Source organism: Paenibacillus sedimenti, from assembly GCF_014534655.1.
GTDB lineage: Bacteria > Bacillota > Bacilli > Paenibacillales > NBRC-103111 > Paenibacillus_E > Paenibacillus_E sedimenti.
In genome coordinates this window covers 115344-173014 of record NZ_JACVVD010000008.1, presented here as the reverse complement: position 1 = coordinate 173014, position 57671 = coordinate 115344, and the positions used below count along the sequence as shown (strand labels likewise).

The 57671-nt window shown below is 47.8% G+C and carries 55 protein-coding genes (2 of these 55 cut by a window edge); 14 read left to right on the top strand and 41 right to left on the bottom strand.

Annotation, left to right across the window (positions count from 1 at the left end; all coding sequences use genetic code 11):
* The 3 genes in view from ICC18_RS21640 to ICC18_RS21630 are tightly spaced (at most 6 nt apart) and all read left to right on the top strand, a layout consistent with a single transcriptional unit that may run on beyond the window.
* On the top strand, positions 1-1344 hold the 3' portion of the coding sequence (locus tag ICC18_RS21640) for a YheC/YheD family endospore coat-associated protein (protein WP_188176533.1). It extends 24 nt beyond the left edge of the window; the window shows 1344 of its 1368 coding nt (coding positions 25-1368); its start codon lies off the left edge, out of view; its stop codon occupies positions 1342-1344.
* Positions 1344-2471: a YheC/YheD family endospore coat-associated protein gene (locus ICC18_RS21635; RefSeq protein WP_188176532.1), complete on the top strand. Its 1128-nt coding sequence runs from the start codon at positions 1344-1346 to the stop codon at positions 2469-2471. The genes ICC18_RS21640 and ICC18_RS21635 overlap by 1 nt, the downstream gene beginning before the upstream one ends.
* 6 nt (positions 2472-2477) lie before the next feature.
* Positions 2478-3617, top strand: a complete 1140-nt coding sequence (locus tag ICC18_RS21630) for a YheC/YheD family endospore coat-associated protein (RefSeq protein WP_188176531.1) — start codon at positions 2478-2480, stop codon at positions 3615-3617.
* A 257-nt stretch (positions 3618-3874) separates the two neighbouring features.
* Here the strand turns inward: ICC18_RS21630 and ICC18_RS21625 are convergent, their stop codons facing one another.
* Positions 3875-4099 (bottom strand): spore germination protein, encoded by a 225-nt coding sequence (locus tag ICC18_RS21625; RefSeq protein WP_188176530.1) that lies wholly within the window; start codon positions 4097-4099, stop codon positions 3875-3877.
* A gap of 74 nt (positions 4100-4173) precedes the next feature.
* Complete coding sequence (locus tag ICC18_RS21620) at positions 4174-4842, bottom strand: HAD family hydrolase (RefSeq protein ID WP_188176652.1); 669 nt, start codon at positions 4840-4842, stop codon at positions 4174-4176.
* Between the two features lie 229 nt (positions 4843-5071).
* Between ICC18_RS21620 and nagB the strand changes: the two genes are divergently transcribed.
* The 3 genes from nagB (at position 5072) to ICC18_RS21600 (ending at position 8382) form a co-directional block, all read left to right on the top strand.
* On the top strand, positions 5072-5800 hold the full coding sequence (nagB, locus tag ICC18_RS21615) for a glucosamine-6-phosphate deaminase (protein ID WP_188176529.1): 729 nt from the start codon (positions 5072-5074) through the stop codon (positions 5798-5800).
* Positions 5797-6969, top strand: coding sequence for an N-acetylglucosamine-6-phosphate deacetylase (gene nagA, locus ICC18_RS21610; protein ID WP_188176528.1), 1173 nt, complete (start codon positions 5797-5799; stop codon positions 6967-6969). Before nagB ends, nagA begins: the two co-directional genes overlap by 4 nt.
* Positions 6970-7623: 654 nt before the next feature.
* Positions 7624-8382 (top strand): YdcF family protein, encoded by a 759-nt coding sequence (locus ICC18_RS21600; protein WP_188176526.1) that lies wholly within the window; start codon positions 7624-7626, stop codon positions 8380-8382.
* A gap of 50 nt (positions 8383-8432) precedes the next feature.
* Here ICC18_RS21600 and ICC18_RS21595 read toward each other — a convergent pair whose 3' ends face one another.
* From ICC18_RS21595 to ICC18_RS21585, 3 genes are read right to left on the bottom strand one after another with little or no spacing between them, the layout of a single operon-like run.
* Complete coding sequence (locus tag ICC18_RS21595) at positions 8433-9002, bottom strand: manganese catalase family protein (RefSeq protein WP_188176525.1); 570 nt, start codon at positions 9000-9002, stop codon at positions 8433-8435.
* A gap of 24 nt (positions 9003-9026) precedes the next feature.
* A complete protein-coding gene (locus tag ICC18_RS21590; RefSeq protein ID WP_188176524.1) occupies positions 9027-9293 on the bottom strand; it encodes a spore coat protein CotJB in 267 nt (88 codons plus the stop codon).
* On the bottom strand, positions 9290-9517 hold the full coding sequence (locus tag ICC18_RS21585) for a spore coat associated protein CotJA (RefSeq protein WP_188176523.1): 228 nt from the start codon (positions 9515-9517) through the stop codon (positions 9290-9292). The genes ICC18_RS21590 and ICC18_RS21585 overlap by 4 nt, the downstream gene beginning before the upstream one ends.
* 193 nt (positions 9518-9710) lie before the next feature.
* On the opposite strand from ICC18_RS21585, the gene ICC18_RS21580 reads away from it, so the two are divergent.
* Positions 9711-10391: a C40 family peptidase gene (locus ICC18_RS21580; RefSeq protein WP_188176522.1), complete on the top strand. Its 681-nt coding sequence runs from the start codon at positions 9711-9713 to the stop codon at positions 10389-10391.
* A gap of 264 nt (positions 10392-10655) precedes the next feature.
* Here the strand turns inward: ICC18_RS21580 and ytvI are convergent, their stop codons facing one another.
* From ytvI to ICC18_RS21540, 8 genes are all read right to left on the bottom strand, one after another.
* A complete protein-coding gene (gene ytvI, locus ICC18_RS21575) occupies positions 10656-11702 on the bottom strand; it encodes a sporulation integral membrane protein YtvI (protein ID WP_188176521.1) in 1047 nt (348 codons plus the stop codon).
* A gap of 18 nt (positions 11703-11720) precedes the next feature.
* Positions 11721-13016 (bottom strand): hemolysin family protein, encoded by a 1296-nt coding sequence (locus ICC18_RS21570; protein WP_188176651.1) that lies wholly within the window; start codon positions 13014-13016, stop codon positions 11721-11723.
* A gap of 66 nt (positions 13017-13082) precedes the next feature.
* Entirely contained in the window at positions 13083-14210 is a 1128-nt protein-coding gene (gene yfkAB / locus ICC18_RS21565; protein WP_188176520.1) for a radical SAM/CxCxxxxC motif protein YfkAB, read from the bottom strand.
* A gap of 190 nt (positions 14211-14400) precedes the next feature.
* Positions 14401-16608: an MMPL family transporter gene (locus ICC18_RS21560; RefSeq protein WP_223192747.1), complete on the bottom strand. Its 2208-nt coding sequence runs from the start codon at positions 16606-16608 to the stop codon at positions 14401-14403.
* A gap of 98 nt (positions 16609-16706) precedes the next feature.
* Positions 16707-17840, bottom strand: a complete 1134-nt coding sequence (locus ICC18_RS21555) for an HD-GYP domain-containing protein (protein ID WP_188176519.1) — start codon at positions 17838-17840, stop codon at positions 16707-16709.
* A 115-nt stretch (positions 17841-17955) separates the two neighbouring features.
* The gene (locus tag ICC18_RS21550; RefSeq protein ID WP_188176518.1) at positions 17956-18768 is read right to left on the bottom strand and encodes an undecaprenyl-diphosphate phosphatase; all 813 of its coding nucleotides are present in this window, start codon (positions 18766-18768) and stop codon (positions 17956-17958) included.
* A gap of 102 nt (positions 18769-18870) precedes the next feature.
* Positions 18871-20337 (bottom strand): bifunctional metallophosphatase/5'-nucleotidase, encoded by a 1467-nt coding sequence (locus ICC18_RS21545; protein ID WP_188176517.1) that lies wholly within the window; start codon positions 20335-20337, stop codon positions 18871-18873.
* Positions 20338-20418: 81 nt separating this feature from the next.
* Positions 20419-20889 carry a molybdopterin-dependent oxidoreductase gene (locus ICC18_RS21540; RefSeq protein WP_223192746.1) on the bottom strand — a complete coding sequence of 157 codons (471 nt, stop codon included), beginning with the start codon at positions 20887-20889 and terminating at the stop codon, positions 20419-20421.
* A 110-nt stretch (positions 20890-20999) separates the two neighbouring features.
* On the opposite strand from ICC18_RS21540, the gene ICC18_RS21535 reads away from it, so the two are divergent.
* The 3 genes from ICC18_RS21535 (at position 21000) to ICC18_RS21525 (ending at position 23939) form a co-directional block, all read left to right on the top strand.
* Positions 21000-21701, top strand: coding sequence for a molybdenum cofactor biosynthesis protein (locus ICC18_RS21535; protein WP_188176516.1), 702 nt, complete (start codon positions 21000-21002; stop codon positions 21699-21701).
* Between the two features lie 23 nt (positions 21702-21724).
* Complete coding sequence (locus tag ICC18_RS21530; protein WP_188176515.1) at positions 21725-22789, top strand: ThiF family adenylyltransferase; 1065 nt, start codon at positions 21725-21727, stop codon at positions 22787-22789.
* 103 nt (positions 22790-22892) lie between these two features.
* Positions 22893-23939 carry an HD-GYP domain-containing protein gene (locus ICC18_RS21525; protein ID WP_188176514.1) on the top strand — a complete coding sequence of 349 codons (1047 nt, stop codon included), beginning with the start codon at positions 22893-22895 and terminating at the stop codon, positions 23937-23939.
* A 5-nt stretch (positions 23940-23944) separates the two neighbouring features.
* On the opposite strand, the gene ICC18_RS21520 is transcribed toward ICC18_RS21525, so the two are convergent.
* The 6 genes from ICC18_RS21520 to ICC18_RS21495 all read right to left on the bottom strand — a co-directional run bounded on the left by ICC18_RS21520 (position 23945) and on the right by ICC18_RS21495 (position 28417).
* A complete protein-coding gene (locus ICC18_RS21520; protein WP_188176513.1) occupies positions 23945-24334 on the bottom strand; it encodes a DUF350 domain-containing protein in 390 nt (129 codons plus the stop codon).
* On the bottom strand, positions 24331-25056 hold the full coding sequence (locus ICC18_RS21515; RefSeq protein ID WP_188176512.1) for a hypothetical protein: 726 nt from the start codon (positions 25054-25056) through the stop codon (positions 24331-24333). The genes ICC18_RS21520 and ICC18_RS21515 overlap by 4 nt, the downstream gene beginning before the upstream one ends.
* Positions 25053-26249, bottom strand: coding sequence for a glutathionylspermidine synthase family protein (locus ICC18_RS21510; RefSeq protein ID WP_188176511.1), 1197 nt, complete (start codon positions 26247-26249; stop codon positions 25053-25055). Before ICC18_RS21510 ends, ICC18_RS21515 begins: the two co-directional genes overlap by 4 nt.
* Before the next feature lie 3 nt (positions 26250-26252).
* Positions 26253-26921, bottom strand: a complete 669-nt coding sequence (locus ICC18_RS21505) for a hypothetical protein (protein WP_188176510.1) — start codon at positions 26919-26921, stop codon at positions 26253-26255.
* Positions 26918-27139 (bottom strand): hypothetical protein, encoded by a 222-nt coding sequence (locus tag ICC18_RS21500; RefSeq protein WP_188176509.1) that lies wholly within the window; start codon positions 27137-27139, stop codon positions 26918-26920. Before ICC18_RS21500 ends, ICC18_RS21505 begins: the two co-directional genes overlap by 4 nt.
* A 168-nt stretch (positions 27140-27307) precedes the next feature.
* Entirely contained in the window at positions 27308-28417 is a 1110-nt protein-coding gene (locus ICC18_RS21495) for a C40 family peptidase (RefSeq protein WP_188176508.1), read from the bottom strand.
* 130 nt (positions 28418-28547) lie between these two features.
* On the opposite strand from ICC18_RS21495, the gene ICC18_RS21490 reads away from it, so the two are divergent.
* Complete coding sequence (locus ICC18_RS21490; RefSeq protein WP_188176507.1) at positions 28548-28820, top strand: hypothetical protein; 273 nt, start codon at positions 28548-28550, stop codon at positions 28818-28820.
* 47 nt (positions 28821-28867) lie between these two features.
* On the opposite strand, the gene sufB is transcribed toward ICC18_RS21490, so the two are convergent.
* From sufB to ICC18_RS21455, 7 genes are all read right to left on the bottom strand, one after another.
* Positions 28868-30265, bottom strand: coding sequence for a Fe-S cluster assembly protein SufB (gene sufB / locus ICC18_RS21485; RefSeq protein ID WP_188176506.1), 1398 nt, complete (start codon positions 30263-30265; stop codon positions 28868-28870).
* A gap of 52 nt (positions 30266-30317) precedes the next feature.
* On the bottom strand, positions 30318-30749 hold the full coding sequence (gene sufU / locus ICC18_RS21480) for a Fe-S cluster assembly sulfur transfer protein SufU (RefSeq protein ID WP_188176505.1): 432 nt from the start codon (positions 30747-30749) through the stop codon (positions 30318-30320).
* The gene (locus ICC18_RS21475; protein ID WP_188176504.1) at positions 30736-31959 is read right to left on the bottom strand and encodes a cysteine desulfurase; all 1224 of its coding nucleotides are present in this window, start codon (positions 31957-31959) and stop codon (positions 30736-30738) included. Before ICC18_RS21475 ends, sufU begins: the two co-directional genes overlap by 14 nt.
* Complete coding sequence (sufD, locus tag ICC18_RS21470; RefSeq protein WP_188176503.1) at positions 31956-33251, bottom strand: Fe-S cluster assembly protein SufD; 1296 nt, start codon at positions 33249-33251, stop codon at positions 31956-31958. Before sufD ends, ICC18_RS21475 begins: the two co-directional genes overlap by 4 nt.
* 81 nt (positions 33252-33332) lie before the next feature.
* Positions 33333-34163, bottom strand: coding sequence for a Fe-S cluster assembly ATPase SufC (sufC, locus tag ICC18_RS21465; protein ID WP_188176502.1), 831 nt, complete (start codon positions 34161-34163; stop codon positions 33333-33335).
* Between the two features lie 165 nt (positions 34164-34328).
* Positions 34329-34904: a DUF1802 family protein gene (locus ICC18_RS21460; RefSeq protein WP_188176501.1), complete on the bottom strand. Its 576-nt coding sequence runs from the start codon at positions 34902-34904 to the stop codon at positions 34329-34331.
* Between the two features lie 220 nt (positions 34905-35124).
* A complete protein-coding gene (locus tag ICC18_RS21455) occupies positions 35125-35574 on the bottom strand; it encodes a Dps family protein (RefSeq protein ID WP_188176500.1) in 450 nt (149 codons plus the stop codon).
* Positions 35575-35761: 187 nt separating this feature from the next.
* Here ICC18_RS21455 and mtnK point away from each other — a divergent pair, with 187 nt between their 5' ends.
* Together mtnK and mtnA are read left to right on the top strand one after the other, a co-directional pair.
* Positions 35762-36988 (top strand): S-methyl-5-thioribose kinase, encoded by a 1227-nt coding sequence (mtnK, locus tag ICC18_RS21450; protein WP_188176499.1) that lies wholly within the window; start codon positions 35762-35764, stop codon positions 36986-36988.
* Positions 36985-38061, top strand: a complete 1077-nt coding sequence (mtnA, locus tag ICC18_RS21445; protein WP_188176498.1) for an S-methyl-5-thioribose-1-phosphate isomerase — start codon at positions 36985-36987, stop codon at positions 38059-38061. The genes mtnK and mtnA overlap by 4 nt, the downstream gene beginning before the upstream one ends.
* 386 nt (positions 38062-38447) lie before the next feature.
* Here the strand turns inward: mtnA and ICC18_RS21440 are convergent, their stop codons facing one another.
* The 13 genes from ICC18_RS21440 to ICC18_RS21380 form a co-directional block, all read right to left on the bottom strand.
* On the bottom strand, positions 38448-39422 hold the full coding sequence (locus tag ICC18_RS21440; RefSeq protein ID WP_188176497.1) for an AraC family transcriptional regulator: 975 nt from the start codon (positions 39420-39422) through the stop codon (positions 38448-38450).
* A 30-nt stretch (positions 39423-39452) separates the two neighbouring features.
* Positions 39453-40472: a Gfo/Idh/MocA family protein gene (locus tag ICC18_RS21435; RefSeq protein WP_188176496.1), complete on the bottom strand. Its 1020-nt coding sequence runs from the start codon at positions 40470-40472 to the stop codon at positions 39453-39455.
* Between the two features lie 135 nt (positions 40473-40607).
* Complete coding sequence (locus ICC18_RS21430) at positions 40608-41459, bottom strand: M15 family metallopeptidase (protein ID WP_188176495.1); 852 nt, start codon at positions 41457-41459, stop codon at positions 40608-40610.
* Between the two features lie 194 nt (positions 41460-41653).
* Positions 41654-42538, bottom strand: coding sequence for an ABC transporter ATP-binding protein (locus ICC18_RS21425; protein ID WP_188176494.1), 885 nt, complete (start codon positions 42536-42538; stop codon positions 41654-41656).
* 2 nt (positions 42539-42540) lie between these two features.
* The gene (locus ICC18_RS21420) at positions 42541-45435 is read right to left on the bottom strand and encodes an ABC transporter permease (protein WP_188176493.1); all 2895 of its coding nucleotides are present in this window, start codon (positions 45433-45435) and stop codon (positions 42541-42543) included.
* Positions 45436-45460: 25 nt separating this feature from the next.
* Entirely contained in the window at positions 45461-46495 is a 1035-nt protein-coding gene (locus ICC18_RS21415; protein ID WP_188176648.1) for an efflux RND transporter periplasmic adaptor subunit, read from the bottom strand.
* Positions 46485-47180: an ABC transporter ATP-binding protein gene (locus ICC18_RS21410; RefSeq protein ID WP_188176492.1), complete on the bottom strand. Its 696-nt coding sequence runs from the start codon at positions 47178-47180 to the stop codon at positions 46485-46487. Before ICC18_RS21410 ends, ICC18_RS21415 begins: the two co-directional genes overlap by 11 nt.
* A gap of 116 nt (positions 47181-47296) precedes the next feature.
* On the bottom strand, positions 47297-48901 hold the full coding sequence (locus ICC18_RS21405) for a response regulator (protein WP_188176491.1): 1605 nt from the start codon (positions 48899-48901) through the stop codon (positions 47297-47299).
* 7 nt (positions 48902-48908) lie between these two features.
* A complete protein-coding gene (locus tag ICC18_RS21400; protein WP_188176490.1) occupies positions 48909-50648 on the bottom strand; it encodes a sensor histidine kinase in 1740 nt (579 codons plus the stop codon).
* Between the two features lie 144 nt (positions 50649-50792).
* Positions 50793-51515: an amino acid ABC transporter ATP-binding protein gene (locus ICC18_RS21395; protein WP_188176647.1), complete on the bottom strand. Its 723-nt coding sequence runs from the start codon at positions 51513-51515 to the stop codon at positions 50793-50795.
* A gap of 14 nt (positions 51516-51529) precedes the next feature.
* The gene (locus ICC18_RS21390; RefSeq protein ID WP_188176489.1) at positions 51530-52177 is read right to left on the bottom strand and encodes an amino acid ABC transporter permease; all 648 of its coding nucleotides are present in this window, start codon (positions 52175-52177) and stop codon (positions 51530-51532) included.
* Positions 52178-52262: 85 nt separating this feature from the next.
* Positions 52263-53057 (bottom strand): basic amino acid ABC transporter substrate-binding protein, encoded by a 795-nt coding sequence (locus ICC18_RS21385; protein WP_376745658.1) that lies wholly within the window; start codon positions 53055-53057, stop codon positions 52263-52265.
* A 344-nt stretch (positions 53058-53401) separates the two neighbouring features.
* Positions 53402-53704: a YunC family protein gene (locus ICC18_RS21380; protein ID WP_188176487.1), complete on the bottom strand. Its 303-nt coding sequence runs from the start codon at positions 53702-53704 to the stop codon at positions 53402-53404.
* Between the two features lie 175 nt (positions 53705-53879).
* Between ICC18_RS21380 and ICC18_RS21375 the strand changes: the two genes are divergently transcribed.
* Entirely contained in the window at positions 53880-54299 is a 420-nt protein-coding gene (locus ICC18_RS21375) for a hypothetical protein (protein ID WP_188176486.1), read from the top strand.
* 42 nt (positions 54300-54341) lie between these two features.
* Here ICC18_RS21375 and ICC18_RS21370 read toward each other — a convergent pair whose 3' ends face one another.
* Together ICC18_RS21370 and ICC18_RS21365 are read right to left on the bottom strand one after the other, a co-directional pair.
* Positions 54342-56201, bottom strand: coding sequence for a putative bifunctional diguanylate cyclase/phosphodiesterase (locus tag ICC18_RS21370; protein ID WP_312029575.1), 1860 nt, complete (start codon positions 56199-56201; stop codon positions 54342-54344).
* Positions 56202-56226: 25 nt separating this feature from the next.
* Positions 56227-57671 carry the 3' portion of a PAS domain-containing sensor histidine kinase gene (locus tag ICC18_RS21365; protein ID WP_188176485.1) on the bottom strand. It continues 58 nt past the right edge of the window, so 1445 of the gene's 1503 nt are visible here — the last part of the coding sequence; its start codon lies beyond the right edge, outside the window — the gene reads right to left on this strand; the stop codon is at positions 56227-56229.

The following is a 57671-nucleotide window of genomic DNA, read 5'->3' as shown; positions in this document are numbered from 1 at the left end:
CACGCCGTACAACGAAAAGATCGATCGGTCTACCTCACAAGTGAACTCGCCAAAGCTTTACGGTTAACCGGCGCCAAATCCGTAACTGTAAAGGTCGGCAGCAAATCGGCAACCCTTCCGGTTCGTCTGATCAAAAAGGCTGGCCAGCATATGTACATCCCGCTCACGCTGATGAGCATCTTACGCATACCTAGAGTTGGCAATGTTTTGGCTGCTAGCAACGGCAACAAAGAACTTCGTCTTGGTCCCTTGATCGGCATTTTGACGAATGTGACGGGCAGCTCCACAGCTCCCTTCGGATCTAAAACCGGTTTTATCCGGCAAATCATGAATACAGGGTCATCCAAATCTTTCCATTTCGCCTTTAGTCCACGAGATGTGAATTGGGCACAAGAAACGGTCTCCGGCATTCTCCTCAAAAGCGGCGGCGGTTGGGTCCGCAGAACATTCCCCTTACCGGATGTCGTCTATAATCGTCTATCCAGCAGGAAGGCTGAAAAAACGGCCGGCATTCAGGGATTTAAAGAACGCTTCGTGCGTAGAGGCATCCCCCTCTTTAACTGGAGCTTCTTTGATAAATGGGACGTCTACAAAATGCTCGATGGCGACGAAGTGTTCAAATTCGTTCCTGAATCCCGCATCAATCCATCTGCGGAACAGATAAAAGAAATGCTTGATAAACATAAGTTCATTTACTTAAAGCCGACGGCAGGAAGTCTGGGCATTGGTATTTATCGCGTGACGTATAACCCCAAAAAAGGGTATTTTGTCCGCTATCGCAAAACCGGTAAAAATGTGCTCATCCGTTACGCCAAGTTCGATGGTCTTATGAGGATGCTCGGGACAGGGCGAGGCCGATTAACGAATTACGTGGCGCAACAAGGTATCCGTTTGATTGAAATTGACAGCTGCCCGATTGATTTCCGCTTCCATATGACGAAGAACGGCAACAATAACTGGGTTGTAGCCGCCATAGGAGCCAAGAAAGCCGGCAAGGGCAGTGTGACCACACATATCCGCACCGGCGGCCAGTTGATGACACCGGAGCAGGTGCTGCGTCAAATCTATGGCAGCCGTGCCGAACAAGTCCTTACGAATGCCAAAGAAACGGCCGTTAAGCTGGCGGAAGGTATTGAAAACAACTACAATCACTTGCTCGGTGAGCTTGGATTCGATATCGGTATCGATCAGAATGAGAAAATTTGGATGTTCGAAGCGAACGCGAAACCGGGAAGATCGATTTTCAAACATCCGTCCTTAAAGGCTGGGGATATCGCTTCACTAACGAATATCTATGAGCATTGCCTTTACTTGAGTCGTTTCCGATCAAGGAGGGAGAACTGATGGGATTCTTCCTTCACGAGATTGGGCGAAAACCTTCTCTAGCCATTCTGACGGTTAAAGACAATAAACGAGTGTTTCGCGGGAATCTGGACAATTTTCTGGATTTAATCCGCACCGGGGATCGGTTAGGTGTAGACGTCTACGTCGTGACGATCTCTGATTTTAGCCTAACAACCCCCCGGATGAATGGCTATCGCTACGATTTCACCAAAAAAAGATGGAGACGGGAACTCGTTCCCTCTCCCCAGGTCATTTATAATCGGATCCCTTATCGCAAAATGGAGATGCGGCCGGAAGTCCAGCAGACGATCCAAGCCTGTAATCGAAGCGGCGCTGTCCATCTCTTCAACCCTTCCTTTTTCAATAAATGGTCGCTCTTCGAATGGCTCAATAACTCCAGGGAGAGTAAACCGTTTATTCCGGACACGATGCAGTTAAAATCTGCTAACGATTTGAAGCAATTATTGCGAAAGCACCCTGTGCTTTACTTAAAGCCTGTCAAAGGGAAGGCGGGAAAAGGGATCATGCGCATTGATCGAATCACCAATAAGAACAATGCTCATGATTACAGGCTGAGCCGGCAACATAATAAACAGATGACCTATACCATGCACAACTCGGTCGACGATCTCTGGAAAGAGTGGAATAAACGTCACGGATCGGAAGATTATATCGCACAACAAGGTATTGCGCTTACCCGCTTCAACCATAGGCCCTTTGATTTGCGGGCGCTTATCCAGAAGACTTCTAAAGGTTTATGGAGCGTTTCCGGCATCGGAGCTCGTGTTGCCGGTAAGTCCAGTATTACAACGCATGTGCCGCGCGGCGGTTCGATCGACGACCCTAGTAAACTGCTTGCGCATGCTTTTGGCGCCAAGGAAGCGAAGCATATTCTAAGTCGGGCAAGGAAAGCAGCCGTTACGCTCGCCAAGCAGATTGAACGAGCATCCGGGAATCAGCTTGGGGAAATGTCCATGGACCTAGGCGTCGATACCGACAAAAACATCTGGTTCTTCGAAGCGAATTCCAAACCGATGAAATTCGACGAACCGCAGATTCGCAAAAAATCTCTTGAACGTATTATCGGATACAGCCAATATCTGATCAATCATGGAAGAAGAAGGTGATTATGCTTGGCTCCACAACGACTGGGCGTACTCGCTATTTATTTAAGCAAAACTCGGCTGGAGGAACTCTCTTTTTTCCGAAAGCTGAGCCAAGAGGGAAAAAAGCTGGGGGTTCAAGTCGAGGTGTTTACGCCGGACGATGTAGAGAGCAATACATCTGTCCGAACTTTGACCTATGATGCTCAAATCGGGAAATGGATTCGCAGGCGCACCTCCTTCCCTCCCGTCATTTACGACCGCTGCCGCTATAAAGCTGCAGCCAATTATCGAATGCTGCAAGCTTTCCGCAAAAGTCATGCAACGCTTATTTATTTAAGCAGACCTTTGGCAAATAAATGGAAAATGCATCAAGTGCTTACTGAAAGTGAAACAATTCGCAAATATGTCCCTGCCACGGTTCGTTACAGTACGACTCAAGAGTTGATGCGCGCTATCAAGAAGCATAAACTCATTTACGTCAAACCGAAGAATGGAACCGGGGGCAGAGGTATTCTGCGCATCGAACAAATCGGCAACGACTTGTATTTATTACAGGGACGCAGTCAGCAGCGTACCATTCTGGCTCCTTTTCGCGCATCGGAAAAACAGCTCATGATCAAACTCCATACGCTGAAGTTAAGTCCGGACTTCGTCGTGCAGCAAGGCATCCCGCTAACCTTGAAAGACGGACGCGTGCATGATTACCGATTGCTCATTCAAAAAAATGGCCGCGGTGAATGGGAGGTCACCGGATGCGCAGGCCGTATCGGCCCCCCCCGCAGCATTACGTCGAATCTGCATGGCGGAGGCAGCGCCGTCTCCTTAGATCGGCTGTTATCATATCGCTTCTCCTCGCAAGCTAAGATCAACGAGATTAAAAAAGAAATGAACAGCTTCGCTTATAAGCTCGCCGCATTTTTGGAAACGAAATTCGGCAAGCTGTGTGAATTAGGCATGGATATCGCCGTCGATCCGAACGGTCAGATCTGGCTGCTGGAGGTAAATCCGAAGCCTTCCCGTGAAGTTTTCCGGAGAATTGGTCAAAAAGAGACCTATCGGAAGGCGGTTACACGCCCGCTGGAATACGCGCTATGGATGATGAGGGAAGGTAAGAAAGATAGTACGACATCGTCTATCGAATCTGATACGAATGAGGTTATTGAATAAAATAATAGCAAACGAACGGAACCACGCTGCATTCGCAATAAGGGTTCCGTGTTACATATGTGATTTACCTGAATCGGGTCTCTCATGAATGACTTTGCAATTCCTGTACCTTATCATCTTCGTCAATCGTTCATGCAGATACTTCATCAGCGCTGTACTTGTACAAGCCCCCCCTCCAACAAACTTCAAAAAGAAAAGATCGATTCGGGCAGCCCAAACTTCGGGCTTGAATCGATCTAACATTCTCCTCAATATCTTTACGCGCCTGTTCCTACTTTGTTTGCCCCTGCTTCCATACCGTCAGGATCAAAGGTGATTGTGGCGCTAACCAGCGTCGTGGATATCGTGAAATCTCCGGTTATACTGTTGCCGCCGCCGGCATTCGTCTTGGAGGCACTGGTAGGAGCCACTAAGCAAGTATCCCCGTTGATCAGACTTCCTTCGTTTCTAATGATGTTAAAAACTCCTACAAAAGAAGGCATAGTATCAGCACCCTTATCGTCAATGTGCTATAGTGTATGCCCATTATGAAGCCCTTGCGACAACCGTTTTACGATTAAAGATATACTAGTAACTCATCGAAACTTTTAATGCGGATATGAGCGCCTTCGAGCTCGCCTTTCTCCCGGAAACCGGCGTAATCGCAGGCTGCAACCGTCAAACCATTCCGGAGTCCCGCTTCCACATCGGAGGAACGGTCACCGACCATCCACGCCGACTGAATGTTGTGAGTTTCCAATAACAATTTCACCAAATCGACTTTCGACTTCGTTTGATATTCGCCCGCGCTGTACAATCCTTCGAACAGCTCCCCGATACCTTTGGCTTGTACCACATGCTTGACGTAATCCTCGAGCCCATTGCTCGCCACAAACAAGCGAATTCCCTTGGCATGCAGCGCCTTTAGCGTTTCAGCAACGCCATCATACAACACGCCTTCGCCTTGCTTCAGCCCTTCCATTTGATAATGCAGGAGAAGCTTGTCCGCCTGAAGCCTCGCTTCCATAGACGCCTCCGGCATAACTCGCTGCCAGATATGCTCGAGCAGCATGCCAAGCGCTCCCAAAATGAGTTCTTCCGGTGGCGTTTCTCCTTTAAATAAACCCTTCTCGCGAAGCTCCTCAAACGTTGCATGATAAGCAGGCAGCAGCAATGTTTCCGTCTGAAACAGCGTGCCATCCAAATCGAAAAGCATCGCTTCGGGTTGTGGCCGTTTGGTTTGCATCATCCAGTTTCCTCTCCTTTTGCATGGGAAAATAAGCTATGTAGATCTTAGTTAAGAATGGCAAACATACCCATGTTAGTCAATGTTCATATTTGGTAAAAAGCCTGTTGCTGTTGAGAAATAATTCAGTTATGATTGAAATGAGAATAATTTTAATTAAAAATGATAATTTTTCGCAAAATGAACTCATAATCGAACAAAATGCACCATGAAAGTGAGGAGAACGTTAGTGAATATTCATATTTTCCAAAATCAACAAGAGCTTAATGAGGCTGGGGCCGGCATAATTACCTCACTCGTTCAAATGCAGCCGAAAGCCGTTCTTGGACTGGCGACCGGGGGCACTCCCGTCGGTATTTACGAAGAGCTGGTCAAAGCTTATGAAAAAGGGCGCGTCAGCTTCAAATCCGTTACAACTTTTAACCTGGATGAGTACGTCGGCTTGCCGGAAGATCATCCCGAGAGTTACCATGCTTATATGAAGCATCACTTATTCTCTCAAATCGATTTGCCAATGGAACAAGCCCATATTCCTAACGGAAACGCACCGGATTCGAACGCGGAGTGTAAGCGATACAACCAGGAATTAGAGAAAGTCAAGCAAATTGACTTGCAAATTCTCGGCCTTGGCCATAATGGACATATCGGCTTCAATGAACCCGACCATTCCCTGATCAGCGGTACCCACCGGGTGGAGCTGAAGCCTGAAACGCGGGAAGCGAATGCCCGTTTCTTCTCATCGATTGATGAAGTGCCCACGCATGCATTGACTATGGGAGTCGGCACCATTTTGAAAGCCAAAACGATACTGCTCATCGTCCGTGGAACCGATAAAGCCAAGATTGTACATCGCGCGTTGACAGGACCGATTACAACTGAAATTCCAGCTACGCTTTTGCAAACTCATCCGCATCTGGTTGTCCTTCTCGACGCGGAGGCCGGGAGGTATTTTGAATGAATAACCTGACGATTTCGAACGCTAGAATCGTTACCGAACAAGGCATCATCGAGAATGGCCTTATCCGTGTTACGGATGGTGTAATTGCTTATGTCGGGAATGCCGCCTCCGTGAATTCCGAATCGGCACATGCCGATGCTGTGCATATTGACGCCGAAGGCAAATGGCTGCTGCCCGGCTTCATTGATGTGCATGTGCATGGCGGGTACGGCGCCGATTTCATGGACTCGAATCCGGAGATACTGGATACGATCACCCGCTTCCATGCACGGAACGGGACAACGGGAATGCTCGCTACCACGATGACAGCAACGCGCGAAGATATTGACCGCGTGCTTGGCGAAGTGCACAGCTACATGAGTAAAGAGATGCCGTACGCTGAGCTGCTTGGCGTACATTTGGAAGGCCCTTTCATCTCGCCCAAATGGGCGGGCGCGCAGGATCCTCGCCTCATGCTGCCGCCGCAGCTGGAGTGGCTCGAAGATTGGCACGAGCGCTATCCGCAGCTCGTGCGGCAGCTCACCCTCGCCCCCGAGCGCGAGGGCGGCCTTGAAATGATCGCGTGGCTGCGCGATCGCGGCATTGTCGCCGCATGCGGCCACACCGACGCTAGCTACGCCGACATGCAGTCGGCCGTTGCTGAGGGGCTCTCGCATGCGGTGCACACCTTCAACGCGATGAAGGGGCTCCATCATCGCGAGCCGGGTACCGTCGGTACGGTACTCACCGACGCGCGAGTCAGCGGCGAAGTGATCGCCGACGGGCACCATGTGCACCCGGCGGTGATCCGCCTGCTGACGATGGTCAAGCAGCCGCACGGCCTGCTGCTGATCACGGACGCGATGTCCGCCGCCGGGCTCGGCGACGGGCAGTACGAGCTCGGCGGGCAGGCCGTGACCGTGCAGTCGGGCGTCGCCCGGCTGACGGAAGGCGGCTCGCTCGCCGGCAGCACGCTGACGATGATCGAGGCGTTCCGTTTTATGGTGCGCGAGGTCGGAGTCAGCGTGGAAGAATCAAGCCGTTACGCGAGCGGCAATCCGGCGCGGCTGCTGCGCCTGGATGCGACACACGGCTCGATTGCACAGGGCAAGCGTGCCGACCTGCTGCTGATCAGCGCCGGGCTGGAGCTGGAGCGCGTGTGGGTGCAGGGTCGGGAAATCACTGCTTAAGCCTTCATGCCTGCGAGCCTCTGTCTCATGCTGCGATGACCTGCATTTCCTGCATATAAAATTGCGGAAAATGGCAGATTTACTTGATTCACCTGCATTTCATACAGGTAATTTCACATCATTCGGCTTGAAAGTGCTCTAGGCGCATGATTCAAATGTACATTTTACATGTAGATCAGCCGGAACTGCCAATTTCCCTCAATCAAGCTGCATGTTTTGCATTTCGATATATGATAGCTGCCACGAAGGTCAAGATAGACCGCGGGGCAGCTATTTTTTCTATAGCGGCACCATACTTCGCACCGAGTACTTTAGGTTCCGAAAGTTTTAAACGCAGTCCGATTTCGCCCAATTGCAAAAACGAAGTGAATGGAGCTAGCGGCTGGAGTTCGATTTTGCCAGCTTATCATGCGCTCATCGAACACTCTCTTGCACAATCTAAGCTGCAATCTTGTAAAATCGGACTCCAAACTGTTTTGGTGGATGTATGTAATATGCAATTGTGTTTTTCCGGACTTTAGTAAAGATTTTTTTTGGCATATCGGCTTTGCCCGTCCCTCTTTTGTTCAAATTTGGTAAAGCAGCAGGACTTAGCCAACATTTGTCGAACAGTGCTTAAAAAGGTTTGCCGTTATAGAAAGGGCTTGTCTCGCTATGATCTATGCAATAAAAATTGTGTACACCCTCTTATTCCCGCCTGGCATTATCATCCTTCTCCTGCTAAGCATTGCCTTATGGCTGCAGCAGCGGAGAGAATTTCTCGGATCCCTTCTCGTCGGGATTGCCGCTCTTTTGCTATGCGCCTGCTCCATGCCTTATTTCGCCAATGCTTTTCTTGGCTCCATTGAACAAAGATATACGCCTCCAGAGCAGGTCTCCGGCGACGTCCTCGTGATGCTGGCAGGCGGAGCCATTCCGGATACGCCTGACCCGCTCACTCGCGGAGAAGGCTATCTTAGCCCTTATACGGCCGCACGTGTAATGACTGTCGCTGAACTTTACCGGCAGACCAAACTGCCCATCGTGCTGTCGGGCGGCCAGGTCTACAGCGATTCAGGCAATGAATCTCAGATTGCCAAACGGCACTTGCTGGCCCTTGGCGTCCCAGAATCGGCCATTATGCTAGACGATACGAGCCGGAACACCGAAGAAAATGCGGCTCATACGCAATCCATCTTGAACCAGCAAGGGTGGAAACGACCTGTTCTTATCACATCGGCCTTTCATATGGCTCGTGCAGTGAAACATTTTCAAAAGCTAAAGGTGGACGTTCTCCCCTACCCTACTGATTATCAAATGGCTAAGCAACAAAAACTTTATGTCAGCAAATTCATTCCTTCGGCCGTCGGGTTATCGGCAACGACGGTGGCGCTTAAAGAATATTTAGGTTTGTTCGGCGCAAGTTCTTCATAATATTTACAATAAAGGCTGCTCGCTTGCGGGCAGCCTTCTATTTGCATCGCTCAAAAAACTTTCTTCGTCTCCCTATCCTCCTTCAGCATTTCCACCGCTTCCCTAAAGCGCATGGAGTGAACGACCTCCCTCTCCCTCAGGAATTTCAAGCCATCCTGCAGGTCAACATCATCGGTCATATCAATCAGCCATTGATACGTCGCTCTCGCTTTCTCCTCGGCCGCAATATCCTCATACAGATCGGCGATCGGATCTCCTTTCGCTTGTATGTACGCCGCTGTCCAGGGCACTCCTGAAGCATTTTGATAAAACAACGCTCTGTCATGGCTGACATAATGATCTCCCAATCCGGCCGCCTTAAGCTGATCAACGGTCGCGTCTTTTGTGAGCTTGTAAACCATTGTGGCAATCATTTCCAAATGTGCAAATTCCTCAGTCCCAATGTCCGTTAACAGCCCGATCACTTTATCCGGTATCGAGTAACGCTGATTCAAATAACGAAGCGCTGCTGCCAGTTCGCCATCTGCCCCGCCGTACTGCTCCAGAAGCAGCTTTGCCATATGAGGGTCGCATTTGCTTACGCGTACGGGGTACTGCAGCTTTTTCTCATAAATCCACATATGCTCTGCCTCCTCCTCCTCCTCTTATACTTGCCATGGCCATGGCGGTTCGATCCACTGCCAAGGATGCTTGGTAAAACTGTGGCCATAGGCCATAAGCGGACCGAATTCCATCTCGAACTGATGCGCAATTTGCATTCGTTTCTGAGCGAATTGATTGTATTGCTGGAGTGCAGCTAAATCATCCGGATGCGTATCCAGATATAGTGTTAATTCGATTAAGACGAAATCGACGGCCTGTAAATCATGGAGCTGCTTGTAGTATGAATCGGGCATACTGGCATGGCTCATGTTCCGACCCTCCCTTCAACCGCTTTCGCATCGTACGGTCCGAACAGAGCCGGCCAAAGCGTTCCACACTTTAAAGCTTCATAGGGACTATATTGCGGCAATCCTGGAGGCTGATAAACCATGTATAGTTGTGGCGGTGTATTATAAAATTTTTCGCGAATCGGTGGACATGGATCAAACGGACCGATGTAAGGGTAATACGCTTTGAATTGCGTGTAATGCATACCGCTCCTCCTTTTCCCTAAGCATGATGGGACCTTCTTCAGTTTCACAGAGTCCTACAAGATGGTTATATGCAGCACGACTTGACCAAAATCACATGTTTTCCAACATTTCCACATTGTATGAAGGATGATCGGGCGGCTACAATGAAATCAGCAGCTTACTACATATACAAATGAATATGGAGGAACAACGATGATCAAACAAAAGCTGATTTTCGCTACTGCCGCAATGTTTATGACAGCCTCCGTTAGCAGCATGATTCCCGCAGCGCCCGCGTATGCCGCTACAACCAGCAGTTCATCTTTGTCCCAAGGGATGACGAGTACATCCGTCTCCGTGTTGCAGCAAAATTTGAAGACCCTTGGATTTTTTACATACCCTACTGTAACCGGTTACTTCGGTACGATTACAACACAAGCTGTTAAAGACTATCAAAAAGCCTATCTGCTCCCGATTACGGGGATTGCGGATGCGATAACCCAAACGAGCATCGCGCATGCAATTACAAAACGTACGATGATGAGTGATGCAATGAACTATCTGCGTGTTCCTTACCTCTGGGGAGGCGTAACCCCTACGGGGTTTGATTGCTCCGGTTTCGTCTACTTTATGTTTCAAAAACACGGCGTTCCTATGGTACGTACTTCGTCCAAATCGTATTACGAAATGGGAACTTCCGTTCCTGCAGCGAACTTGCAGCCCGGCGACCTGGTATTTTTCTCCATCCCAACACCTGGGATCGTTGATCATGTCGGCTTCTATATGGGCAACGGTCAGTTCCTATCTGCAACGAGATCGGCCGGTATTTATCCGCAAAGTATGACTAGCTCTTTCTGGGGGCCAAAGTACCTCGGAGCCAAACGCATTTACTAAATAGGTAGTTTAAAAAGCCGGCTTTGAAAACGAAGTTATTCAGGTTGTAAATCGACATCGAATCTTGAATAAAATCCGGGAAGTCCGGTACTCACGTAGCACATCACTACGCTCCGTTCCTCCTTCTCCGGATATGTCCAACCTTCTCGGTTTTGAAAACCGGCTTTTAAAACATTTATTAAAGTAGACTTAACAAACAAAGACCGCCAACTCCCTAAACGAATTTAGGAAGAGCGGTCTTTTCCAATTACAGAATAGATTTCTTCAATCCATCTTGATGTTCAACTTCAACAAACCGGCTTTTCTCATCGCCTGATAAATAATGACGACCAGAGGTCCTAAGAACAAACCCATAATTCCCATGAGTTCGAAGCCCACATACAAACTGATTAACGCCGCTAACGCATTAATTCCTACAGCATCGCTAAGCACTTTAGGTTCAATGATTCGCCGGAATATGGTCAAAATGAGGAACAGCACCAACAGTCCGATCCCCATAGCCATATGTCCGGCCAGCAATTGATACGTAAACCACGGGATGAATACGAGGCCGGTACCGAGAACAGGCACAAATTCCATGGACATAACTATTAATGAAATAGCCAGCGGGTACTCTGCACGCAAAACCAATAACCCGATGAACGTAACCAAATAGGTCAAAACCGCCATAATGAGCTGCGCCCGGATAAACCCGAAGATCGCCCCTCGCAGGTTCAAGAGCACATTCTCCATTTTTCTTTTGGATTGCTCCTCGAACATCGAAAGAAACGCCGCTTTCAACTTCGGCAGGCTGAACATGAATAGGTAAAGCGCTATAACGAATCCAATCATCCAAATGAACATATTCGGAATTTTACCCGCCACATTAAGGAAAAACCCCGAAATGCCGCTAAGCACATCAGTCAACGTCCCCGTCAAGGTCTCTATACCGCGCTCCAGCCAGGTTTGCACCTGCGCTGCCATATCCGGCGACAAGGATTCATAAAACCCTTGCGTACGCGTCACGGCTTGATCGACATACTTATTTACTTCTTCCATGTAGTTCGGCGCCTTGCGTCCCAGTTCAATCAATTCGGTGACAACGTTCAAACCGATAAAGTAGAATAGCGTCAGGGTCAGCAAAGTAAAGAGCGTACCGACAACCGTTGCAGCGGTCATCCGATTCACTCTTGTCCCTCGCATGAGCAGGACAGTTATCGGATCGAGGAAAATAGCTGTGACCATAGCCAGCAAAAACGGGAGTCCTACGGTAAACAGTCCGTATAAAAGCAGCAGTCCAAGAACCATGATCACGACAGTTTTCAAAGGCATGGATGGGAGCTCCTCCGCTTATTCGTTTCCAGGTTTCTCCGAGCTGTTTTTAGTTATATGTATGCGTACAATACGCAATCTATCCACTTCTGATACTTCAAATATATGGGCGCCGAACTCTACCTTCTTCCCTTTCACCGGCGCGCCTTCCAGCTTTTTAAACAACCAGCCTCCAATGGAGTCCACATCCTCGTCTTCAATATCCAAATCCAACATGTCATTTAAGTCCTCGATCAGTACTCGTCCGTCTACGGAGGTATACTTATCTTTCACTTCAACGCCCGGCCGTTCATCGATATCGAATTCATCGTGCAGTTCCCCGACAATTTCCTCCAAAATATCTTCAAGTGTCAAAAGCCCCGCTGTTCCGCCGTATTCATCAATGACGATAGCCAATTGGGAATGCTTTTTCTGCATAAGCTTCAGAACGCGGCTGACTTCCATGGACTCGGGAACGTTCAGAATCGGACGAATAAACGTTTGAAGTTCTTGCTCTTCATCAGGATCCGCCGTCAGCAAATCGGCAATATGCACAAAACCGACGATATTATCCTTATCCTCCTTGCCGACAGGATAACGGGTATGTTTCGTTTCGTGCACCATCCGCAAATTCTCAATAAAGCTCAAGTCGAGAAACAAACAATCCATATCGGTACGCGGCAACATAACTTCACGGGCAATACGTTCTGAAAACTCGAAAATATTATCGAATAAGACCATCTCATCCTGATCGATATGGCCGCTTCTCACGCTCTCGTCCATAAGGATTCGAATTTCTTCCTCCGTATGCGCAGCTTCAAGCTCACTGGCCGGCTCTACGCCTATCCAACGTAAGAACGTGTTAGCAGCACCGTTCAAAAGCCAGATGATCGGACGAAATAGCTTATAGAAGAAAAGCAGTGGAGCAGACAGCCACAAAGAGGTCAATTCTGCCTTTTGAATAGCGAATGACTTGGGAGCCAATTCACCCAGCACGATGTGCAGGAACGTAATAAACCCAAACGCTATGATAAAAGAGAGAGTATCGGTATACACAGAGGGCTCAATGTGCATCGAGTGCAGGAGCGGCTCGATAATAAGTTCCGAGACAGCCGGCTCACCAACCCAGCCCAGACCTAAAGAGGCTAGTGTAATACCAAGCTGGGTTGCGGATAAGTAAGTATCTAATTTGGAAGTTACAGTCATCGCGTATTTGGCTTTTCCGCTGCCTTCATTCAGAAGCTGTTGAATGCGGGATTGTCGCACTTTCACAAGCGCGAATTCGGCAGCAACGAAAAAGGCGTTAAGCAACACCAGTACAATGACCAAAGCCATATTCAATGCGATGGAACCGAAATCAAATGAAGTAAGCAATGAGTAAGTCTCCTTCAAAAATAAGGATTAAATGATAGCTTTACGGCTTTTGAAATCGACAGTTCTGTAATAGGAATCCGCTACCAGCAGGTTCGGTCCGCAGCAAGCTGCTTCATTGCAGAAGCAATTCACACGTAAGTTGAGTGGATTGTTCTCCCAACGGGCAAAAATGGTGTCCAGTTCATCCTGATGAACATTACCAAGAGGCGGCTCATCCGCAAAATCCGTCACGTAGACATCGCCTGTAAATGTACTGACGTTCAATCGATTGCGTCCGTCCGGATCGTTGCGAACCGTCACATTCGGTTCATGGCGAAGCCTTTTGACCAGATCCCGATCTTCTTCATCATCATTGCAGGCGAAGAATGGAAGCGTACCGAACAGCATCCACATCTCTTTGTTCCGACTGTCCAACAGGCGGTGAATACTGCTCCGGAGCTGCGGGAGCGTAACCATCGGCAGATGGGAGGCAAATGAGCTGGCATACATCGGATGTACCTCGTGCCGCTTACAACCCATTTCTTGGATGAGTTTATGTATGCCAGGCAATTTCTCGTAGGTCCTCGTGTTAATCATGGACTCTGCTGATACGTAGAGGCCCCCCTTGCTAAGGGCAATCGTATTCTCTACCATACGCTCGTACATACGTGCCGCGGTATCGTAACTGACCGGATGATGGCTATTTACGAAACCGACTTGATGGAAATCCTCCGCATTCAAATAATTGAATGAGATATGCATGACGTCCAGATAAGGAGCAAGAAGCTCATATCTGGCCAAATCCAGCGTCAAGTTGGAATTGATCTGCGTTCGAATGCCGCGTTCTCGCGCATATTTCAATATTGGCAGCATATAGTCCTGTACGGTCTTCAGATGATAAGACGGTTCACCGCCGGTTAAGCTGATCGTTTCCAAATGTTCGACCTGATCAAGCTTGCGCAAAATCAAATCAATCGGCAGTCTCGGCCCTTCAGTCATCGTTAAAGAGTCGCCTACTGCACAGTGTTCGCACCGCATATTGCAAAGATTCGTTATCGTAAGTTCTACGCTTGTTAATACATGTTTCCCGTATTTTCGATAGGACCGAATCGGATCCCAAGGGTCATACTGGGGAGATAGCTCCGGCAATACGGAGCGAGTTACATTCACATTCATGCTGTTCACACCTGACCTATCATTTCCTTATTCAGTTCGTACATCTATTACCCGATGGTACTAGTCATGCCTATACCTATGCCCTATATTGTAACTTATGATTAGTAAAAAAGAAAACCGAACCCGTGGAAAGGAAGCTGTTATCACGCCCTTTCCCCGTCTCATTCGGTTCTCGCTAATGGGAATCGGGCTATGTTTCAGGCCGCCTCCGCAGCCATCCCGGTGCCCACCAGTTCGCTTCTCCAAGCAGCTTCATCAAGGCCGGCACGAGCATAACGCGGATGATGGTCGCATCAATCAGAACGGCAAGTCCGAGCCCCAGCCCAAGAGCCTTCATGATTTCAATATCCGTGAAAATGAAAGATCCAACGACAACGACCAAAATAAATGCCGCGCTTGTGATTAAGCTTCCTGTTTTTTTGAGCCCTTCCGCCGTACTCCGATCATTATCTCCGCTTGTTTCGTATTCCTCCATAATGCGGGAGATCAGAAACACTTCATAGTCCATCGATATGCCGAACACCACGCAAAATATGATGACAGGCAGCGTGGCACTCACATAACCAATAGAAGTTATATGAAGTGTATCAGCCAAATACCCGTATTGAAAGACCAGGACAACAAAACCAAGACTCGCTCCCAAGCTAAGCATATTCATTAGTACCGCCTTAAGCGGAAGCAGGACAGACCGGAAGGCAATGAGCAATACGATGTACGTGATGCCCATCACGAATGTAAGCACTTTGGGAATTTGATCCTGAATGCGATCGATAATATCGATTCGATAAGCCGGCCCTCCTGTGACAGCAACGTCCATCCCATCACGATCTAAACTGCGAAGCTCCCGGACCAGCTCGTCTGTAACCGGATCATCCGGATCTTTCTCAGGAACGATGACCATAAGCGCCGTATGTCCTTTGGCCAGCTTAGCGGATTCGATTTGCGCTCGGGTCTGTGGGTCTTTCAGCATCAGAGCCAGTTCCGATTCCGCATGGCTGCCTAATGAACTGACATAGCTTCGGACTTCTTTAACGCCTGCTACGCCAGCAACCCGCTCCCCGTAAGCGCGAACCTGACGGATCGATTTCTCCTCCCATACCTCTGATTCCGTATGAACGACAATTTGAATCGGCCCCATCATTCTCGGATCATAAGCCTGCTTCATGAGATCCGAACCGTATCGGGACTCGTAAGCGGGAGGAAGCAATTCCGCATTCGGCACACTTAATGCCATTTGACGAATGGGCATCATAGCCCACAAAAGGATACCGCCTACCACGATAACCAGAAAAAACGGGCGTTTCATAACGCCATAAGCCATTCGTTCCCAAAAGCGGGATGCCTCTTGCTTACGAAAACGCCGAGGCAAGACTTGCAAAGAATTAATACGAATACCTAGGATGCCCAGCAGCGAGAGCAGCATCGTATTGGCAACAATGACTGAAATCATTACCACAATGACTCCGCCCAAACTAAGGGATCGGAAGAAGGTTAGATTCACGAACAGCATACCCAGCAGTCCGATCAATACGGCAATACCGGAGAAAAATATCGACTTGCCCGCAGTCTGACAGGTCATAGCTACAGCTTCAGCCACGTCCGGCTGGCGTTTAAGCTCTTCTCGAAACCGGCTGACGAGAAATAGCGCATAATCGATCCCAACAGCAAGTCCAAGCATCGTAACCATATTAGGGAGAAAATTGGATAACGATTGATACTGAGCAATAAAATAGGTTATTCCCAGCGTAAGCGTTACGCTCATCAATCCGACGATCATCGGCAGTACCGCAGCTACTAAAGTGCCGAATATAATCAGAAGAACGACAAGCGCCATCGGCAATCCGATCGCTTCGGATTTGGCGATATCCCGTTTACTTGCCACCTGCATATCGTACAAAATGGCCGGTCCACCGCTGACATAAACATTCATCCCATCAGGCGGATGCACGCGCTCTTTGATTTCCGGATACTTCGCAAGTGCCGGATCTGTATCTAAACTTAAGCCAACTACAACTGCCTGGACATCCCGATGACCCTCTTTACGCGACGTTGATACGAAGCTGACATCTTCTATGTATGGCAGTTTCTTCAAATCTGCGAGTGAATTCATAATCACTTCTCGATGCCGTTCCTCTGTCAAATCAAGGCCTTTGCCTGTGTAGACCAGATTTAGTGCGGTTAACGGCATGCCCAGCTCATCGCGAAGCTGCATTAAACCCCGGTCGGATTCGCTGCCTCTCGGCGTAAAACCGTTATCTTTTAAAATGCCGGGCGTTTTCTGGGCAAACAGAGCAAAACCGAGGAGAAGGATGATGCCGACGGCAAGCACAAACCACCGGAATCGATGCATCGCATAACCCCATCGCCAGAAAACTCCCTTGACTGCAGATTCCTTCAAATGAATCCCCCCTTTATAGGCCGCGTTCAAAACCTTTAACCTAGAAAAAAGAACCTGGTTTCCCAGGTTCTTACGTAAATTGCTATCTTTATTTTATCTCAAAACAACATCGGTATGCTTAATTCCGGTAAAACATCGCCCACTTTAATTTCTCCGACCTCGGAAATGAGTACAGAAAGCTTGGCAGACAAATCGATTTCGTATGGTTCTTTCAATTCTTCCCCGGCTTCTTTTTGTAGAATGCGCACAACGGGCCGCTGCGGAAATGACATATTCAATTTGGATACGATACCTGACTCGCCTGTGTTCAGCTTAACTGTCATGCCAAGCGGATAGATGGCAATTTTATCACGGAACATAGCGATTTGACGTTGATCATACATGGTACCCGAGCCTGTGAATAATTGCTCCAACGCTTCATGCGGCAATAAAGGCCTCCGGTATACTCTCGTTGTTGTCATCGCATCATAGGAATCGACTAACCCAACCCAACGTGCGAATTCGTTAATCTCCGTTCCTTGAATACCGCGAGGGTACCCGCTTCCATTCATTCGTTCATGGTGCTGAAGCGCGCAGTGCGCGGACAATAAAGGAATATTGGGTTCATCCTTGAGAAGTTGAAAACCGTATGTGGTATGATTTTTCATCTCTTTGAATTCTTCTTCCGTGAGCTGGGACGGCTTCTGCAGAATGCTGACCGGAATTTTCGTTTTACCGATATCATGAAGCAGAGCTCCTAGACCGAGCGTCTCCAGGTTTTCACGGCTATAACCGAAGCTTATTCCCAGCATGATCGCGTATATACTCACATTAACCGAATGCTGAAATAAATAGTTGTCCTTGATGTTCATATTATTGAGCATGACCATGGCGCCCTGGTGGGCACTTAAATCGTCAATGATCATCTTCATGACATCGCGGAAATTTCGTCCCATATCATAGTAACTGACAGACCCGCGTTTATTCGAGTCCTCCATCACCTTGCGGAACGTGCTGCGGACTTCAATCACAGCTTTCTTGCGAGTCTCATCCTGTATCGGGTCCTCTTGAATAATATCGTCCGTTCGTGAGTCTGCGATATATATGTAATCAATGCCATAATTAAACAGCCGATCGATCAATTTTTGAGTGAGCTCAACGTGTACGGCGAGCAGAACCATACCGTCTTCGTTGTAAATGTTCTTGGCCAACTTCATTCCAGGCTGGCACATGCCTATCGGCATCAAACGCATTTCGTTATCCCCCGTTTAGGTGAGCGTTATTTTCTTACTAAATGTAATAGATTTCATAAAAAAGTTCAATACAAAAAACCGCATCATTCGACGCGGTTCGAGATTGTTTACAGGGTTAGCTAAGCAGCAGAAATAAAGCAAAAACGATGGCTAAAGCAAAACGGTAGTAGGCAAAATAGGTTAACTTCATTCGCTGCACAAACTTGATGAAAGTTGCTACCGCGAGAAGCGCCACGATAAAGGCAACGACGAAGCCTACTGCAAAAAAGGGAAAGTCACTCATAGAAAGCGCATCGTAGTTTTTCACGAAGTAGACAAGCGAAGCGCCGAACATAATCGGAATCGCCATGATAAAAGTAAAATCAGCAGAAGCGGCGCGGCTTACGCCAGAAAGCATCCCCCCTGCAATCGTTGAACCGGAACGGGAAAATCCCGGCCATATGGAAAGCAGCTGCCATAAACCGATAAAGAACGCTTGCCGGTAGGTCATGTCATCCATGACTTCGGCTTTGGGCTGTTCTTTCTTTTTCTCCCCGATAATCAAGAGTATGCCGCCAAGAATGAGACCAACTAGAACCGAAACCGGATTAAACAGTACTTCATCTACATAATCATTCAATGCAATTCCTATAATACCGGCAGGAAGAATTCCAATGAGGATGTGCAGCAGGTTCAGTTTCCTTCCTGTTTTGCTTTCGCTTTTCCTTTTCATCAAGCCGAATAAAGATAGGATTCTTTTCCAGTAAAGGAGGACGACCGCCATGATTGCTCCCAATTGGATGACAAAATCAAAGGTTTTCATCACTTCGTCATTTTGCGTATTCATTAAACTTTGTGCCAAAATCATATGCCCTGTCGAGGATACCGGTAAAAATTCGGTCAGCCCCTCCACAATGCCGATAATGACCGCTTCAAAAATAGTATGCATGTTCTCCCCCTATAAATAGAGTTTATTATATGACTCCTGTCCAATTATCTATTCTACCTGTATCTCCGCAGATCTGACAACACCTTCGACAAAGGTCGTCATTCATAGCTGTCCTTCAACATTTTTTGCGTAATTTAAGTCGATATAACGAGCTTCACCAGCGTTCTGAATAGCAGACTCATCCTGCAGTTGCACCGCCAGTACATCGCGAATAAATTCAGGCAGCATGTATTCCACATTCGTTCCTTGCCCCAGGGACAAATAGCCGGACCCGAAGGTAAACATATCGATCGTGCCGACCACATACTCCCGGTCGGGCTGCAAGGGCTCATCGCCCACCGTGACGGCGATGATTCGTTCATAGGGCGGGCGGGAGCCGTCTACCTCGACGCGCATGCCGTCGACGCTCAGCACGCCCAGCACCTCGCCCCGGAAGCCGAAGCCGCGAATCGGCTTCTCCATAAATTCGCCAAGCTGCGACTCTTCGAGCGCTTGGAGCAGATGTGCCCCGCTAAGCCGAAGGCGGCAGGGGTTGATCGGTCCCGGGCAGATTTCGAGCAATCTGCCCCGAGTCAGGCGGCCCTCCTTCAGTCCCTGAAGGAGCTGACCGCTGTTGACCAGCCCGATCTCGGCGCTGGTCCAGCGGCGAATCCCCGCGGCAAGCAAGTTGCCGAGCGGGGATTCGCCATACCAATCGAGGCGCAGCGGCTGGCGCAGCCTCGCCACCTCCGCGTCCAGCGCCGCCGCGCTGATCTCGCGGTAATGATCCAGCAGCGCGGCGACGCTGCTGTCTTCGGGCGCGCCGGCCATCGGGACGACGCGGCCGGTGAGCGTTGCGACCCGGCGCAGCGCCGGGTCGTACGCGAGCTCGATGTGGCCGGCGTACTGCCCGAACTTGCCGGCCGCGCAAATATAGGTGCCGCTGTGCAAGAGCGGCTCCTCCAACAGGTGATGCGTGTGGCCGCCCAGGATGAGGTCGATGCCATCCAGCTCCTCCGCCATCCGTTGATCCATGCGCAATCCGAGATGAGACATCACGATAATCACCTCGACTTGCGGTCGAAGCTTCTCTATGTAACCTTTAACGGCTGCCAGCGGGTCCGTGACATGCCAGCCAAGCAGCTCATAGTAATCGGGATAAGAAGCCGTCACTCCGATTAATCCGATCTTCAATCCTGATTTTTGAACAATCTGATAAGGAACCATCCATTCCGGCGTTTGGTCCGAGGCTGCTTCAAAGACATTGCTTCCGATAATGGGGAACTTTGCATGCTCATGAAAAGCAGTTCGAAGCATGTCAGGCGTAAATGTTAACCCTTCATTATTGCCAATGACCATTGCTTCGTAGCCGGTGGCGTTCATAATGGCCAAGTTGGCGATCCCGGTCGTTCCTTCCGTTTCCGGTCGCATCCGATCCATATGATCGCCGATATCCAGCGTCAGAACTTGATCGGCAGGCAGCGAAGCGCGCACACGATGGAAATAGCTGCTGATCCTGGGCATTTGTTCAAAATGACTATGGATGTCATTCGTATGCAGGATGACGACTCGTTGCATATCATCGGACATACCATTCCCTCCTTAGAGCTTGCTTCGTAAGCATACGCGTCATGACAAAGCATGTCTAATTTTATTCAGCAATAGCCCCGCTCATTTCTTGAATTTCAGCTCATCCGGCGATACCGTATTTTTGAAACCGTAAGTAGCCTCTTCTCCCAGTTTGTCATCATGCAGAAACCACAGCTTTACGACGCTTTTGACATTGAGACACTCGCTGCTGCCATCCGGCACATAGAGACGGATCGGGTAACCTTTCTTCAGTTCCTTTCCTTCTTGCGCATAGAGAAATAAAGCTTGTTCAATCTGGGACCAAGGCAATGTTGCTTGAAACTCGTCAATAGCCTCCACTTTGACGTGGGTCGGTTCAGGCGCACGATCGGCGTTATGCCGCTGCTTCCAGCTGAAATACCAGGATTTCAAATCAAAGGCTTCACCTCGAACCCCCGGTACGCGTTCTTCAAGCGGTAACAGCTGCTTGGCAGCTGCAACCATACTGCTTACTGTATATTCCTCGTTCGTAATATGCGGGTCTGACACCTCAATGCGGATATCGGTCGTCATAATTATTAATCCCCTTTCCTTCTAAAAACGCTCCCCCCATTATACCATCATCCTGCCAAAATATGATATGCTGAAAGGGATTCTACAAGAAAACGCCAGGGGGCTTAGCCATGAGAATACACATCCGGTTATTTGCAGGTCTCGTGGACCTGCTCGGGACTTCAGTCCTCACTTTTGACATCGATCAAGATTCTATTTCCATTGAACAACTGAAACAGCTGATCGCGGATCGGTATCCCCATGCGCGGGCACAGCTTGCCCCTTGTTTTATTGCCAAAAACCAAACTTACGCGAACGAACAAGAACTCGTTACGGAAAGTGATGAACTCGCGCTTATTCCTCCTGTTTCAGGCGGACAGCCGTCCTATTATGAGATCACATACGACACGATTGATGTAGCCGAAGTTACCTCCAAGGTAAATCATCCCGATCACGGAGCTTCAATTGCTTTCATTGGGACAACCCGAGAAATGACCTACGGGCAGCGAACCGTGCTGCTCGAATATGAAGCTTACGAGCCCATGGCTTTGAAAACGATGGCCGCTATCGGAGAAGAAATTGATCAAAGATGGCCAGGAACCTTATGCGCCATTACACATCGATTAGGTGCAGTCGCAATCGCGGAAGCGAGCGTTGTTATTGCAGTATCCTCGCCCCACCGTGCCAGCTGCTATGACGCCAGCCGATATGCGATCGAACGTTTAAAACAGATGGTTCCGATTTGGAAAAAAGAGATTTGGGAAGACGGTTCGGAGTGGAAAGGCAGCCAAACTGGCCCCTGGAACCCGCTCCAAACACCAGAAATTCAGTGATGCCGGACTGGAGATGAAAGAAGATGGAACAACATATAGATCATGAACCGAAGGTTGACGTCGATGCCCGGTATTCCAGGCAGACGCTTTTTTCACCAATAGGGATTGAAGGACAACGTAAGCTGAATGCAAGTAAAGTCGCCATTGTCGGGATGGGAGCTCTCGGCACCGTTCTGGCGAACCATATGGTTCGCGCTGGTATTGGATATGTCCGTTTGATCGATCGCGACTTTGTCGAAGCCAGCAATTTGCAGCGGCAAATGCTTTATGATGAAGAGGACGCCGCAAACTCAATACCTAAAGCCATCGCCGCTGCCAGACGTCTGCAGCTAGTTAATTCGTTAGTAACCATTGAGCCTCATGTAACCGATCTGAATCCTACGAATGCTGAGCAATTGCTTGGCGGAGTGGATCTTATTCTGGATGGTACGGATAATTTCTCAGTCCGTTTTCTCATTAATGATGTCAGCATTAAGCTTGGTATTCCATGGATTTATGGTGGGGCGGTCGCTTCAAGAGGTGTCTCATTAACGATCATCCCGGGGCAGACGCCTTGTCTGCGATGTTTGTTTACGCAAGCGCCCGCTGCAGGTACGACGGAAACCTGCGATACAGCTGGGGTCATAGGTGGAATTATCCATGTCGTTGCTTCTTTTCAAGCTACCGAAGCTCTCAAACTCCTCGTTGGAGACGAGAAAAATCTCAATCTCAAGATGCAGCAGTGGGACTTATGGTTCAATCAGAATTCAGCGATTAACGTAGCAGGTGCCCGCAAAGCAGATTGTCCTGCGTGCGGAACGCAGCACTATGAGTACTTGGACGCCATACTGGACAATGATACCATTCAATCCTTGTGCGGCCGAAATTCTGTTCAAATCCACCCGATCCATCCCTCCTCGTTGTCGCTTGATGACTGGGAAGAACGATTAAAACCTCTGGGACTTGTAGAGAAGAACCGCTTTCTTTTAAAATTTCAGGCAAGTCCTGACCTTCACCTGGTCATCTTCCCGGACGGCCGCGTACTCGTTCAAGGTACAGACGATTTAACTCAGGCTAAAAGCCTATACAGCCGATATATTGGGAATTAATTCTATCCAAAACTAGTTCTGACTTCTCATTGCCAATACCTGGGGACAGCTGATACTATAACCATATACCTACTCAGATATTAGGACTTGGAAAGGACGAACTATGCTCATACACGTTCTTCAGCTAATCGCCGGTGATAAACTTATTTCCGATACCTACAATGCTGTAGGTCTTCATCTTCTATCATCCGGCACAGTCGTGGATGCCAACGATATTTTAATGCTTAATCGCCACAATATCGAATATGTGGATATCATGCCTAGAGGAAATGCTGATCAGGAAGAGGACGAGCCTGTTCGTCATCCGATAAGCGCTGTACAAGCTCACTCTTTCCAACATGCCATTAATGGAGTTAAACAATTATTTCAATACACAGCGTTAGGCGAAACGTTCGCTGATGACTTTGTTGAATCCGCTTGCAATCCATTATTCCAAAACTTTCAAGACGAAAAAGATGTCGTATCCCTGCTCCTCTCTCTGAACAGTCAAGACGATTATACATACCAACACAGCGTACAAGTGGGCATGCTTTCTTATTATATCGCCAAATGGATGGATAAAAGCGAAAAAGAGGCGCGTCACATTGGAAAAGCGGGGTATTTGCACGATCTTGGAAAAAGCAAAGTAGATCAGCACATTCTGCAAAAACCGGGAAAACTCACAAACGATGAGTTCGACGAAATCAAAAAACATACGATTTATGGTTATGAAATCATACGGGATTCCTTGCAGGATAACGCGCTTGCTCTTGTCGCGCTTCAGCATCATGAACGTTGGGATGGCTCGGGCTATCCCCTTCGGAGAACAAAAACGGAAATTCATTCTTATTCGAACATCGTCGCGGTTGCAGATGTATATAGCGCGATGATTTCCGACCGGGTTTACCAGCAGAAACGTGATCTGCTTTTTGTCTTAAAAGAGCTCCATCGCATGAGCTTCGGTCAGCTGGATCCGAAAATTACACAAGTGTTTATCCGGAATATGATTCCGAACTTTATTGGCAAAAAAGCGTCGCTTAACGACGGAAGGACTGGCACCATCGTGATGACCAATCCTTCTGACTTCTTCAAGCCGTTAATTAAAATTAAAAATGAATTTGTTGACCTGTCTCAACTCAATAACGTGGAAATTACTTCAATCGCAATGTAAGTTTGTTAAATAATCAGACTGCCAACAGCTAGAGCCATACCAATGTAAACGGCTGCCAACAAGCTGCCGACAGCAACATTTCCTTGTTTCAGTTGATCGGAGAGCCGTACACCTGGTGTCAGCCAATCGAATACCCAGTATGCGGCGATTAAGCAAACGTAACCTACAGCGAACCATAGACTCATATGCCAAATGGAGGAATTCGTATACGCGGCAATCGCCAGCACGATTGCAGTAGCAATAAATTTACCACCCATGGTAATTCCGACTGCTACATTGCCCTTATTAATTTCCTCCATATCGCGGTAGGGCGTCATTAAACTAAATACATACATGCCAGCAAATTGAAGCAGTACAATGACAAACAAACTAATTAATATATTAACGACAATCACTCTGCCCACCCCCGAAATTTCGCCATCGTTTGATCATAATTGCTATAATCATGGACTTCCTCAATAACAACCTGAACTTGCTTCTTATCCTTGAACTTGACATACCTATCTTCCGCGATAGGTTGTTTGACTTTCTGCCCTGTCGGTAAGTCCGCTACGGCAAAATACCGAAACTTCCCATCCAGTTCCGTTTTATAAACACCTACCAAATTTACTTCCGTTTTAACTTCTGTTTTCAGTTCCGCTAAATCTTTGTCCGCGTCTTCTTTACTCTTAAACGTCTTGATCGGTTTCCATTGCGAGAGCGTCACTTCGTTCTTCCCTTGGCTATCCGTTCTCATCGTGGCGTTCATATAGCGCAAAACCCAAACTTGGTCGCCGGTAGCAAAATTTTGATCATTCGAAATTCGCTCATTGTTCGGCAGCAATATCATATCGCCATCAAGCAGATCGCCTACTTTGGCTTCCTGCACCTGATAGTCCCATGGAACATCACTGCTCATTGTTTCTGAGCTCATTGTATTGATACTCGTACCATTGCTTGAATAACTCCCAGTCTCACTACTACTGCTTGAAAAACTCCCTGTTCCCCCATTACCGCTAAATGTGGAAGTCGTATTCATGACCGAAGGCTTCTTATCCACCGCACTGCTTATGGCCCAAATAATACTGATTACAATGACGAAGCCGGCAGCCATCAGCCAAAATCGTTCTTGTTTCAAGATGATTTCACTCCTATCGCCACAAAATGGCTTGAATTACCAGTAATGATCCCGCCTGCTCGCCCTAACAAGCCGCAAGGCTCCCCGTTCAAGACGAAAAGTCCGGTCAACAGATGCATATCTCCATTTGCAAATTGAAGCTTAGGCAAATCGGCTCGCTGCTGATATACTCGTTTGAAAAATACGCTCGTATCAAAACCCGCCTCGTCTTTTACCTCAAGCTCACCCTTCTCGTTATAAAGCTCAACCGAGCCGCCCTCTCTGCCGAACATGGACTTAGACACATAGTCCCGCTCCAGAACAGGTTCAGTATAGGTTGGGAGCATGTAGCGCTCTATAGCCTTATTCTCTTCTTCAGTGAAAAAGCTGCCTTGACTTTCATGCAGGCTCCAAACAATCGCCTGCAAACCTTTCGATTGCAAAATAACCGAATGCAGGGGATTAAACAGCTCCACGTAACGCTCTTCGATCGAATAGGCTAAAGCTTCGCCACCATCATCGATACCCATCCATTCTTTTGGATATAAGGCGAACATCTTTGTAATCGTGCTTTGCTCTCCTACCTTCACAACGCCTTTGTCAATCCACAGGTCGAGGCAATCTACACAAGTCATGTCTCTTCCGCTATGCGCAACTAAAGCATCAACGGTCCCCGTATCTTCGGCATGCTTACCGTATGCCGTGCATGCCGCATAATCCGGCGCTTCCGTTTCCCATGCTCGGCGTACCCATTCTTTCATCGCACTGTTTGGCGATATCATACAATACTGCTCACACAGCCATGGCGTTGCAATCGATGCTTCCACATAACCTGTCGGTGTATCTGCGTTAAGCTCCAGCAGCTTGATACTTCCTTCTTGATTCACGGCAAAATCAAACCGCGCATACCTGCTTATGAAACCAGGAGCGTTCATCTCCAATCGATCGAGTCCATCCCAAAGCACTTCGGGAATCGATAACTGTGCATATAAATCTCTGCGTCCTTGGACAAAGCGTGCCGCTTTATCGAATACCATCCACAACGTTGCCGCGGCATACAGCAGTTCTTCATAAGCCGCTCTTTCCATAACGACGAGTTGGTCGATCCAATATGCCTCATCCCCCAGATTCGCCCATGTGAACCCGAGCTCAGCTAATTGCCGAATACGTTCCTCACGGTCTGGCGATGGTGTTCCGATAACCTCATATACCATGAATCAACCACCCGAACTGGAGCTGGAAGAGGAGCTAAAGCTGCTCGACTTGCCACCAATACTGCCGGTTGAAGTTGAGGTTGATTTTGAGCTGGAGCTGCTGCTCGATGAGCTAACCGAAGAGCCCGTCGTCGTACTCGCCGACGACTTGTTGGTTGTAAAACTGCCCGTTCCACTTGATGTGGTCGGAGATTTTGTCACGGAGCGATTGGAAAAAGAAGTCCCTTGATACGTCTTGGTGACATATGGCGTGTTTGATCGATAATGATAGGATGGATGACTGCTTACCCAACTGCTTGAAGAATACGGACTGCCTGAATTAAAAATAAGATGGTATAAAAGCAAATCGTCCCAGCCAAAACCCCCGCCGTATCCTTGATTGACAATAATGGGCGCATTGCCGCCACCGGTACTGCCCGCTGCCGGCGTTGGCGATGGGGTGGGCGATGCTGTCCCTGCTTTTTCTACAGCTTGAATGGGCAGGCTCCAATCAACCGCAGCATCGAAATATGTCTTGACTTCTTCTGATGACCATTCAACCAGCTTGGGAGTACCCGCTGCCGGTGTGCTGCTCGGTGTCGAGTTCTCAGCAAAACTAAGAGGAACTAGCAGCAGTTGGCTTGTTAATAATAGCCCTAATGAAGCCGATATGACTTTCAGCGGTCGTTTCAATGTCCGCTCCCTCCCCCATGGCCTCCTGCTGTGATGAGGAGTAGTTCAAAAACGTTATCATCCAAATTCAATCTTCCTTCAATCATTTCATATTCCTTCCTGTCAATGAGTACATAATTAGCTGCATCCAGCGCCAATATGAGCTTCTCATCCCAAGGGCGTTCATTAATTTTACGAAGCTGTCCGTCTGCCATTTTTTCCAACATTACAATATTCATTGAGATGTCCTCCTTCTTCGTTCCAACTTCATAATATGTAAAACGCAGTAACTGCCGATTTGTTTCAAAATATTTATAAATTATATAAAATTGGAAATTTGAAACGAAACTGAATAAGAAAAAAGCCTATCCCTAGGATAGACTTTAGCTGAACCGATCACTGCCGGCTTAATAAGCGACACGCTTAGCGCGTAGATACGTTTTTTTCCAATATGGTTTATTAATGTCCGTGATTTGTACGCCGTTTTTAGGTTTCGGCGATGAATGAATCATCTTCATATTGCCCATATAAATACCGACATGACCAACTGTTCTGTTGGTTCTAAACCGGCCTGGCACATAGAAAAACATCAAGTCGCCTTTTCGCAAATTTTTACGGCTTACATAAGTACCAAGCGCTGCTTGCTGACGAGAGACGCGTGGAAGCTTAACCCCCTGTTTGCCAAACAGATATTGGGTAAATGTCGAGCAATCAAATCTTCCTGTTTGTGAATAAGGCCCCGTTCCAAATCTATACTTAACACCTAAGTACTGCTTCGCTCTACGGATTAACGCATTCATATCAATGTTTTTCAAGACGGGAACGGCATCCTCATCTCCGCTAGGTGCCCATACTTGTTCATCAAGAGTACCTAAGTCTCCAATTGCAGCCGGATTCGTTGCATCCTCGTCACCTTTGAAAGGATCGTTGGGGTCTTCCCCAAAATCAAGCTCTGCTGTAATACCTTGCTGATCCGGATCATCTTCATTCTCAATCGTGGCGACGGAAGTTGGATGAATGACAAGTTGGCTATCTTTTACTTCAAACGACATATCTTCCTGGAAAAGGTCTCCTAAAGCCGATACTGGAATATAAGCGGTATCGCCTTGTTTAATAAACGGTTGGCTGACCTGAATTTCATTGCCTTCTTTGCTTGCTTTATTGGAATTCATCGTTAGTTCAAAGTTCGCATCGTTATCCCCGATCATTAACTTTTGATTGGAATCATCCCAACCGGATTGAAAATTCAAAATTTGAATGATCTCAGGGGCTGAAACATAATTGACATTTTCAATGGCTTTAATAGGAACAATAGCATCATTCGTGCTAAGCATTTGCATGCCTTGTCCTTCTTGGGACATCTGATGCGTCTGGTTGTTGCCGTTCCCTTGCTGTACAGTTGGCGATGCCGTTGGCGCGGCCCTATTGGGAGTGGGCCTATCATTTCCACAACCAGTCGTCGTTGCCAGAATAACAACCAAACTACCCATTGCTGCTGCTTTCAACCTTTTCCACATGATATCTCTTCTCCTTTGAAGGGCGTTAATTGATCCTCTTTAGAGTGAGACAAGTAGGTTACAAATATGCATTCAAATGTGGATATGGTATGATTACCAGTAGCATCCATGCCAACAAGGGGGAACAGGTATGATTAGAAATCAAACGAGTTCATCTTTGCCGCTTTATGCCATCATCTTTGGATTAATAGCGATTTTGCTGAATTTATTTTTAATTCCCATACCTTTAGGTTTTATATTCGGTATTGCGGCATTCATCTGCGGCTTCATCAGTTATATTCGTTATGGAAAATGGGACGGGTTCATCTTATCCTTATTTTCATTTTTGCTTATACTTCTCTGGATTTGCAGTATTTTGATCCCGCTTTGGGTAGACCCTACTTTGCAAATCGAGTGGAAATAAAAAGAAAAACAAGACCCCTTCAGGGAGTCTTGCCGTTAGTTTGCTTATTACCCGATGGAGCCTTCCATCTCGAACTTAATGAGACGGTTCATTTCTACGGCATATTCCATTGGAAGTTCTTTGGTGAATGGCTCGATAAAGCCCATAACGATCATTTGTGTAGCTTCAGCCTCAGTCAGACCGCGGCTCATGAGGTAGAATAATTGATCCTCTGACACCTTGGATACTGTAGCTTCATGCTCCAGTGTAATGTTATCGTTCATAATTTCGTTGTAAGGAATTGTATCGGAAGTCGACTCGTTATCCAAAATCAAAGTATCACATTTGATATTCGCTTTAGACCCTTGGGAGTTACGTCCGAAGGAAGCCAAGCCGCGGTACGTTACTTTGCCGCCATGCTTCGAAATCGATTTGGATACGATTGTAGATGTCGTATCCGGAGCCAGATGCGTCATTTTCGCGCCAGCGTCTTGATGCTGTCCTTTACCCGCTACTGCGATGGAAAGAACCATACCTTTAGCGCCGCGGCCTTTCAGCACAACAGCCGGGTATTTCATGGTCAGTTTGGAACCGATGTTGCCATCGACCCATTCCATAGTCGCGTTCTCTTCAGCAACCGCACGTTTGGTAACGAGGTTGTAGATGTTAGGCGCCCAGTTTTGAATCGTTGTATAACGAGCTCGGGAGTTCTTCTTACATACGATCTCAACAACCGCACTATGCAAGGAGTTCGTGCTGTAGATAGGAGCTGTACAGCCCTCTACGTAATGTACGAAGCTGTCTTCATCGGTGATGATGAGCGTACGTTCGAATTGGCCCATGTTCTCGGAGTTAATGCGGAAGTAAGCTTGCAACGGAATCTCGCATTTTACGCCTTTTGGTACATAAATAAAGGATCCACCGGACCATACGGCGCTGTTCAGCGCAGCAAACTTGTTGTCGCTAGGCGGAATAACGGTTCCGAAATATTCTTTGAACAGCTCCGGGTACTCGCGAAGCGCCGTATCGGTATCCGTAAAGATAACGCCTTGATCTTCGAGTTCCTTTTGCATGCTGTGGTAAACAACCTCGGATTCATACTGCGCGGATACACCTGCAAGGAACTTTTGCTCCGCTTCAGGAATACCAAGCTTGTCGAACGTTTCTTTAATTTCCGTAGGAACTTCTTCCCACGTCTTACCTTGCTTCTCAGAAGGCTTTACATAGTACTGGATATCATTGAAATCCAGATCGTCCATATTACCGCCCCAGCGTGGCATAGGCATTTTGAAAAACTGTTCCAGAGACTTCAAACGGAATTCAAGCATCCATTCCGGTTCGCCTTTCATTCTGGAAATTTCCTCTACGATCTCACGAGTCAAGCCTTTACCGGACTGGAACACCGCTTTGTGTTCGTCCCTAAAGCCATACTTGTAATCCTCGAGATCTGGCATTTGTTTAGCCATGGTTGATTCCTCCTTAGAGTTTTGCTTGCAAAACTGTCTTCGTAAGCGTTACTTATTCACTCTTTTGGGATTGCTCAATCCCTTTGCGCAGCGCGTTCCAGGCAAGGGTTGCACACTTGATCCGTGCAGGGAATTTATTAACCCCGGATAAGGCCTCTATATCTTCATATTCAAACTCTACGGTTTCGCCTTTCATGAGACCGGAGAAATTTTCAGCCATCTTCAGCGCTTCGTCAAGCGCCTTGCCTTTCACGGCATCCGTCATCATCGATGCGGAAGATAAGCTAATGGAACAGCCTTCTCCAAGAAACTTGGCGTTCTTCACCAAACCATCTTCAACTTGCATTTGCAACGAAATTTTATCGCCGCAAGTCGGGTTGTTAAGGTCGATCGTAACCGCTTCGTCAGATTCAAATTTCCCGCGGTTGCGTGGATTTTTATAGTGATCCATAATCACTCTGCGGTATAAATCATCCAATTGCATGACCGAAGTACTCCTTTGTTTTTTGTAAGGCCGCTACAAGTCGGTCAACATCGGCTTCTGTATTGTACAGATAAAAGCTGGCGCGTGCGGTAGCGGTCACTTGAAGCCATCTCATGAGAGGCTGACAGCAGTGATGTCCTGCCCTTACAGCGACTCCTTCCGCATCCAGGACGGTTGCGACATCATGAGGATGCACATCCCCTAGATTGAAAGTCACAAGTCCCGCACGATCATTGGTTGGACCATAAATAGTCAGATCTTCAATCTGTGACATGCGATTGAGCGCATACTGAGTCAGCTGAATATCATGCCTATAAATATTGTCCATGCCGACTTCCTGCAGAAAATCGATAGCCGCGCCGAGTCCGACTGCACCGGCGATGATCGGTGTTCCGCCTTCGAACTTCCAAGGCAGCTCCTTCCACGTCGATTCATACAAATCCACATGGTCGATCATCTCGCCGCCGAACTCAACAGGCTCCATCGCTTCTAGCATTGCCTTCTTCCCATACAATGCCCCGATTCCGGTAGGACCACACATCTTGTGTCCGGAAAGGCCGTAGAAATCGCAGTCCAAATCTTGCACATCCACTTTCATATGCGGTGTGCTTTGCGCGCCGTCAACCATCAGCTTAGCGCCATGCTTATGGGCGATGCGGGCAATTTCTTTGATCGGATTGATCACACCGAGGACGTTAGAAACGTATACGACCGAAACGATCTTTGTACGGTCTGTAATTACATTTTCAACGTCGGCCAGCGAGATCGTGCCATCCGGCTGCAATGGAATATGTTTCAATGTGGCCCCCGAAGCCTTGGCAGCTTGCTGCCAAGGAATCAGGTTGCTGTGATGCTCCATCGGCGTGATGACGATCTCGTCGCCTTCACGAAGCGTTTTCGCATAACTGCTCGCTACAATATTGATGGCTGTTGTCGTGCCTCTTGTGAAAATAATCTCCTGCTCGCTGGATGCGTTAATGAATTTGGCAACTTTCTCGCGCGCGCCTTCATAGGCGTCTGTTGCACGAGAACCCAGCGTATGAACCCCACGGTGAACATTAGAATTGTCCCACTCGTAATAACGCTTTAGTGCTTCAATCACCGTGATCGGCTTCTGGGAAGTCGCTGCGCTGTCCAGGTAAACCAGGGGATGACCGTTCACTTCCTGCTTGAGTATGGGAAAAAGTTCACGTATCTCCGCGGTATTCATTGTCCCAGCTTCCTCTCCACTAAGCTTTGCAGTTGTTCCTCAACGCTCTTGATCGGAATTTCGGAAACGACAGGCGCCAAGAATCCGTAGATAATCAAGCGCTGAGCCTCTTCCTTTGTAATTCCGCGAGACATGAGGTAATGAACCTGCTCCGCATTTACTTGACCTACGCTCGCTGCGTGGCCTGCTTTTACATCGTCTTCATCGATCAGAAGGATCGGGTTCGCGTCACCGCGAGCTTTTGGACTCAGCATCAGCACTTTCTCGGTTTGCTGGCCATTACAGCCTGTTGCGCCTTTTTCGATTTTCGTGATACCGTTGATGATCGCTGTAGCGCCGTCTCTCATAACAGCGCGAGTGATCATGTCGCTTGTGGAAGCTTTGCCCCAATGCACACAGCGTGTAGTCAGATTGAGCTTCTGCTCATCCGTTCCAACGCAGATGACTTTGGCGTCGGAATCGGAACCGTTGCCCTTGAGGATCGATGTTGTATCGGACATCGTGTTGCCGTAGTTCAATTCTCCAACGACCCATTGAACTGCGCCGTCGTTCTCAAGAATAGCGCGACGGTATGTTAGATCCGTAACGGACTCGCCAAGATTGTGGATGGATGCGTAATGAACTTTGGCACCTGGCTTCACGAACACTTCAACGATGCCGTTTTGTACCAATTGACCATCGGAGTGGGAAGATACAAAGTTGTCAACGTAAGTCACGGAGCTGAATTGCTCGGCAACGATCAGAACGTGAGGAGCAAAGCTTGCTTCCGCGTCATCTGTTATGAATAAAGCTTGAAGTGGAATTTCCACGCGAACATCCTTAGGCACATAAAGGAAAATGCCGCCGTTCCAAAGGGCAGCATGAAGTGCTGTCAATTGATTTTCATTCGCTTCTACAGCTTTCATGAAGTAATCCTTCACCAGATCGGCGTGCTCCCTAAGAGCTGTTTCCAGATCAGTGAAAATGACGCCTTGCTGCTTCAATTGCTCGGAAACCTGCTTGTGCACGATACCGGAGTTTCTTTGCACGATCAGGTTATCCGGACTTGCTAACCCTTTAGCTGCTTCAGGAAGCTCATCCAAGGAAGCGAGCGGGGCTTGCGCTTTATAGGAACCGTAAGAGGAAACGTTCCAACGGTCGATTCTTGTCTTTTCAAGCTTGGGTAATTCCAAAGATTCGGCAAGCTTTAACCCTTCTGAACGAAGGGATGTCATCCATTCCGGCTCTTGCTTGCTGCGGGAAAGCTCGATGACTGCATTCGAATCAATGGAAAGCGTAATTTGAGTGCTCATGTTATCCTCCTAAATTTCACCCCACAAAGTGAAGATTTGCTTCGAAGATTAATCCGATTACTTTGTGGGGGCCCCATTACATTAGTACTTTGGAGCTGTCGTGTTCATTGGAATCTTGAATTCTTCCTCATCTTGACCAACAGTTTCATCCACGATGCCGAGCTCTTCTTTGATCCAGTCGTATCCTTCCGCTTCCAGTCGCTGAGCCAGCTCAGGACCGCCGGATTTCACGATACGACCTTGCATCATAACATGTACAAAATCAGGATTAATGTAGTTGAGCAAACGCTGATAGTGCGTGATGATCAAGAAGCCGCGTTCTTCGCTGCGCATAGCGTTAACGCCTTCAGCTACAATGCGCAGAGCGTCGATGTCGAGACCGGAATCGATTTCGTCGAGAATGACGATTTTTGGTTCAAGAAGCAGCATTTGAAGGATTTCGTTACGCTTCTTCTCACCGCCGGAGAAACCTTCGTTCAGGTAACGGTGCATGAACTCCGGATTCATTTCCAGTTGTTTCATCTTGCCTTCCATTTGGCGGATGAACTTGATCAAGGAGATCTCGTTACCTTCGCCGCGGCGTGCATTCATCGCACTGCGTAAGAAGTCAGCGTTCGTTACGCCGGTAATTTCGCTTGGATACTGCATAGCCAGGAAAAGTCCGGCGCGCGCTCTTTCGTCCACAGCCATATCCAGAACGTCTTCGCCGTCCAGCGTTACGGAACCTTCAGTTACTTCGTATTTGGGGTGGCCCATCAAAGCAGAAGCCAACGTACTTTTACCAGTACCGTTCGGTCCCATGATCGCATGAACTTCTCCGCCTTTAATTTCCAGGCTAAGACCTTTCAAAATTTCCTTTCCTTCGACGTTCGCTTTCAGACCGTCTATTGTGAATGTTGGTAAATTTGCCATTTCCTAAGCCTCCATAAAGTGAATGTACTTTTATATGAGAATCATTATTAAATGATTCTCACTGATTCTCATTAGAATAATTCTATTATAACTTACTGGTTAAAATCAAGAAAGGGCAATACCATGAAAAAGAAGCATCTGTGAAAATAATGATTCTAATGACTCTTATGAAGCAAGCTGTCGCTTGATCTCCCTAACTTGCGCAGTAAATTCCTCATCATCAAGAACTGGGGTCATGGAAAGGTCTCCGGGGAGATCAGTCTGAATTTGAATCCATGACTTGCATCCCAGATAGGCCTGTTCGATCTGAACGTCTACTGGAGAATCCAGCTTATAAACCCGTAACAACATAATATGCAGCGGGTTTTTGCGTTTCCATTTCAATCTTTCTTCCGTAAAATTTTCTGTCCAAATGTGGAAAGGAAACAATTTATTGAGCTGCTCCTGATCGCTAATCTCGATATCCTCAACCAGCTTGGCATAAGTACTGACCTTGACGCTCGAATCCTCTGGACTCCAGCCTGTTAAAGTCTCATCGATAACCCCGCGGTAGTCTTCCTTCAACAATTCCCTGCGCTGATGCTCATAGGTCGGATAGAGGAAAAAAGCCTCGGACTCCACTTGGAAATCCCTCGTTTCTTCAACGATTCCACCCTTGCGCATGATAAAGATTTGCGTGCCATCCTCCAAAGCTTTAATAGCGGACGCCCATTCTTTGAGGGCGATTGGTTGCGTATCCAAATCTCGTACACCTCGTTCTCAACTCAATATTGTTATTATTATAAGGAATCTGAGCAGGCAAAACAATGCGGAGCGAAATCAGGATATACAACCAACAGAAAAGGATGGCTCGGAGCTGCCATCCCTTTGCTCATTATTTGAAGTTTCAGCGTAATAAGCGGGCCCTGTGCGGGCAAACTGTTCTTGATTCAGTTTCATCGGATTCGGACCTGCAGATTCTTTAGCCCAGGAAGGATTGAAGCATCCATCGATGTTTTTCCAAGGAGGTTTGGATCGCTAATAGCATGTCCGATGTAGTCTCATCGTTAACCTCTTCACAATCTTTGATTCCTGCTTTCAGCTCCCCGATCACGATACTGAAATCTTCGATAATTGCCTCGACCATCTTCGTGGCAGTCTCGTTACCGGAAGCTTCTTTCAGCGAGGAAAGCTCCAAAAACTGTTTCATCGTCGCTGCGGGTTGGCCGCCGATAGTGAGTTGGCGTTCAGCGAGCTCATCGATATGCAGGGCCGCTTCATTATAAAGCTCTTCAAATTTGACATGAAGCGTAAAAAATTGATTGCCTTTTACGTACCAATGGAAGTTATGAAGCTTAACGTAAAGTAAGCCCCAATTGGCGATTTGTTTGTTGAGAACGGTTTGTATGGATTGAGCTGTGGCTACTACCATGTTTTACTCCTCCTTTGCGATCTGTACATGCTAATTTGCCTCATTTTTGCTCATATCATGTAGATTATGTTGCAATTTAGTAGTAAGTATTTCAAGGTTGAACGTTTTGTCTTATACTAGAAAAAGATGAATAATACATAGTAAATTGGTTGGAATTATACTACCAATGCATAGAGGAGGCTATCCCATGACCAAATATCATCCGCTTAGCGAAGAGCAAGCGATTGAGTATGCCAGACAAATTCCGGATTTATTCCAATCGAGAGCAGAGCTGTCCAGCCGTGAAATTGGAGACGGCAATTTGAATCTAGTGTTCCACATTTCCGAGCCGAGCACAGGTAAAAGCATTATTCTAAAACAAGCTCTGCCTTATGCCAAAGTTGTCGGTGAATCATGGCCGTTAACACTGGACCGCGCACGTATTGAAAGCGAGGCGCTGCAAATTGAAGAGTCTCTATGTCCGGATCTCGTTCCGCACGTGTATGCTTATGAGCCGGATCTTGCGCTGACCGTGATGGAGGATTTAAGCGATCATGTCATCATGCGAAGAGGCCTCATCGAGCGCAACCAGTATCCATTGTTTGCTGAGCATATCGCCCGATTTCTTGCTCATACATTATTTTTCACCTCAGATTTGGGGAAAAACCAGCAAGAAAAGAAAGTTCAGCTTGGACGTTTTATCAATCCTGAGCTGTGCAAAATAACCGAAGATCTGATCTTTGACGATCCTTATCGCGACGCGGACACGAATAGCATCGAAGCCCATATCCGCGATGCGGCCGAGCAAATTTGGAAGGATACTGAACTCCACTTGGAGGTAGCTATTCTGCGCAACAAATTTCTGACTAGCGCTCAAGCGCTCTTGCATGGGGATCTGCACACCGGCAGTATTTTTATTAAGGCTTATTCCACAAAAGTGATAGACCCTGAATTCGCTTATTATGGCCCAATGGGCTTCGATATTGGCGCTGTTCTGGCGAATCTGCTGCTGAACTTTGCCGGTCAAGAAGGCTGGAGTACGGATGAGGCAAGCCGCGCCGACTATCGCGAGTACTTGCTGCACACAGTAAAAGATGTTTGGAACAACTTCGAACGCAACTTCCGCCAGCTTTGGAATGAGCATGGGGTTGACCGTGTCTTCCAAACTCCAGGCTATCAAGATTATTTCATCGCTTCTCTGCTTCAAGATACCTTCGGATTTACTGGAGCTAAAATGGTGCGACGCGTCTATGGCCTTGCCCATGTAGCGGATATCGACAAGATTGAAGATGCTTCAGCCAGAGAACGTGCGCAGCGCCTTGCTTTATCCATTGGAACGAAGCTGATTCGCTTCAATCGTCAAGCGAAATCCATTGATGAACTGATCCAACTTGTCACCAAAGAAACAACAGCAGAAAGAGGATTTGCCTTATGAGCCATACAGGAATTGAAGTAACAAATGAGCAGGTAGCTTTACAATCCTTGCGCTGGAACGGCCATCAGCTGGATCTGCTCGATCAACGATTGCTGCCCGAAGAGATCGTGTATTTGCCGCTGGAAACACCGGTCGAGGTGTGGGAAGCAATCCGTCACTTGAAGGTACGCGGCGCTCCTGCGATTGGGATCGCCGCCGCGTATGGGGTATTCTTAGGCATCCGCGGTTTGGATGCCCGTGTCGATGAGCTTCTGGCCGAAGTCCAGAAGCAAGCGGACTACCTGGCGACGTCGCGTCCGACAGCCGTGAATTTGTTCTGGGCGCTCGATCGCATGCGGGCTCGAGCGGAAGCATTAGCGTCAGCCGGCGTGAATGCGGCTGACTTCAAGCAAGCGCTCCTCGACGAAGCGAAGAATATTCAAGCGGAGGATGAGGAGACGAACCGCCTTATCGGCGAACATGCGTTAACGCTGTTCGCCGATGGTTTCGGCGTGCTGACGCACTGCAACGCCGGAGGGCTTGCTACCGCCAAGTACGGCACGGCGCTAGCGCCGTTCTACTTGGCGAAAGAGAAAGGCGTGAACATCAAGGTGTTCGCGGATGAGACGCGGCCGGTGCTCCAGGGCGCACGGCTGACGGCTTTTGAGCTGCAGCAAGCCGGCGTCGACGTGACGCTGATCTGCGATAACATGGCCGGCGCGGTCATGTCCAAGGGCTGGATTCAAGCGGTCATCGTCGGTACGGACCGCGTAGCGGCGAACGGTGACGTCGCCAACAAGATCGGCACCTACAGTGTAGCCGTGTTAGCCAAAGCGCATGGCATTCCGTTCTACGTCGCGTGCCCGCTATCCACGATCGATCTGAACACGCCGACTGGCTCAGATATTCCGATCGAAGAACGTCACGAGGACGAAATTACGCAAGGCTTCGGCAAACGTACTGCGCCTCAAGGCGTGAAGGTATACAATCCAGCCTTCGACGTGACGCCTAACGAGTATGTAACCGCAATTATTACAGAAAAAGGCATCGTACGCGCGCCTTATAATGAGAGCTTGCGCAGCCTTTTTGAATAACTAAAAAAAGTGTTCGAGCATGGAGTCTTCTTCTGCTCGAACACTTTTTTAATATAGGGAATTGTCGAAAATGCTTGTTGAAGAGGATCGCCGTGCTGCGGAAACATAAAGATAGCCGAATTATGCATAAAATATAGGGGACAAGAACTATTGTTCGTTAATAGCGACACTCTGGACGCTGAAAACGAGCCAAGTGTAAGCTAAATAAAGATAATCGTCGTTATTCAGACCTTGTACAGGGACAAAGCCTCCGATAATTCATCATCAGAAGCACAGCGCCGTAGGCACGGTAACAGACATGTAGCTGCTTATTTCACGAACTATTCGCATTCACAGCAAAGGAGCTGGCTATCAATCGACCCGTTTTTCTTAATTTCCACTGTTCTTTATCCCGCACCTTTTACCATCTCCCGGTACTGTACAGGAGTCATGCCGTAAGCCTTTTTAAACACGTAATGAAGGTAGTTGCTTGTGGCAAAGCCGTTGCTCTCCGCGATCTTTTCAAGCGTCCAGCTGCTTTGGAGCAGCTCGTTGCATACATGCTGCAGCCGAACTTGCTGCAAGTAATCGCTGAATGCGATCCCAGCCAGCTCCTTGAAAATACGCTGAAGCTGCCGCGAGCTGATCTGCACACGCTCGGCAACAATTTCCAGCGTTAGCGGACGGCGGAAATTATCTTGAATAAACTGGACGGCAAGCTGGTACCGATAGCTCTTCATATCTCGTGCAGGCAGATTCAGACCTTGCGGCTCCTCTTTGTATGCGCCTACGGTTCTTAACAGTATTTGCACAATTGCCTGCTTAATCATGGTGTAATGGCCCAACTGGTTGCTTCGCCAGGCTTCATAAGCGATGAGAAACCATTTCATCGCTTCCTGCCGATCCATCGCGGGCGCGCGAGGAAGTTCGTCCAGCTGCCGGATGCAGCTGTCCGCTTCGGCCGTCTCCCACGTCTCTCCCCAAGTTCCGGTACCCTTGTAATCATCGTTAGAATCGTCAAGCTTAACGATGTCCACATGTAGGCATAGTTCATCCATGGCTTCCCGCTTATCCGCTTCCTGACGATGACTCACGCCGGGACCTGTCAGATAGAGCATCCCCTCATGCAGGGAATACTCCGTTCCATCCAGGGTAACGGTTCCTTTTCCGCGTGGAATGTAATGAAACTCGTACTCGGAGTGATGATGAAAATCGATAATAGTGCCTGGCGGGAAAGAGGTTAAGTGACAGCGCAATATACGGAACCCGTAAGATCCCCAGCGGAAAGCAAGCTCCATACGGTCCAGAGCCTTCGGATTGTCGAGCATCGGCTCAAAGTAAAAGGGCTGGCCCGTCAGTTTCCCGTGGCTGCTTGTGTTCATACTTAACCTCCCTCCCTACTATTCTTTTTCTTAGGCTTGCAATGAATCAATTCGAACTTGCTGTTTGGAGGCAGCTGAACGATTCGAAGCCTCCATCAGCTTAGTCAAGTCTACGGCAAGCTGTATGTTGTCAGATGCATTTGTGCCATTTTGAATATGCGAAACCCATTGATCAAAAGCGGACGGATTCGCTTGCGGCCAGTTCCCTTGCTCCACCCATTGTTCTTTGGCTTCTGCAAGCCTCGTTGTACGCAGGCGCAGCTTTCCATCGTGATCGGAGTAAAGCAAGCTTCCCTCGGTTCCATGAACCTCAATCACAAACGGCGAGAATGTATTGACAAAACCGGCTTCAACGATGCCGACCGCTCCATTATCGTATTGAAGGGTGGCAACCGCATTATCTTCAACCTCCCTGCCCGTCACATATCCGTACGAAGCGCTTACAGACTGAGGCATTCCAAGTAAGAGCCGGGCCAAATACATCGGATGACAGCCAAGGTCAATCAAAGCTCCGCCACCGCATTGCTCTGCGTTATAAAAATGCTCAGGCAGCCAGCCCTTCGGATTAGACGCTGTGGAAAGCCCGCCATTATGGGACAAGCGTGTACGCACCAATGTAAGTTGACCAAGCAGTTCCTGACGCAAAATTTCTTGGATCGCTAATGTATAGCTCGCGTTCAATCTTGGGAGCGAAACCGTTAATTTAACGCCTGCGGCTTCAACCGCTTGCAAAATGTCATTAACTTCCTGCAACGTCGGAGCGATAACTTTTTCCGTGAAAATATGTTTGCCGGCCTTTGCAGCCGCGACCATCACATCTCGATGCAGATTCGTTGGCGTATCGACGATAACGCCTTCAATTTCCGGATTCGCCAGCAGCTCCTGCAAATTTGCATAAAAAGCAACGCCGCGCTCTGCTGCCTGTGCTTTTCCTCTTGCTTCCAGCTCATCCCAAACGGCTACGATTTCCGTATCCGGATGCTCGGCTGCTTGTTTGGCGTAGTCTCTTGCATGCACGTGCCAAAAACTTAACATAGCTACTTTTATCATATATAACCTCCAAAAAAGTGACTTGGATTTATTGTAGCATGATAAAAGAGCCTGATAAATTTCGATTTAACGACAGTCTTTTGTATAAAATCACGACACGCGAAAAGTACATTATAAGAAATAGCCGTGCTATTTTTATTTCGATACCGGAGTAGCCTTGAAATATTCCTCCATCGTCAGCCCCTTAGCCGCGAGCTCTTTGGACAATTCCGTACCTACATAACGTAAATGCCAAGGCTCGTACTGGTAGCCGGTGATGTTGGCCTTCCCTTTCGGATACCGAATAATGAACCCGTACTCGGCAGCATGCTGTTCCAGCCATTTGGCCTCTTTGGTGCCTCCGAAACAATCCTCGGCCGCACATTTGCCATCGCTGCCGGTTATGTCAATCGCGAGTCCCGTTTCATGCTCGCTTGTTCCGGGAACAGCGCTGTATGTTTTCGCTTTTTCCTCGCCATCCTTCAGAACGTATCTTTGAAAGATTGACTTCTGTGTCGAATAGGAACGGTAGGCCGATACGCCCGCAAGGTGAATGCCGTCCTTTTCCGCTCCGGCAAAAAGCTTTTCCAGCGCCTCGGCCGCTACTTTGCGCATTTTCCGCTTCTCAATTTTCTCCTTGAACACAAACGGAACATCAGGATAAACCAAGTCTGCCGGTTCATAGTCGGACGGCAGAGAATTTTGCTTATTAACGAGCACCGTGATACTTTCAGGTTTGGCTACGACCCCAACCGCGCCATTTTTCCCTGCATTTGCAGTTGGGACAGGTGAAGTTGTCGGAGTTTGAGTTGCTTTAGTTGTCGGCGCAGGTGTCGCCGAGGACTTGCTTGATGGTGTTGCAGAAGGTGCGACTGCGCTTGTTGCACTTGCTGTTGGGCTTGCCGTCGGATCAGCAGAAGGCGTCGGTTCTGCCTTGTTACTGCTGCATCCGGTTATTATGGTAAACGCTGCAATTAACGCAAGCGTGTATTTCATCTGACGGTTCATGTTCGTAAAGCCCTCCTCAAAGTTGAAAAAGTACACATGGAATAGACTGTCGAAACAGTGAAAAAGTTTCACCCAGCCAAGCAAAAAAAGAAAACCGCAAATCAGGTATTTGCGCCTCATTCGCAGCCTTCATATATTTTATGCCTTCTGTCGTTACCTTTCAAGCTCTAAGGGGCTTGCGAGCCGTTTTCATTTTAAGCATGGTCTGGAGGAAGCAGCACGATGCGTCCTTCCTCAAGCGTAACTCGAATTTTATTCGTGCTGGATGCGCCGATCGATTCGAGGAAATTGGCCGGAATTTGCAGTCTGCCCGCTTTATCGACTACAGCGTATTCAATGTGCGAGTCGACTTCCAACGTGAGGATGCCCTGCTCCAGCTCCAGCATTTCTTCGGCATATGATTTGCGCCGCAATATTTCGGAGGAAGTCTTGCCGTCCCGGATCGCGACAACCCGATCCACTTTCTTGGCCAGCAGCGGATCGTGCGTGACGATAACAACCGTCAGTCCGAAGGAACGGTTCAGCTCCCGGAACAGGTCCAGAATTTGATTAGCCATCTTCGAATCAACGGACCCTGTAGGCTCATCGGCCAGCAGGAGCTTCGGCTGATTGGCGAGAGCTATGGCTATCGCAACGCGCTGCTGCTCACCTCCCGAAAGCTGATTCAGCTTATTGTTTTTGCGATGGCTTAATCCGACTGCATCCAGCAAGTCCAAAGCCCGTTGACGCTTACGCCGTCCCTGAAGCAAGATGGGCAGCTCGATATTTTCCAACGCAGTTAGATAAGGAATCAAGTTACGGGCATTATTTTGCCAGACAAAGCCAACCGTCTCCCTTTTATAGGTCACCAAATCAGATTCTTTAAATTTCAATAAGTCTTTGCCATCGACATGCAAATTGCCCGCCGATGGCCGATCGAGACCGCCAAGCATATTCAGCAATGTCGATTTGCCGCTGCCGCTGTTGCCAATAATCGCCATGAGCTCTCCTTCCTCAATATGGAGATCCAAGCCCTGGAGAGCTACGACTTCAATATCAGCTGCCTTGTAAATTTTGACCAAATTTTCACAATGGATCATCTTCAATCCTCCCCTAGCTTGACCGCTTGATGAATGTTGATTCGAGATAGCATCGTGCCAAGCAATATAAGACCGATTCCAATCATCAAAGCTACAATCATGTACAAATTCAACTGATCTTGAGGATTGAAGCTGACTTGAAAAGGCGGCACTTGACTCGACGGGTCGAAGGAGAGCTGAAATAAAGGGACGAACAGCTTGCTGGCTGTGTTACCGGTAACGATTCCGATAAGGACAGCCGCTCCCGAGGTTAGAAGCTGCTCTGCGGTAAGCATGCCTACAATTTGTGCAAACGAAACGCCCATTGCCCGAAGAACCCCGAATTGCAAAATACGTCCGGAAAGCGAAAGGACCCAGTACAAAATAAAACCAATGAAGCTGATACCTATTGCGATTAGAAATCCTAACGTCATGACGCCATTAATAGCCAATTGAAAAGGATCGTTCTTGGAACGAACCAGCAATTGCCTCGTGTCGGTCAAGCTTACGATGGACAACCGTTTTTGATCCATGGCCTCATACAAGGCTTGACTAGTAGTATCTGGCGTTAATTTCAACCACACATCGTAAGGCTCTACAGCCATGTTATTTTGCATGTAAGACAAATGTCCGACTATTAACTTCGGCAAATCTACCTTACTTTGCTTCGTTGAACTCGTACTTGTGCTTGTGCTTGGCGTTAACACGGGATTCGGATTCCAGCTCGGCCAATAATCAATAATCCCGTATACGATACAGGTTGCTCCTTCCACCTCGTTCCACCCTATGCGAACCACATCGCCTACCATTGCTCCTGTTTCCTCGGCAATCGAACTGGAGATGAGGACTGCTCTGGCATCCGTGCTCAGCAAGTTTAAATACTCATTTATATGGTGATCCAGCAGCAGATCGCGCATCCAAGCCGTGCGGCCGAACTCATCGGTATCGATCCCCATTAGTTCTGCTTTTTTCGTTTCTTTGCCGATCGTCACATAGGCATCTTTTTTGTGAAAAACACGGGCAGCTGATTCAACACCCGGCAGCTGTGCAAAAGGAAGAAACGGCGGCTCCGTATACTGGATGCGCTTGGGGATAACGACTTGACTATCCCCCGGCGCTGCCGAAGGCGGTCCCGATCCCATGGAAGGAGGTGGCGCATCGTTTTCCCATTGCGTTTGGAGCACGATATCCGCTCCGTTTTTGTAACGAATTTTGTCTTCAATGTTCTTGTTCAACGTCCGAGCTGCACTCGCACTAAATAATCCAGTTGCAATTGTCATGATAAGAAACAACATAATAAACTGATACTGAGTAGTTGATCGCCCGACCTGAAGCAGCGTCGAATACAAATAAGGCGGCCACCATTTCCGGCCTAATTCATAAATCAATCGAATCACCCAAGGGTAAACCCGAAGCAGCAGCAGTCCCATCGACAGCACGAACAAAGCCGGCACGAGAAACAGCAGCGGATCTACTTTCATATCCATCGAATCTAAACCAAGAGCTACGAGATCTTTCATGCGCCGGTGGAAGGTCTGAAGCAGATAGATGGAAACCGCCAATAAGATAACATCGAGAAATATTTGATGGGCAAAAGAAAGCTTGTGCTGCCTTGCCATGGTTTGTTTATGTCCTACGATAGAAACACGCGTTGCCAAAACGACAGGCAAAAGGGTCATACATACAGAAGCTGCCACTGCGGCCAATGCGTACTGATAAGCCTCTTGATTCAATTTCACTTCCATCGCTGACCGCTGTACAAACTCCAGAAAACCGTTCGACGCACCTAGTATTTGCGTCAATTGAAGTCCAAGGAAAGGTCCGATCAGGAACGCTATGAAGCCTAATAAAATACCTTCCAGCACATAGCCGGTTATAATCTGCAGACGGCTGGCTCCACGGCTGCGCAGGACGGCAATCTCCGTTTTCTGACGCTCCGTAATCAGGTTTGCAACCATGAACAAGTAGAAGGCTAATAAAAGGACGATCGGAACATTGAGGGACCACAGCATGATCCTCAGTTTTTTCTCTTTGTCATAATAAGTCTTAAATACGGAAACCGCTGTATTCTTAACCGCAGAATTCATAAAGTGGTTGGATAAATAACTTTCCATCCGATCGTACGCATCCGTATAATCTTGCAAACCTTCAAGCTTCAACTGATGGTAATCCATTGCGTAATTCCAAAAAGAGAACATGACTTCGACCTTGTTACCCTTTGTAAAATCCTTCTCGAAAAGAGAGAACGGAATCAAGAACTTCGAACGTGAATCGTTCGTGCCGTCGCCCCAATACAGATCGTTATAATCTTTAAGATCGATCACACCAACCGGCTTGATCCGGATAGGCTCGCTCACGTTCTTATCTATGATCGTTAACTCGTTCCCGAGCACCAGTTTTAAATGGGTTAACAACTCTGGAAATACCAGCGCTTCATAGATGCCGTTCATGGGTTCTGTTGCCGGCAGCTTTCCATCGACAAGACGAATATGCTGCTCCAAGTCCGACATGGCAGTCAATTCTGCCGATCGCTTTTCTTTGGGATCTACTTTACTTGGATCGCTGGGGGTCATTTCGAAATTCATCGTGCTTCGAGTGATTTTCGCAAGGAGTATGGGCAGGCCAAACCGCTTGCTTTGCTCATCTAAGAAGGCATCCGCCTCCGCTAACCGTTGTTCCACGCCTTGCTTAGTCTCCACTCCGCCCAGATAGGCATTTGCAAAGTATTGTCCGGGGTACTGCTGTTTATCGATTTGCTGGACTTCCAAATCTTTGATCAGCATTCGCTGTAAAATGGCATGCGTATAGATCGGCATTGAGCTCGCCAGTGCAACGGAAACAATAAGACCGAGCAATAGGCTTAGCTCCAGCCAGCGGTTTTTGACCATTTTACGGAGAATCATCAGGAATAAGGCCATTGGAATCCTCCTCGTAAGCCTACCGTTAATTGTTTAATATGACTTTCTGCCCTTCTTGAAGTCCGGTCCGGATTTCCACCTCCGTAGCTGTTACCAGACCTTTTTCCACATCGATTTCTTTGCGGCTTTCGCCGTTCAGCACCTGAACATAATCTCTGCCCATATAGGAGCGAAGTCCTGTGCGGGGAATAACGATAACATTGTCGCGTTTTTCCAGAATAATGGTCATATCCGCGTAATTGCCGATTTGTGCGCCTTCAGTCCCGTTCTCAACTCCGACAATAATGGTTTTGGCATTTCTTTCTGCTTGCGCTTTGTTTGTCGTCGCAGGGCTGCTTGAAGGCGTTTGCAAAACTTTGCCTTGTATCGTCTTACCTGAAGCCGTCAGCTTCACTTCAACATCCATGCCCACTTGAATACCCGCGATGCTTGCAGAGTCTGAGGTTTCATACACAAGCTGTACCTGTGTTGGATCGGACAGGGTCACAACCGAAGTGAAAGCCTCCACCACACTCCCCTGCTGGACATCGGTCAAGTACGTCACAATTCCTTCCGTACCGGCTATGAGCCTGGTTTTGTCCAATTGGGACTGAAGTAAGGATAATTGAATCTTGGCGGCTTCGATATCAATTTTCTTCAGACGTATGTTGGTGGCATTGTTCGGATCGTCATGCTGAGTCTGTACGCTGGCAAGCTGTGCTTTTTCCAGATTGAGCTTCTGAAGGGCTACGCGGGTTTCCAGGTCACCCTTTTCCAAATCTGCCAACACATCGCCTGGCTTAACCGTGTCGCCTAATTTGACATTCAGCGATGCCAGACGTTGACCGGACTCTTTAAAAAAATACTGGGTTGTTCGACTGGATTTGAATGTTCCCGACATATTTACCTTCTTCGTTATGTTTCCTTTTTTCACTTCATAGAGCTCAAAGTTTTCCTTCACCGGCTTGATTAAAGGCGGCTTCAGCGCTTCCTCTTCCTTAGGCAGCAAAGAACAGCCTGATAAGATAAGCAAAGCACCTGATATCGCTGCAGCCTTATACATAATCGAACTAACCTTCATCAACAATGGTACCATCCTCCAATGAATAGACTTCATCTACGATTTCCATGATGGCAGGATCGTGCGTTGTCAGGATGATGGTCATACCTTCTTGTACCAGATCCTTGAACAACTTGAGCACCTGCAAGCCCATCCGGCTGTCAAGCTCAGCAGTTGGCTCATCAGCCAAAATCAGCTTAGGCCTATGCGCAATCGCCCTGGCAATCGCAACCCGCTGCTGCTCCCCGCCGGACAGCTCATAAGGACGATGCTTCATTCTTGGCTTCAAGCCGACAAATTCAAGCGCCTCCTCCGCTAATTTCCGATATTGATTCGGATGGACGCCGGAAATTCGCAAGCCAAACTCCACATTCTCGTAAGCAGACATATAGGGAACCAGCGCAAAGGATTGAAAAATAAGTCCAATATGCTTGCGCCTGATTTCATCACGCCTTCTCTCCGTCAGACTGCTAATTTCAAGTCCTTCCAAATACACCGCGCCTTCAGTTGGGCGATCTAGTGCACCTAACAGGTTAAGGAGCGTTGTTTTGCCGGATCCTGACCTTCCCCTCAGGGCAACAAGCCGTCCTCTTGGTATCGATAAATTAGCTCCCCGCAGCGCATGAACGGCACCTGTACCTTTCCCGAATGTCCGCATGACTCCGATCGCCTGCAGTATGGGCATTTGTGTTTCCTGCACGTTCATTGTCCCCCTCTCCTTCATTGCCAAAAAACTGAGCAGGCCTCATTCTAAATGTAAGGCTTTCCCCCAAAAAAATATAGACATCCTTTGTTCGAAAAGGTGTCTATTTGTTCGGTCAATTATTGCGGCTTCTCAAACGCCTTGGGCGAGCAGCCGACTACCCGTTTGAATGTTTTCGCAAATGTTTTGGCATCAGGGAATCCGACCGCCTCTGCGACTTCGTATACTTTCATTTCACCGGTACGCAGTCTTCGCTTGGCTTCTTCGAGCCGGATACGGGTCAGTGTCTCACTAAGCGGCTCACCCATTTCTTTGCTGTATAAATCACTCAAGTAACTTCGGCTCAATTTTACGTGATCGGCAATATCCAGTGTACTGAGCGGAGAAGCGTAGTTTTCCTGCATGAACTTCAATGCTTTGCGGATAAAAGCATTCTGCGAGCGCAGCGCCTTCTCTGTGCCGGAGGAAGCATTGTTCTTGGCAAGTAGGTTCAGCGCTTCAATTAACAGCTCCAGCACCTGCTCCATGTTGCAGCAAGCGTAAGCTCTCCTGCTATTGACGAAAGCGTCCTCATAGCTGTCGACATTGACATATCCGCGTTCACGAGCATAGCCTGCCGCCAGCCCAAGGAGCTCCTGGATAAACGGCGGCACCTTCGCAGCATTTGGGCGCTGCTCCTTCATGATGCGGCACAGTTCCTCCGCATGGTGAAGAGCTCCCTCGGCGTTATCGTGCGAGATACAGCGCAATAAGTCGCTGCGGCTGTCGTACGCTAACGCCGAAAGCGATCCCTGTATGCCGGGCTGCGCCGCTTGCGGGCATACGGGCGGAACCAAGCGATTCCGGCTCCCGCTATAGAATCGATCGTGCAGCTGCCGCTCATGAAGTGCCGCGGCAGCAAGCACATCCGCAAGCCGGCATACGACCATGCCGGCTCCAACGAACCAGTCCGGCGCCTGCGGCAGCCGGGCGAAGTAACGCTCCGCGGCGCTCGCCAGCGCCGCGGCCGCGTTATGCACGCCGCCATCGTCTATGGCGGCGTTAGTCCCTGCTGCTGCTGCAGGCACGAGCAGCAGCACGCTGTCGCCGGCGAGCGGCAGCGCCGCCAGGCAGCCGGTCCAGTGCCAGCCCGCAGCGCCTGCGCTAGCGGCCGGACCCGTATACAGAAGCAGGCTGATCAGACTGCCTGTTGACCCCGTTTCAGCTTCAGCTCCGAACAGCTCTGCATGGATCGTCTCACCGCCCAGTCCAGTCTGCAAATAAGCTTGCAACTTGTTAGAAAGCTGAGTCTGCTTCGTTGACTCCAGCTCGCGGTGCCATCTCTGCAGCTGCACTTGTTCATGCCTCCGCTGCTCAAGTTCGCGTTTAACGCCCTGCAGGGTATCCAACAAAGATTCAGGCTCCATCGTAGGCTTATGGATGTAATCTTTGGCACCGAGCTTCATCGCTTCTTTTACATATCTGAAGTCATCCATGCAGCTTAGCACGATGATACTGATCGGCTTGACGCTTTCCTTTAGCTTATGAATAAGCGCCAACCCGTCCATTCGCGGCATGAGGAGATCTGTAATAACGATATCTACGTCCAGCGATTCAAGGACCTGCAAAGCTTCAAAACCATCTTCTGCATCGCCAGCGTACCGAAAACCATGTTGTTCCCACTCTACCAGCGTCCGTAAACCTAGACGAATAATAGGTTCATCGTCTACGACAAGCACGTTCATCCCAGATTCACTCCTCGCTTTGATGAATGGGGAGAGAAATCCGAATGCTCGTTCCTTCTCCCGGTTTGCTTCCAATATGCATTTTGTACCCGTTTCCATAGTACAGCTTTATTTTTTCACGAATATGGGCTAGTCCGATACCGCTCATTCTCTCCCGAATCATTCGAGAGGCTTGACCTCCTGCTACTACACCCGGCCAGACAGAGCCTCCATCTTCGACCGGCATGCCAACGCCATTATCCTCAACCTGGCAAAATAGCAGATCTCTGTCCAACCATGAACGAATCGTAATGCTGCCTTCTCGCTTAGCAGGTTCGATGCCATGAATAATGGCATTCTCCACAAGCGGCTGCAATAGCATCCGGGGCACTAAACATCCAAGTGTCGTCTCATCCATTTTCATAATCACCTGAACACGATCGCCATACCGAAATTTTTGGATTTCCATGTAATCGAGAATGAGCCCGCTTTCCTCTCGGAGCGTGATAAATTCGCCCTTTTTACCAAGACTAGCTTGCAGCAGTCGGACCAACGCGCTGACTACTTCCGAAATCTGTGGTGTTTTATGTATTTTGGCTACCCATTTGATTGTATTCAGAGTGTTGTAAAGGAAGTGCGGATTCAACTGATAATGGAGCGCTTCCATTTCTGCTTCTTTTTTCAGCGATTCTTCCAGCTTCACTTGTTTAATGAGGTCTTCTAAGCGATTAAGCATCTGATTGTAGCTCTGACCCAGCTCATTCCAATCATCTGGACTCTTCGATGTCCAATAGGCTCTCAGGTCGCCTCGTTCGGCACGATTCATCAGCGCTTTTAGAAGATGCAAGGGCCTTCTTACATATCTGGTAAAAAGGAGGGAAGCGCCAACGGAAAGAACTGCAACTAAGCCGAATAGCAAAATTAGCCAGGAACGCAAATGAGGATTTGATGAGAGCGAATTCGGGACTTCGTAATAGGAAGCCCATTGTCCGCCGGGCACTTCAAAATGCTTTACAGAGAATATCGTTTCACCAACGGTATGCATATAGTCTGATAGATGATTGCTAAGATTTTGGATCGTTTCATCGTCATTAGCTCCAAACCGATAAAGAATTCGATTCTGCTGATCGACCAACATAAAGGCTGTTATGCGTTTATTCGATGTTGCATGTTTCCATAGCTTGCTCATGTTCACCCAAACCGTTACAGTTCCGAGCTCTTGACTGGTTTGGATATCGGCAATTGGCGCCGTATAAGCAAGCACGTATCCGCTTAAATTACCTTTATCAACAAATACAGGCTCGAAACTTTTAAAAGCACCTTGCACACGGGTATCCATGGCTTCAGGCCTGTCTCCGTTTTGCGAACATAACGTCCGGCTCGTTATTTTCATACTGAAGCATATCTGTTCCACATAGGGATTCCGTATGGTTTGCTCGCTCAGCAGGTTGTTGATATAGTTTCTCAAATCTTGAACTTCTTTTGAAACCGAAGGAAGATCCGGCATTTTCGAATAATGCTGCACAGCATAATCTGCTGCGGAACGGTGCGCAATTTCCGATACAAATTGAAGCTCCTGATTCACCCGCGCATTCGCCTGTTCATGGGCTTGCTCCACATAGTATGTTAACTCTTTATTGCCATAAGCCGACAACTGCTCGTAAAAAATATAAATGGATGCAAGAAGGGGGAGAGAACCAATAATGAGCAAATACAACAGCAACCTGATTTGGAATCGATTAAAAAACAATGAAAATATCGGAGGCATAGATCACCTTTTGAATGAAGTTGAAATCAGTTAATGAGTAGCTTCATTATAAGCGATCGAAGAGTGATTGGGGAGTGATTGTAAGGATTATGTTTTCGCAAAAAAAGAGGAAGATCAGCTTTCGATCTTCCCCTTCCTCCTGCATTAAAGCACTTTGGACAAGAATGCCCTTGTCCGTTCCTGCTTTGCCTGTTCAAAGATTTGCTCAGGCGTTCCTTCCTCAACAATTACACCTTGCTCCATGAACATCACGCGGTCGCCCACCTCACGGGCAAAGCCCATCTCATGCGTAACGACGACCATCGTCATGCCTTCTTTGGCCAGCTGCTTCATAACCGCCAATACTTCGCCGACCATCTCCGGATCAAGCGCCGAGGTCGGCTCATCGAACAGCATGATTTTGGGCTCCATCGCAAGTGCTCTTGCGATCGCAACGCGCTGCGCTTGCCCGCCCGACAGGGAATCCGGCAGAGCGTTCGCTTTATCGGCAAGGCCAACTTTTTCGAGAAGCTCTAGCGCTTTCTTGCGTGCTTTCTCCACAGGCCATTTTCTCACTTGAATCGGTGCGTGTGTAATATTATCAATGACCTTCATATGCGGGAACAAATGAAAGCGTTGGAACACCATGCCCAGCTCCATACGGATTTCGTGAATCTTGTTGGCCGGATCCATTAGCGATTTGCCTTCAACGAGTATGGTTCCGCCATCCGGCTGCTCGAGCAGGTTCAAACAACGGAGAAAGGTGGATTTTCCCGAACCGGAAGGTCCGATGACGACGAGAACCTCTTTGCTTTGGATTTCTGCGTTAATATCACGAAGCACGACATTGTCGCCGTACGCTTTTTTCAAATTCTTAACTTCGATCATGGCACTCATCTTCGCTACACTTTCCTTTCCAGATAACCAAGCAGCTTGCTAAGGGAGTAAGTGAGAATGAAATAAATCAAGGCTGCCGTCAAATAAGGCTCCCATACTTTAAAGTACTGGCTTCTCATCGCATTGGACCAATACATCAGCTCTGGCGCAGCAATAATCGCGAACAGCGAGGAGTCCTTGATGAGCACGATGAACTCATTGCCGAACGGCGGAATCATACGCTTGATCGCTTGCGGCAAAATAATGGATTTCATTGTTTGGAAATGCGTCATCCCCAGCGAGTAAGCGGCCTCCGTTTGTCCCTTATCAATGGATTGAATCCCGGCTCTATAGATCTCAGCCATATATCCCGCTGAATTCAATGAAAGGGCTACAATGGATGCTACGATCGCATTCGTTGTACCAAGAAATAAAGGAACAACCCCGAAATGTACGAGCAGAATTTGTACAAGCAGCGGCGTACCGCGGAAGAAGTTCACATACATGCTCGTCGGCCAGCGAAGATACCAGCGAGATGACATTTTCCCCAGTCCGACGCCAAGACCCAGAACTGAGCCAAAAAGGATAGATAGAATTGATATGCCTATGGTCCAAAGAGTCCCCTTCACCAGTAAAGGAAGATACTCCGCAATGATGTCAAAACGAAAATCCATACACACTTCCCTTTCGCAACCTATTTTGCTGTTTACAGAACAAAAGCATGCGCAATGTTGAACTTACGCATGCCCCGAGAATCTATTATTTTTGTTCGAGCAGCTTCTTCGTGTCCGGTTCTTGGCCAAACCATTTTTGGTAAACTTTCGCATAAGTTCCGTTCTCGATCACTTTTTTGATCGCAGGATCAAGCTTAGCTTTCAGCTCGCTGCCTTTCGGAAGCAAGATGCCATAATATTCGGACTCGAAGTTCTTAGGATCGGCAATCGTAACGAACTTCTTGTTCGGATTGTTTTTCACGTATTCGCGAACAATTGCGATATCGGCTACTACCGCGTCAACGCCGTTATTTTCAAGCTCCATCAATGCAAGCGTGTTATTGTCCAGACGTTTCAGGGATTTATTGTCTTCACCGATAATTTTGGTCATAAGCGTATCGGCTGTAGTGGAAATTTGAACCGCTACTTTTTTGTCTTTCAGGTCAGTTGCGCTCTTGATCGGGCTTCCTTCCTTGACCAGAATCATGTTCGTGGATTCGAAGTAAGGAATGGAGTAGTCATAGGTTTGTTTACGCTCATCTGTAATCGAAACGCTTGAGATACCTGCGTGAAATTCTTTACCTTGTTGAACGCTGGTTAACATGGTATCCCAACCTGTATTCGTTACTTCATACTGAAGTCCGGCTTCTTTCATGACCTCAGCAAGAAAATCGATATCAAAGCCAGCTATTTTGTCTTTATCCATGAATTCCATTGGAGCATAAGCCGCATCTGTCGCAAATTTGTACTTCGTTCCCCCAGCTTGTTTCGCTCCGCAAGCGGTAATTGCCAAGATAAATATCAATGCCAAAATCGTTACACTTAGTTTTTTCAACGTTATTCCTCCACCATTATGTAAAATGTATGTTTTATATTTTAACATCTGGTTAATAAAATAACAACGTATGAAGAAAGCAAAAAAGGGAGGAAAATACAGGAATCCATCTACATTTGCTAAATTTATGATTCTGCACAATAAGCAAAAGGAAGATTGTTGCTCATGCTTAAAATAAACCATCGTTTAGCCAACTGCTTTTGATCCATTAAGCTCTGCGAGATCTCACAGCGGCCATACTTTCGTATCAAACGAGAAATCAAGAACATTCCCAAAGGTTTGCTTTCATACAAAAAAACGCTGGGATCCAAGACCCCAACGTCTTTATTAAGCTATGATTCAGCTATCCGTCACATCATTTTTAGAATCGCTTCACGACCTGTCATTCCAGCTACAATTCCCATATCTTCTGCCGTATAAGTCACAGATTCAAGTGGAGCATCCAAAAGTTCCTGGATCGTACGTACACCCGTTGCCCGAGCAGCAATAATGTTCCGTTCCCTCAACCGTTCGTTCAGCAGCGCGACGTCCAACGCCCCGCACATGATGTATCCTTTATCCGTCGTGACGACAAGCAGCGTTGTCTTGGGCAGCTTCACTTCAATGGCTATAGCTGTATGTCCTTCAAGGAGAATGGGTTCTACGCGCATCATGCTCTGCACAGCTCCTCTTTGCAGTCTTACGGTAGTATATGCGCGCAGTGCTAGTACGGTGTGAGTAGTTGCAGTTTTATTTCCATCTTTTACTATCCAGGTACTCGTCTGGAATAACTACTTTTATCATGATATAGTTACATAATCAGAACTATATTTGGAGCAAGGAGGCCGTATGAGTCAAGGGAAAGCAAATACGAATCAGACCGGACATTTATTCACTGTAGAAATCTTAATCGAAGATGCCACAAATGGCCTTGCTTTGGAAAAACTCCTTCATTTATTAAATACAACCACCATTAAAGACTATCAAATAATAAAAGGCATCGAGCTTGGCAAATTAATTGAGCTCAACACGAATAAGGGGAACACAGCCCCTGCGCCCAATAGAATCATTGAACAATTGGAAGTCTTTATAGCCAATAATACACTGATCCGGTTAACGGTTATTAAACCCAAAGGCATTAAACTTAACCTCCCATGCCGTATCTTGAATTATGACAGCAGCAGCCAAAACGTAACGGTTTATCATGTGGATGAGAAAAAAGTGTATTTATTCAAACTGAATGAAATCGACGATTACGTTGCTTTCTAAACTGAATAAGGGTATCCCTTTACAAAGGGATACCCTTATTCGTTATGTTGGCTCATTAGCCGCCGCTACATGAGCGTTGCCGTTCAGCATGCTTTCGATTTTCTCGGCGCTAACCGGAGGACTGAACCAGTAGCCCTGTACTTCGTTGCAGCGGTTTTGATGAAGGAAGCGCAGCTGATCTTCAGTCTCTACCCCTTCGGCGATCACTTTCAAGTTCAGGTGGTGGGTCATTGCAATGATCGTGGCGACGATCGCCGCGTCGTTCGGATCCACCATAATATCGCGGACAAACGATCGATCAATCTTCAGCTTGTCGATCGGGAATTTTTTTAGATAATAGAGCGAACTGTATCCGGTTCCAAAGTCATCGATGCTAACGTTAACGCCTAGCTCCTTGAGTTCAAGCAGCGACTGAATGGCATGATCCACATCCATCGTCATGCTCTCGGTAATTTCCAGCTCCAGGTATTGCGGGTCCAGGCCGGTCTGCTCCAGCACGTAACTGATCTTGCCCTTGAGGTTATGCTGGAAAAACTGACGCATCGAGAGGTTAACCGAGATCGGCACCGGGGGAAAACCTTGAATCTGCCAAGCTTTGTTTTGTTTGCACGCGGCGCGCAGTACCCATTCACCAATCGGCACAATGAGCCCCGATTCTTCAGCGAACGGAATAAAATGATTCGGCGATATGATGCCCCGCTCCGGATGATCCCAACGAATCAACGCTTCGATACCGACGATGCGGCCCGATTCGATATCCACCTGCGGTTGGTAGTAGAGAATGAACTCATCCCCGGCGATCGCCTTCCGAAGCTCATTTTCAAGCTTTAACCGGTTAATGGATACCGACTTCATGTCGCTGTTGAAGATTTGGAAGTCGTTGCGGCCTTTCTCTTTAGCTCTGGCTAGCGCGATGTCGGCATATTTCATTAACGTTTCAGCATCCTCAGCATCTTCAGAGGAAATTGCAATCCCGATGCTCGCCGTAACATGAAGCTCATATTGTTCCAATAGGAATGGCTGCTCCAGCACACGATTGATGCCGGCGACCAGTGCAATCGCGTCGTTATGATCCGCAACATTGGTGAAGAAGAACGCAAACTCGTCGCCTTCCGTGCGCGCAAGGAAATCATTTTCGGTCACGCACCTCGTGAATCGTTCGGCCAGTTGAAGCAGCAGCATATTGCCGTAATCATGCCCAAAGCTGTCGTTTACTAATTTAAACCGATCAATGTCCAAGTAGAAAACAGCGAGCTTCTGCCCCGTTGTTTTGGAGAAACATATCGTTTCGTTCAAATGATCCTTAAACTTCCTCCGGTTCGGCAGTCCGGTCATGTCGTCATAATAGGCCATATACCGAATTTGTTCGTCTCCGCGCTTACGCTCTGTAATATCTTGACAAATTAAGATACTGCCGTTTGTTTCCGGCTGTATGAGAACAGGAACTGCTGTCACATGCAGATCGACTCTATAGCCGCTCTTATGCAGTATAGCGGTTTCAAAGGTAGTTGGAGTACCCTCGTGGACCTGGTCTAAGCAGCCTTTAGTCGTCTCCTTGCATTCTCCGGTCACATAGGCTGCAAAAGGCTGATGCATGAGTTCGCTTACAGAGTAACCCATAATCGTCTCGGCCGCTTGGTTGATTCGAATGAACTGTCCGCGCCCGTCAAAAATTCCAATGGCATTAGGGTTATGCTCAAACAAGGAATCGAGCACACTTTGATGATCATGGCTCCGGGCTGTTTGATACTTCGAAGCTTGGGTGCTTGTATCGCTCCGGCGCAAGATCATGAGCAGCATCAGAGAGGCAAATATACAAATCCACGCGGCATACGGCTTTATGTATAGGCTTCCGAATACGACGAGAATAAGATACCCGCCTACGTATACCCGTTTTATCACAGGTTGTTCTCCTCCTACTGCTCCGTCATAGGTGAATGGGTAGTGTCACAGTAACGAACGTTCCTTCACCCACTTTACTTTCAATTAATAAATGTCCATTATGATCTTCAACAATTTTATACGTTATCATGATGCCCAGCCCAGTGCCTTTTTCCTTTGTCGTATAGAAAGGCTCGCCTAATCGCGCGAGCACATCCTCAGGAATCCCGTTTCCTCTGTCCTGGAGTACAACACGAACGTGCTTAGCTCCCTCGGCCCGTAAAAGTATATCGATTTGACCGCCATCCGGCATCGCTTCCATTGCATTTTTGATGAGGTTAATGAATGCCTGTTTCAGTTGATTTTCTTCACAAAGGACAAGCGGCAAATTGCTTTCTGCAACTAAATTGATCTGAACATTGCTTAAATGGGCCTGCGTCTCCAGTAGGGTGACTACGCTTTTCACTATCATCTCAATGCTCTTGGACTGATAGCGTACCATCTGCGGCTTAGCCAGCATCAACATCTCTGTAATAATGAGCTCGATTCGGCTTAACTCGGACATCATGATTCCGTAATATTCTTGCTTATTCACCGCAGCAGATTGCATGAATTGAATAAATCCCTTCAACGATGTGAGCGGATTGCGAATTTCGTGCGCGACCCCAGCCGCGATCTGTCCGACAACGGACAGTTTCTCTGATTTGCGCAGCATCTCTTCGGTCTTCCGACGTTCCGTTATATCTTTGAACGTAATGACGACTCCGATTATTCGCCCATTATCATATATCGGTGAGGTCATGTACTCAACAGGAAAGGATTCACCATTCTTTTTGTAAAAAACTTCGTTTGAATTGCAATCGTAGACCCCTTCCATCATACTTCTATACAAAGGGGAACTGTTCGTCAAGCTCATCGATGCGTCCGCTCCGCAGGCCCCAGTTAAGATGAAATAAGGATTCTTACCGAGCATTTCCTCGTAAGTGTAACCCGTTAACCGTCCGGCGGCTTCATTCCAGAAAATCGTTCCCAAGTGCTCATCGATGCCGAAAATACCTTCCGAAACCGCATTAAGAATAAGCTGGTTTTTGTTATGTAATTCATCGATTATCGCTTCGTTAAGCTTCCGTTCTGTAATATCTTGAACTTGAGTGACATAATATAACGGCTTGCCTTCTTCATTTCTGACCAGCGATCCACCGAGAATTACCCAGATCAAGGTACCATTCCGGTGTACATAACGTTTTTCCACTCGAAATGATCGCTGATGTCCTTGAATCGCCTGCTTCTGCAGCTGCAATCCGATCTCCCGATCATCGGGATACGAAAAATCGTTGTAATGTCGTCCTACCAATTCTTCTTCCGTGAAGCCGTACAGGTTGCATAACATAGGATTCACCATGAGAAATCTGCCGTCCAAACTTACGAGCGCCATACCGATTGCTGCGCAGCCAAAAGAGTGATAAAACAGATCTTCGCTTGTGAGAAGTC

Coding starts and splice junctions, on each gene's coding strand:
- ICC18_RS21635 (WP_188176532.1), top strand. CDS start 1,344: ATGGGATTCTTCCTTCACGAGATTGGGCGAAAACCTTCTCTAGCCATT.
- ICC18_RS21625 (WP_188176530.1), bottom strand. CDS start 4,099: ATGCCTTCTTTTGTAGGAGTTTTTAACATCATTAGAAACGAAGGAAGT.
- ICC18_RS21620 (WP_188176652.1), bottom strand. CDS start 4,842: ATGCAAACCAAACGGCCACAACCCGAAGCGATGCTTTTCGATTTGGAT.
- nagA (WP_188176528.1), top strand. CDS start 5,797: ATGAATAACCTGACGATTTCGAACGCTAGAATCGTTACCGAACAAGGC.
- ICC18_RS21600 (WP_188176526.1), top strand. CDS start 7,624: ATGATCTATGCAATAAAAATTGTGTACACCCTCTTATTCCCGCCTGGC.
- ICC18_RS21595 (WP_188176525.1), bottom strand. CDS start 9,002: ATGTGGATTTATGAGAAAAAGCTGCAGTACCCCGTACGCGTAAGCAAA.
- ICC18_RS21590 (WP_188176524.1), bottom strand. CDS start 9,293: ATGAGCCATGCCAGTATGCCCGATTCATACTACAAGCAGCTCCATGAT.
- ICC18_RS21585 (WP_188176523.1), bottom strand. CDS start 9,517: ATGCATTACACGCAATTCAAAGCGTATTACCCTTACATCGGTCCGTTT.
- ICC18_RS21580 (WP_188176522.1), top strand. CDS start 9,711: ATGATCAAACAAAAGCTGATTTTCGCTACTGCCGCAATGTTTATGACA.
- ytvI (WP_188176521.1), bottom strand. CDS start 11,702: ATGCCTTTGAAAACTGTCGTGATCATGGTTCTTGGACTGCTGCTTTTA.
- ICC18_RS21570 (WP_188176651.1), bottom strand. CDS start 13,016: ATGGCTTTGGTCATTGTACTGGTGTTGCTTAACGCCTTTTTCGTTGCT.
- yfkAB (WP_188176520.1), bottom strand. CDS start 14,210: ATGAATGTGAATGTAACTCGCTCCGTATTGCCGGAGCTATCTCCCCAG.
- ICC18_RS21555 (WP_188176519.1), bottom strand. CDS start 17,840: ATGCGTTTGATGCCGATAGGCATGTGCCAGCCTGGAATGAAGTTGGCC.
- ICC18_RS21550 (WP_188176518.1), bottom strand. CDS start 18,768: ATGCATACTATTTTTGAAGCGGTCATTATCGGCATTGTGGAGGGGCTG.
- ICC18_RS21545 (WP_188176517.1), bottom strand. CDS start 20,337: ATGTCCGATGATATGCAACGAGTCGTCATCCTGCATACGAATGACATC.
- ICC18_RS21540 (WP_223192746.1), bottom strand. CDS start 20,889: ATGACGACCGATATCCGCATTGAGGTGTCAGACCCGCATATTACGAAC.
- ICC18_RS21535 (WP_188176516.1), top strand. CDS start 21,000: ATGAGAATACACATCCGGTTATTTGCAGGTCTCGTGGACCTGCTCGGG.
- ICC18_RS21530 (WP_188176515.1), top strand. CDS start 21,725: ATGGAACAACATATAGATCATGAACCGAAGGTTGACGTCGATGCCCGG.
- ICC18_RS21525 (WP_188176514.1), top strand. CDS start 22,893: ATGCTCATACACGTTCTTCAGCTAATCGCCGGTGATAAACTTATTTCC.
- ICC18_RS21510 (WP_188176511.1), bottom strand. CDS start 26,249: ATGGTATATGAGGTTATCGGAACACCATCGCCAGACCGTGAGGAACGT.
- ICC18_RS21500 (WP_188176509.1), bottom strand. CDS start 27,139: ATGAATATTGTAATGTTGGAAAAAATGGCAGACGGACAGCTTCGTAAA.
- ICC18_RS21495 (WP_188176508.1), bottom strand. CDS start 28,417: ATGTGGAAAAGGTTGAAAGCAGCAGCAATGGGTAGTTTGGTTGTTATT.
- ICC18_RS21490 (WP_188176507.1), top strand. CDS start 28,548: ATGATTAGAAATCAAACGAGTTCATCTTTGCCGCTTTATGCCATCATC.
- sufB (WP_188176506.1), bottom strand. CDS start 30,265: ATGGCTAAACAAATGCCAGATCTCGAGGATTACAAGTATGGCTTTAGG.
- sufU (WP_188176505.1), bottom strand. CDS start 30,749: ATGCAATTGGATGATTTATACCGCAGAGTGATTATGGATCACTATAAA.
- ICC18_RS21475 (WP_188176504.1), bottom strand. CDS start 31,959: ATGAATACCGCGGAGATACGTGAACTTTTTCCCATACTCAAGCAGGAA.
- sufD (WP_188176503.1), bottom strand. CDS start 33,251: ATGAGCACTCAAATTACGCTTTCCATTGATTCGAATGCAGTCATCGAG.
- sufC (WP_188176502.1), bottom strand. CDS start 34,163: ATGGCAAATTTACCAACATTCACAATAGACGGTCTGAAAGCGAACGTC.
- ICC18_RS21455 (WP_188176500.1), bottom strand. CDS start 35,574: ATGGTAGTAGCCACAGCTCAATCCATACAAACCGTTCTCAACAAACAA.
- mtnK (WP_188176499.1), top strand. CDS start 35,762: ATGACCAAATATCATCCGCTTAGCGAAGAGCAAGCGATTGAGTATGCC.
- mtnA (WP_188176498.1), top strand. CDS start 36,985: ATGAGCCATACAGGAATTGAAGTAACAAATGAGCAGGTAGCTTTACAA.
- ICC18_RS21440 (WP_188176497.1), bottom strand. CDS start 39,422: ATGAACACAAGCAGCCACGGGAAACTGACGGGCCAGCCCTTTTACTTT.
- ICC18_RS21435 (WP_188176496.1), bottom strand. CDS start 40,472: ATGATAAAAGTAGCTATGTTAAGTTTTTGGCACGTGCATGCAAGAGAC.
- ICC18_RS21430 (WP_188176495.1), bottom strand. CDS start 41,459: ATGAACCGTCAGATGAAATACACGCTTGCGTTAATTGCAGCGTTTACC.
- ICC18_RS21425 (WP_188176494.1), bottom strand. CDS start 42,538: ATGATCCATTGTGAAAATTTGGTCAAAATTTACAAGGCAGCTGATATT.
- ICC18_RS21420 (WP_188176493.1), bottom strand. CDS start 45,435: ATGGCCTTATTCCTGATGATTCTCCGTAAAATGGTCAAAAACCGCTGG.
- ICC18_RS21415 (WP_188176648.1), bottom strand. CDS start 46,495: ATGAAGGTTAGTTCGATTATGTATAAGGCTGCAGCGATATCAGGTGCT.
- ICC18_RS21410 (WP_188176492.1), bottom strand. CDS start 47,180: ATGAACGTGCAGGAAACACAAATGCCCATACTGCAGGCGATCGGAGTC.
- ICC18_RS21405 (WP_188176491.1), bottom strand. CDS start 48,901: ATGAACGTGCTTGTCGTAGACGATGAACCTATTATTCGTCTAGGTTTA.
- ICC18_RS21400 (WP_188176490.1), bottom strand. CDS start 50,648: ATGCCTCCGATATTTTCATTGTTTTTTAATCGATTCCAAATCAGGTTG.
- ICC18_RS21395 (WP_188176647.1), bottom strand. CDS start 51,515: ATGATCGAAGTTAAGAATTTGAAAAAAGCGTACGGCGACAATGTCGTG.
- ICC18_RS21390 (WP_188176489.1), bottom strand. CDS start 52,177: ATGGATTTTCGTTTTGACATCATTGCGGAGTATCTTCCTTTACTGGTG.
- ICC18_RS21380 (WP_188176487.1), bottom strand. CDS start 53,704: ATGATGCGCGTAGAACCCATTCTCCTTGAAGGACATACAGCTATAGCC.
- ICC18_RS21375 (WP_188176486.1), top strand. CDS start 53,880: ATGAGTCAAGGGAAAGCAAATACGAATCAGACCGGACATTTATTCACT.